This window comes from Bacteroides ovatus (assembly GCF_001314995.1).
GTDB classification, from domain to species: domain Bacteria; phylum Bacteroidota; class Bacteroidia; order Bacteroidales; family Bacteroidaceae; genus Bacteroides; species Bacteroides ovatus.
The window spans coordinates 403,700-461,370 of the sequence record NZ_CP012938.1 but is presented as its reverse complement, the minus strand read 5'-3'; the positions used below and the strand labels follow the sequence as shown (position 1 = coordinate 461,370).

Sequence of the window (57,671 nt, the reverse complement as noted above, 5' to 3'; positions counted from 1 at the left end):
GCGAACGCCGTGGTGAGACGTTCGTTACACGTAAAATTTCGCTTGCTGCCGCACGTATCGCACAGGGCGAACAGGACAAACTGTACCTGGGTAATCTGGATTCTCTTCGCGACTGGGGATATGCCAAGGATTACATCGAATGTATGTGGCTAATCCTGCAACATGATGTTCCCGAAGATTTCGTTATTGCTACTGGAGAAATGCACACGGTGCGCGAATTCGCAACGTTAGCATTCAAGGAAGCAGGTATCGAACTTCGTTGGGAAGGCGAAGGCGTAAATGAAAAAGGTATTGACGTAGCTACCGGAAAATCTCTGGTAGAAGTTGATCCGAAGTATTTCCGTCCATCGGAAGTAGAACAATTGTTGGGCGACCCGACTAAAGCTAAAACACTGTTGGGCTGGGATCCACGTAAAACATCATTCGAAGAACTGGTAAGTATCATGGTTCGCCACGATATGGAGAAAGTGAGACGAATGATTGCTACCAAACATTAAAACTTGCTTTACTAATAGAATGGAAAAGAATGCAAAGATATATGTAGCAGGACACCGCGGACTTGTGGGATCTGCTATCTGGAAGAATTTGCAGGATAAAGGATACACCAATCTGGTAGGCCGCACTCACAAAGAGCTTGATCTGCTGGATGGCATGGCTGTCCGTAATTTTTTCGATGAAGAACAACCGGAATATGTATTCCTTGCTGCTGCCTTTGTGGGTGGTATCATGGCGAACAGCATCTACCGTGCCGACTTTATCTATAAGAATCTGCAAATTCAACAGAATATCATCGGAGAGAGCTTCCGTCACCATGTAAAGAAGTTGCTCTTCCTTGGTAGTACGTGTATTTATCCACGCGATGCCGAACAGCCGATGAAAGAAGATGTATTGCTTACTTCACCGTTAGAATATACCAACGAGCCGTATGCAATCGCCAAAATTGCCGGACTGAAAATGTGCGAGAGCTTCAACCTGCAATATGGAACGAACTACATCGCTGTGATGCCGACAAACCTTTACGGACCGAATGATAATTTCGACTTGGAACGCAGTCATGTACTGCCTGCCATGATCCGAAAGATTCATCTGGCACACTGTCTGAAAGAAGGAAACTGGGAAGCTGTACGCAAAGATATGAATCTGCGTCCGGTGGAAGGTGTAAATGGCGACAGTCCGAAAGAAGAAATCCTGGCTATTCTGCAAAAATACGGAATCAGCGAAACAGAAGTCACTCTTTGGGGGACAGGTACTCCACTCCGCGAGTTCCTTTGGAGCGAAGAAATGGCAGATGCCAGCGTCTTCGTAATGGAGCACGTAGACTTCAAAGATACCTATAAAGAAGGCAGCAAAGATATCCGCAACTGCCATATCAACATCGGCACCGGTAAGGAAATCACCATCCGTCAGCTGGCCGAACGTATTGTAGAAACTGTAGGGTATCAAGGAAAACTGACCTTCGACAGCAGCAAACCGGACGGCACTATGCGCAAGCTGACCGATCCTTCGAAACTGCACTCTTTGGGGTGGCACCATAAAATTGAAATCGAGGAAGGCGTACAAAGAATGTACGAATGGTACTTGAAATAAGAATTTAAAGAATCAATCAATATGCTATGAGCAGAATGATTTTTGCTTATAGCATATTTTTTTTTGATTATAGCATAATGATTTTTGGTTATAGCATAATGAAATTAGCTATAACCATAATCTTTCCTCCTACCAGCCTGTCGCAATCTCACTACATCGCCCTTCCCCCATTTCCAAAAATTCTTCCCTCTTAATTCTTCATTCTTAATATAATTGCTATATTTGCACAAATTAATACCAAATGTGCAAAACAATGGAACAAAGTTTTATAGCCTACATTGAGAATAGTATCAAAAATAATTGGGACCTGGATGCCCTGACCGATTATAAAGGTGCAACTTTACAGTATAAAGACGTAGCTCGCAAGATCGAAAAACTCCATATCATTTTTGAAGAAAGTGGAATCCGCAAAGGAGATAAAATCGCTGTTTGCGGAAGAAACAGCTCTCATTGGGGAGTCACTTTTCTTGCTACACTGACGTATGGGGCAGTTGTTGTACCCATTCTCCATGAATTTAAAGCGGACAATATACATAACATCGTCAACCATTCCGAAGCAAAATTACTGCTTGTAGGAGATATGGTATGGGAAAACCTGAATGAGTCGGCAATGCCGCTACTGGAGGGTATCCTGATGATGAACGACTTCACCCTGCTAGTGTCACGCAGCGAACGACTGACTTATGCACGCGAACACCTGAACGAAATGTTCGGCAAAAAATATCCGAAGAATTTCCGCACAGAGCATATCGCTTATCATAAGGATGAACCGGAAGAACTGGCTGTTATCAATTATACTTCAGGAACAACAAGTTACTCGAAAGGAGTAATGCTCCCCTATCGCAGTCTGTGGTCGAATACCAAATTTGCTTTTGAAGTATTAGACCTGCAAGCCGGAGATAAGATCGTATCCATGCTCCCTATGGCACACATGTACGGACTGGCTTTCGAATTCCTTTATGAGTTCTCCGTGGGTTGCCACATCTATTTCCTTACTCGCATGCCGAGTCCGAAAATCATTTTCCAGGCTTTCGAAGAGGTGAAACCTAATCTGATTGTTGCCGTACCGCTTATCATCGAAAAAATCATCAAGAAGAGCGTGCTTCCGAAATTGGAAACTCCTGCAATGAAGATCTTACTAAAAGTGCCTATCATCAACGACAAGATAAAAGCAACGGTACGCGAAGAAATGATTAAAGCATTTGGCGGAAACTTCAAAGCTGTTATTGTAGGAGGTGCTGCTTTCAATCAGGAAGTAGAACAGTTCTTGAAAATGATTGATTTCCCTTATACAGTAGGATATGGAATGACGGAATGTGGTCCGATTATCTGTTACGAGGATTGGAGAAGATTCAAGCCGGGTTCATGCGGAAAAGCTGTACCACGTATGGATGTGAAAGTGTTGTCATCTGATCCCGAGAACATTGTTGGCGAAATCGTATGTAAGGGTCCAAATGTGATGTTGGGATATTACAAAAACGAAGAAGCTACCCAAGAAGTTATCGACAAAGACGGATGGCTGCATACAGGTGACCTGGCTTTGATGGACGCCGAAGGAAATGTTACGATCAAAGGACGCAGCAAGAACCTGTTATTGAGTGCCAGCGGACAGAATATCTACCCGGAAGAAATTGAAGATAAATTGAACAACCTGCCATACGTGGCTGAAAGTATTATCGTTCAGCAAAACGAAAAACTTGTCGGACTTGTTTATCCTGATTTTGACGACGCTTTCGCTCATGGCCTGAAGAATGAAGACATCGAGCAAATAATGGAAGAAAACCGTGTGGCACTGAATGATACGCTACCGGCTTACAGCCAAATATCCAAGATGAAAATCTATCCGGAAGAATTCGAAAAGACACCGAAGAAGAGCATCAAACGTTATTTATACCAGGAAGCAAAAGGCTAATATAAAGTTAGCTGCATAGAGATATTACTTAAACCGAAAAGAGAAAGGAATGAAGATAAAGAAAACAATATTCACGGCAGCTATACTAATGGCTGCCGTTTGTTTACCAGCACAGAACAAGAGTGCAGGTATTAATATATCTATCTGGAAAGATATTTGTACGCAACCGCATGACAGTACACAGACGACTTATGTGAACATCGGTCTCCTGTCTACAATGAATCGCTTGAACGGTGTGGGTATCAATGCATTGGGAAGTGTGGTACATGGTGACATGAACGGAGTACAGATCACCGGATTAGCCAATCTGGCAGGTGGAACAATGAGGGGTGTCCAGCTAGCCGGTATCAGTAATATCAGCGGCAACAACACCGTAGGGCTTTCTGCTGCCGGACTAGTAAATATCACTGGCGACAGAACACAAGGAGTAATCATATCCGGTTTAACCAGTATCGGAGGAGATAATACCTCGGGGTTAATGATTAGCGGTTTCATGAATGTGACGGGCAATATGGCTTCGGGGCTACACTTTTCCGGAGCGGCAAATATTACAGGGCAGAGTTTCGGCGGCTTGATGGCTTCCGGACTTTTGAATGTAGTAGGCGAACACATGAACGGCTTGCAGATTGCAGGAATTGCCAACATAACTGCATCGAAACTGAATGGGGTGCAAATAGCATTATGTAATTATGCAACGCAGGCCCGCGGACTTCAAATTGGCCTTGTCAATTATTACAAAGAAGATATGAAGGGATTCCAACTCGGATTGGTTAATGCGAATCCTGATACAAGAGTGCAAATGATGGTGTATGGTGGAAATGCTACGCCTGCCAATATAGGTGTACGCTTCAAGAACCAATTGTTTTATACCATTCTGGGAATCGGCTCCATGTATCAGGGATTGAATGATAAGTTTTCGGCAAGTGCATCCTATCGTGCCGGCTTGTCCTTCACTCTTTACAAAGGCTTATCCATCAGCGGAGACCTTGGCTACCAGCATATCGAGGCTTTCGATAACAAAGACGAGGTGATTCCGAAACGTTTATATGCATTGCAGGCACGTGCCAATCTGGAATATCAATTTACCAGAAAGTTCGGTATCTTTGCAACAGGCGGTTATGGGCTAACCAGATTCTATAATAAATCAAGCAATTACGATAAAGGAGCGATTATAGAAGCAGGCATTGTTCTTTTCTAAATAAAATTACAATGAACGTTGAGATGAACATAACTACAATTAGAGAATACCAGCCAACAGATAAGAATGCTGTAATAGATTTAATCAGACAGAACACGCCTGCATATTTTGCACCGAAAGAAGAAGCTGATTTTAGTAACTATCTGGATAGCGAACGTGAACTTTATTTTGTTCTATTACTCAACAAGAAGGTTGTAGGCTGTGGCGGAATAAATTTTACAAAGGATAAAGCCAGCGGAAAAATAAGTTGGGATATCATACATCCCCAGTACCAAGGCAAATCGTTAGGAGCAAAATTATTAAAATATAGAATTGAAATATTAAAGTCCATTGATGGTATTCAAAAAATAACCGTTAGAACTTCACAATTAGCCTATAAATTCTACGAAAAGCAAGGATTCACACTGAAAGAAATCCAAAGAGACTATTGGGCCAAAGGCTTTGATATGTATAGTATGGAATATAACGGGCATTAATAATAAAAGTGCAATTCAATATTAATAATGAATTGCACTTTTTCCTTATGTATCAAGTAAATAAAGACACTATATTTTAAGCATTACTAAAACTATCAAATGATAAATGATGGTTTTAAGCCCTTATCATTTCAATCTATCACACCTTTTCTTTTATCAGACCAGTACGATAAGCAACAAGCAGTTTCTTCAAATCCTGTATTTGAGTCACTAGTTCTTTTCCCTTATCGGTATCTTTCACCATCATTCGTTGCGAATTAAATTCGAGAACGAAGTTGGTCGATTTGATATCAAGCCCCTCTTCAATGGCTTTCTGACGAGACTGGAATGGTTCGTGCTGTACGAGTTGCATACCATGAGAATGATAAACAAGCGTATACCCCGCAATTCCCGTTTCCGGCTGATAAGCTTTTGAAAAGCCACCATCAATAACGAAAAGCTTGCCATTGGCTTTCATAGGTTGTTCTCCCTGAATCGTTTTCACAGGCACATGACCGTTGATAATATGCGAATGAGGCCCTGAAGCTCCAAACTCTGTCAAAATCTGGTCACAAATATCTTCCCGATTACGCAATGTGTAATAATAGCCTTTCTTTTCTTTATGTAACTCTTTATCTTCTACAAAATAGCGCTCAAAAGTCGCCATCTTATCTTTATCGAACAAAGGAGCTTCCGGACCACACCACATATACCAGATATAATCCATAGCAAATTCCTTATCCTCCTCTCCTTCTTCATCGAAATAAGCGGTACGGATCAATTGATCGGCTTTATCCAGCAATTTATGTCCCCAGTATTCCTTACCACGTATTTTGACATGTTTAAAGCTGCCATCCTCATTCAGAGGAACAGAAGCATGATAAAGAAGATTCGAGTTTGAAACCAGATACATGCCGCCATAGGTAAACAGACAACGCATGTGCTTCTTCAATTTCTCACTATTCATAAATGAATAATGAATCTTTTCTACCAATTCACGTTCTTCTTCAGTCAGTCGGTAAGGATCTGCCGGATCTACAGTCGGGAAATTGGTATCACGCAAAGCATATTCTTTTCCTTCATATACAAAGACGCCGCGTTCAAAATCAATCTTCTCCAGAAGTTTACGATTAGCCATTCCGAATTCCGGACGGCGGTCGATGATTTCAGCTTCCAGCTTAAACTGGATAATGGTAATGGCTTTATGCATTTGAGTAATCAGACGCAAAGTCTTCTCATTATAATGAGCATCGGCAAAGTTCATTTTCGGCATGAAAATCGTGCAAGGATCATCGGCATACGTATCCATTGCAAAAGTAGCCAATGGAAGCAAATTGATTCCGTATCCGTCTTCAAGTGTCCCCAGATTACCATAGCGCATAGACATACGTATCACGTTAGCGATACAACTATCATTACCGGAAGCTGCTCCCATCCAGAGAATATCATGATTTCCCCATTGAATATCGAAATTGTGGTAATTACACAATGTATCCATAATGATATGCGCACCGGGACCACGGTCGTAAATATCACCTACGATATGAAGAGAATCAATAGTCAAGCGCTGAATCAGATTACACATAGCGATAATGAAATCGTCGGCACGCTTCGTAGTGATAATTGTGCTGATAATTACATTAATATAAGCATGCTTATTCGGTTCGATAGACGATTCGTGCAATAACTCCTGAATGATATAAGAGAATTCGGCAGGCAGTGATTTACGAACCTTCGAACGAGTATATTTGGAAGACACGTTCTGACAGACTTTCACCAGTTGGTTCAGCGTAATCAGATACCAATCATCCAGATCCTTTTCACGGGCCTTCACCAATTGCAGTTTCTCTTCGGGATAATAAATCAAAGTACAGATTTCTTTCTTTTCAGCTTCACGAAGAGTGTTGCCGAATATTTCATTTACTTTACGTTTTACCGCACCGGAAGCATTTTTCAGTACATGCTGAAAAGCTTCATATTCTCCATGAATATCAGTCAGGAAATGTTCCGTCCCTTTAGGTAGATTTAAGATAGCCTCTAAGTTGATTATTTCCGTACTGGCATCAGCAATGGTAGGAAAACTTCGGGAAAGCAGTTGCAGGTAACGGAGATCACTCACAATGCTTTCAGGAGTTATGTTACTTTGAGCAGTCATTCTATTTACTATTTTACTATTTACAATTTATTAATTGGCAACTTATTATTAGTTGACAACTTACCATTTAGTAACTCAAAAAAGGAATTTATTAATTCCTCTCCTTTTTCTTGTTACAAATTTATCTATTTTATACGATTCCTGATTAAGAAATGACTACTTTTTATTTACAAATCCATCATTTCTCAATTTTCAATTCTCAATTTAACAAGAACATTAACAGCACTTGAGCGATAATCACCCGCAGGAACATACACAGCGGATAAACAGTCGCGTAGGCTACGGATGGGTTGTCGCCGGGAATTGTATCGTTTACATAGTTCAGTGCCATCGGATTTGCCATACTTCCGCACAACATACCGGATACAGTACCGAAATCAATCTTCATCATCTTGAAAGCCACAAACCCCACCAGTACGGTTGGAACAATAGTCAATCCGGCTCCTAAAGCGATCCATAACAAACCTTCCGGACGGAATACGGTGTCAAAAAAATGAGCTCCGGCATCCAGTCCCAGACAAGCAAGGTACATGGAAAGTCCCAAGGCACGCAGCATCAGATTCGCACTACGGGTGGTATAAGTAATCATGTGTATCCGTGGTCCAAAAGTTCCCAGAAGGATACCAACGATAATCGGTCCACCCGCTAATCCCAGCTTCACAGGAGTACTGACACCCGGAAAAGAGAAAGGAATCGCCCCCAATGCCAAACCGAGTACGATGCCGATAAACACAACAACCAGATTGGGTTCTTTCAAACTTTTTACAGCATTTCCAAGTACTTTCTCCACATTCTGAATAGCAGCAGCCTCTCCCACTACCGTCAGGCGGTCTCCTAATTGAAGTACCAATCCCGGAGTAGCAAGCAACTGCACACCCGACCGGTAAACGCGACTGATGTTAATCCCATAATGATTTCTCAACCGGAGTGAACCGAGTTTCTTACCATTCAGTTCAGGGCGGGTAACGACAATACGTTGCGAAATCAATTCACTATCAATCGCATTCCAGTCAATGTCCTCTTTATTCCAATCCGTATTTTCCTGTTCACCAAAAAGCACGGTCAAGGCCAAAGCATCTTTCTCCGCAGTTACCACCAGCAAACGGTCACCTTCCTTCAATATCTTGTCAGAAGTCGGAATACTTACATGTCCGTCACGCCATAAGCGGGAGATGACAAACTTCGGGTAACTCATGCGAGCTATATCCTTGATGCTTTTATTGAAAATAGCAGGATTGTGTACTTGAAACGCTGCAATGTAGGTTTTGTTCGCATCGTCTTTCTCTTTTATCTCCAAGTCTTCTTTGCGAACCAACACTTTGCGAATTAATAAAACGGCAAGGATTACACCAACTACCCCCATCGGATAGGCTACCGCACATCCTAAAGCAGGAGTACTGCTGTCCATTCCCATCTGTTTCAATGTTTGTTGTGCAGCTCCCAACGCCGGAGTATTCGTCGTTGCTCCACAAAGGATACCAACCATATCAGGAAGAGAGACACCTGTCGCATAACTGGCCACCACCGTCAACAATGTTCCCAACAGAACAACTCCCAATGCCAGCATATTCAATGTCACCCCTCCTTTGCGGAAAGAGCTAAAGAAACCGGGACCGACTTGCAAACCGAGAGAATAAACGAAAATGACCAGTCCGAAACTTTCTGCGTAGTTCAACATCTGCGGATCGACCGAAAGCCCGAGATGGCCGGCGAGGATGCCTGCAAAAAAAACAAAAGTGACTCCCAGGGAAACTCCCCAGAAATGCACTCTTCCCAAGCCCAGACCAATGGCAGAAATCAATGAAAGTACCACAACAGCCTGTAAGGCAGAATGTTCGAGAAATAGACTATATAACCACTCCATGTATATAAAAACTAATAGGGCGCAAAGATAAAAACTATTTAGTCCGGTTCAAAACTTTTAAGCTTTCATTTCGCGCCCTATTTATACCCTGAATCATATATCCTGAAATCTTATTGATTACCCTTTTACTCCGTTACCTATTATTTTGTTCCTAATAACTATCCTATTTCTATCTTAACTATCTTATCCTTCTCTTTTCACCTGCATCTTGTTATCCCTCAAACGATCTTTTTCCCTCTGTTTCTTTCCGTTTTATCTTTCATCATTTCCCCTGAAACTCCACAAAGTTATTTCGTCCGTCCAGATAACCGCTTAACCTGTTTCCACCGATGTACACATCATCCAGGTATGAAACATCATTCGGTCCGTATGACATACGAATGGAAGTCTGCGCATAATTCTCCCAGCTCCAACGGAAATTATATTCATACTGCTCTACTGCTCCGTTAGGATATTCCACCCGTATATAGTCAATTCCCGTACGATCTAAAAAGAAATCCAGTTCCTGACGACAATAGTTACCGTCCATGTCCCGGTAGAAACTAACCCAGGTACGGCTACACAAATCAGCCGAACGATTATAGTATCCTGTACCATTATTATCATCATCATAGAAACTGTCTATTTCCACTTCGCAAGAGGTAAAACTGACCATCAATATAGCCATCAAAGCCAAACCGAAGTATTTAAATGTGTTCGTTTTCATATTCCTTTATTTTTAACGGTTCTCTAATTATTATCTATCATTTATCTTTCGATAGAACAAAAGTAGAGAATGAATTTTCCTTATGAAACTGAAAACTCCTACTTATCGGGAGGAAATTGCCTAAATCTAGGGGGTAAATCCCCCCAATGAAGTCTATTTCAAAGAATTCTTGTATCTTTGCCTCCTGCTAACAACACATGAAATCATCTGTCGCATGAAGTCAATCAAATCCCATATCACCCAACTGCTGAAATCCCTCAATGAGGGAGTATTCGAAAAAGAACATACCATCGCACTCTCCCTATTATCTGCCATGGCAGGTGAAAGTATCTTTCTATTGGGCCCTCCGGGAGTAGCCAAGAGCTTAGTGGCGCGCAGGCTCAAACTGGCTTTTAAAGATGCGGATGCTTTTGAATATCTGATGTCTCGTTTCAGTACACCGGATGAAATATTCGGCCCCGTCTCCATCTCAAAATTGAAAGATGAAGATACATACGAACGTATTACAAAAGGATACTTGCCGACAGCATCGATTGTCTTCCTGGATGAAATATGGAAAGCCGGTCCTGCTATCCAAAATTCTCTTTTGACAGTAATCAATGAAAAGATATATCGCAACGGACAATTTACGGTGCGTGTTCCTCTGAAAGCGCTGATTGCCGCGTCCAACGAACTACCCGCAAAAGGTGAAGGACTGGAAGCCCTATACGACCGTTTCCTGATCCGCCAGTTTGTCGGATGCATTGAACAGGAATATGCTTTCGACCAGATGATTTCTTCTACACGGGAAGTAGAACCTGAAATCCCGGCAAAACTCCAGGTAGACGATGAATTATACAATCAAATACAAGCTGAAAGTGAGAAAGTAGGTATCCACTATACCATCTTCGAGCTGATTCACAATATCAAACGAGAAATCGAACAATATAATACAGGGCGGGATGAAAACACCCCTCCGATCTATATATCCGACCGCCGTTGGAAAAAAATAGTAGGTCTGCTCCGCACCTCGGCCTATCTGAACGAATCTCCGGGAATTCACTTCTCCGACTGCTTGCTGATGAGTGCCTGTCTGTGGGATGAAGTTTCGCAGCTCCCCATCATCGAAAACATAGTGGAACAGTCGATTGCACGGGGAATCAATACATATTTATTGGGAGAAAAACGACTGGAACAGAAACTGGATACATTGAAAGAAAACATGAAGTCCGAACACAGCCTACGGGAACTTAGCGATCCGGGAATCCAGGTCGTAGATACCTTCTATCATCGCATAGAAGGTTACCACATTGCCGGAAATTTACTCATCTTTGCTTCGGATTACCAGTCTTTGAGGAAAGACAGCAACCGGTTGTTTTATATCCAACAGGATAAATTCCGTCCGGTCAACAAAATCCTGAAAGCCTACGATTTCGTAAAGAACAGGAATATCGCACAAAAGAATATTTATTCCCTCCGAAAAGGGAAACGATCTGTTTTCGTCAACAATCAGGAGTATCCACTACTATGTTATGATAATTGCGAACCTTTGCCAACACAGCAGGACGGCAGTACTCCGTTCGAATTTACATTGCAGGAAGTGATAGATTTACTTCATCAAATGGAGGTAGAATATAAAACAATCTCCGAGCGGGAAACAGCATATACAAAGGAACATCTTTTCTTAAGTTCATCGCAAAAAAGCAAAATTAAGCGAATCTTAGGGGAAACTGCACATATCATAGAGAACTACCGGAACGAACTTCGCATCATCGCTCATGCCCATGAACAAGAGAACAGAGAGTATTAGGCTCAAGCACCTGCAAGACATTTATTACGAAAAATTGCAGGGAATAGCCTATGATGTGTACGACGAACAACTACACAATCTGATTATCCGTCCCGAAGAACTGGATGCGGACATTCACCTGTATTTTCGTCACACACAACCCTCCCTGCAAGATTTCTACTCCCGTTATGCATCGCAATGGGAATACTTTCATGAAATGAATGAAGCATCGGACGCAAAGTTTCTTCAATTCCTGAAAAACAGCGCATACCCCTTCTCCATGAAATATCACCTGGTAGACCTCAACGTAAAATACTACCTCCAACGTTTTAATGTAATCAGCCCGCGTTCCAAAGAATGGAAAGCGTTGTGGACTCTTTTTTTCGACAAGTGGCATACGCTACTCTCGAACAATGAGTTCAACTATCAGATGGAACATATCGAGCAACTCTGTGAGGATTTCTACCGTATTCAACTGGCATTAGCCAAAAATCTTCCGGTACGCGGTGGCTCACGCCTCGTCTGGCTACTTCGCAATCATAAACAGATAGCGGAACAGATTTTAGAATACGAAGAAACGATCAAACGAAATCCCGTTATCCGCGAACTGGTAGAAATCTTAGGCAAAAAACACCAAAGTAGCCGGAAACGTTTCAAAATGACCGCAGGTATTCACCGGGAACAAATTATATCTCATGCCACCCGAAGTGATATTGCAGGCATTTGTGAAGGAAACGATTTGAATAGTCTTCTCCCTCTGGAATATTGTTATCTGGCGGAAAAGAACCTGCAACCCATATTTTTCGAGCGTTTCATAGAGAAGAGACTACAAGTCATCGATTATCAATCGCACGAGAAACAAACCATCAATGATAAGAAAACAGTAGGAAATGAAGTTTCCGAAGAAGCTGAAGGCCCTTTCATCGTTTGCCTGGACACTTCCGGTTCTATGGCAGGCGAACGGGAAAGAATCGCAAAATCTACTCTACTTGCCATTGCCGAATTGACAGAAGTACAACATCGGAAATGTTACGTCATCCTCTTCTCCGATGATATCGAGTGTATTGAAATAACCGATTTAGGGAGTAGTTTCGATCGCCTTGTCGATTTTCTAAGCCAATCTTTTCATGGTGGCACAGATATGGAACCAGTCATCACACATGCTTTGCGAAAGATCAGCGAAGAAGGATATATGGAAGCAGACATCATCACCGTATCGGATTTTGAGATGCGTCCCGTCGATCAACTACTATCCCGGACCATAGAACATGCAAAAGCAAAACAGACAAAGATGTATGCCATTTCTTTAGGAGGCAAAAGTGCCGAGACCAGTTATCTGAAATTATGTGATAAATATTGGGAATATAGTGTTCAAAACGCTGAAAGTCTTAATAAAAATAGAATTGAAGAATCAAATATTTAATCAATGTTATAAAACATCTCTTTTTTCTTGTTTTATTTGCAAATTCGACAGAAGTCCGTATATTTGTACTGTGTTTTTCATAGTATTAGATTTAAGGTTAACAAAAGATTGGCTGTCTGGGATAGATAGCCTTTTTTTATGTCCTTTTCTCACGTCAAATATACCGTCACTATCCCATCCGGATGTTTACCCTATCCCATGAAGATACCGTCACTATAATAAGCGGATAGCGTCAATATGTTTCAAGTTCCCATTCCATCGATAAAAATTAAAAGCTTTCGAAAAAAAATTCTTCCGTTTAACATTTGAAACATAGCAGGTTATCTCATTTCACAAAAAACAGGTAAAAAAAATCTTGCTAAAAGATTTGCGTAGTCCAAAAGTTCCCCCTATATTTGCACCGCATTTGAGAGAGAATGCGGGTTCAAGGAAGTTTGGGTGAGTGGCTGAAACCACCAGTTTGCTAAACTGACGTACTCGTAAGGGTACCGGGGGTTCGAATCCCCCAGCTTCCGCAAAATCTCAAAATAAAAAGAGCTAAGTTTTATAGACTTGGCTCTTTTTAAATCTATCAAACTCCGGTGGGTTCGTCTAACGGTTAGGACACATGCCTCTCACGCATGTAATACGAGTTCGATTCTCGTACCCACTACCAAAGAAAAAGAGGAAATGCAGTTTAACTACATTTCCTCTTTTTCTTTATAGATCTCGAAATAAGATTCCTTATCAATCCTCAACCGGACTCTATCCTCCCTTTTCTGCCCTGCCAGATTCACAAACAGATTGAAATACAGTTGGCTGAAAGAAAGGTTGGAACGATCATAAGTAATATCAAATGTCCAGGTTCTACGAAAAGAATCGAATGTTGCATACGATTGCTCACCCCCTTTACACATAAACACTTCCGGGAAAGACGTAGGAGGATAAGGCTGGAATAAACCCGCTAATTGAACATAAATATAGTCAATCATCCATTCGTCTCCTGTTAAAGTCAATTCTCCCTTTAAACGGAGTTTGATGGCATAACTGGCAGTCACGTCGGACGAAGTATAAACAGGAACCTGGCTTTCTGCCGGATAGTTGCCGTCTTTATATCCAAGACTCATCGTTAGTTTGGATAGACCGACACCATTAAAGCCACTCACCTCCTGATCTGCCAACCGGTTTTTCAGACTGACCATAAATGTCAGTTTACCGAGCGTCGGATCACCCGGATATTGTGCAAGCGTGTCCAATACATAATCTTCGGTATTGTAACTACGGGCTATTAAATCACCCTTCCCAGCCTCCAAAGCCGGACCACCTCTTTCCACATCCACGTTGCCAACCGGATAATAAATAGCATCATTATCCCTTACGCAACCACTCAAACAGAACAGCAACACTGCCAAGCCTATTATCTTATTCATTATCATCTTACCTCTTGATTTTGCAGACAAAGATACATCTTTTTTATACCACACTTGATTTATGTCAACCGTTTTTAGTATTTTTGCACACATCAAGACAGAAAAGATATGGATACATTATTAAGAGAGACTGTAAATGCTGTTGTAAATTCCCGCTTTCCGGAAATGAGTATAGAAGGAAGACGACAGATAGAAAGTATACTGATTCGTGAAGAATTTCCCAAAGGAGCAATAGCGCTGAATGAAGGAGAAGTAGCTCATGAAATCGTATTTGTCGGCAAAGGGATGCTTAGGCAGTACTATTACAAGAATGGGAAAGACGTGACCGAACATTTCTCATACGAAGGATGTATCGTGATGTGCATTGAGAGTTTTCTGAAACAAGTACCCACCCGGCTAATCGTGGAAACCCTCGAACCTTCCATTATCTACCTGTTCCCTCGCGACATGATACAAAAATTGGCAAAAGAGAACTGGGAAATCAATATGTTCTACCAAAAGATACTGGAATACTCCTTGATTGTGTCACAGATTAAAGCAGACTCCTGGCGCTTTGAATCCGCCCGCGAACGCTATAACCTCCTGCTCGAAACACATCCGGAAATTATCAAACGTGCACCTCTGGCATACATCGCCTCTTATCTTTTGATGACACCGGAGACACTAAGCCGTGTGCGCTCCGGTGTTCTATGATTTTAGCGGCTTTTCCGGTATCCTTTAGGAGACATACCGGTGTAATGCTTGAAATACTTTCCAAAGAACGACTGGTTAGCAAAATTCAGCCGATCGGCAATTTCCTGAATATTCATGCTTGAAGAATTCAGAAGTGCTTTTGCTTCCAGAATCACCAGTTCGTCGATCCACTCTCCCACCGTTTTTCCGCTGACCTCTTTCACTACTCCCGAAAGATGCTTCGGCGTCAGACACAACTGGTCAGCATAGAATTTCACGCTCCGTTCAGACTGGTAAGACTCCACTAAAGACTCATAAAAACGTTCGAAAATATATTCTTTCCGGCTTTTATTTTTCATGGTAGTAGCATTGGCTGGCGCATGATTGGTAAAGATATTACAAAGTTCAAAAAAGAACCCTTGCATCAAGCCCATTACCACTTCTTTACGATATAAAGCCTCCTTATTCTTCAATCGTTTTCTGATAAATGCATGATATTCCTTCACAGTCTCCTGCTCCTGCGGTGTAAGATTGAAACACGGGTAATCTTTCAGATAAAAGAATAAGGAAAGCACATTACTGATCTTAGGCAATGTCTCTAACAAGTTCTTCGACACAGCAAAGAATATCGCTTTAAAGTCGGAACTGAAACACCGCTGTTCGACAATCTGATTAGGCAGCGCGATCACCATTAATCCGGGGAACAGTTGAAACTCACGTAAACTAATATTAAAAGTACCAGTACCTTCCAGGCAAAGACCTACCGTCAACACCTCCAGTTTAGTCGGTCCATTATACAACGATATAACGCTCTCCGTATCGAAGAGCGCTATATCGTTATCAACAACATCAATGTTGTCAGAATCTATATGTTTAGAATGAACTACCGAAGAAATACCTACTTTGGGAACATTTTGAATATACATACTCTCTCTTTTTTGCGACAAATATACCAGCATTTAATCAGATATACAAGCCGTTCAAGAGTATTATCAGACATAATGAACACTTTTAGTTACTTATTGAACAGACCGGAATAAATATACAGAATCACGTTGGGCAGCCGGCACTGTCCATTTCTCCGGAACAAACTTCCACTGATTCAGGGCTTTGGGGTTCATCGTACCTTTCTTTTCGATATAATTCATCAAATAGAAACGAAGATCTTTATCTGTAGAGAAAATTATGCGGTCCTTCAAATCCTCCTGCGGAATACCCGATCCTTTCGTCAACAGTTCTCCACCACCATTACCACGATAAGAATTTAAGGCCACTTTATATATCTTATCCATACGGAAAGGAGAACCGTCCGCCATGCTCGTAATCGTAATCTTTTCTCCCTTCGGTTTTGTCACGTCCACCGTATAAATAATGCCGGAAGCCGAGTCGAAATTAAAACTGAAGTTCTGGAAAGAAGCCCTGTCTTCCGCACCTTCCCGAGGTTTCTTCTTGAACCAGAGCAGATGATCTTCCGGTGACTTCATCTGGTTCGTCCACATATAATAAGACATCTCCAGAAAATCCTTAATCTCCTTTCCGGACAACGTCATCACATACAGCATATTCTCATACTTATACAAGTTGAACATATCACTGACAAACACATCCCCTTTCTTTATCTCCGCATCAAACGAAAGCGGAGCGGCAAAAGAGATGTCAGCTCCGGTTATATCGAGCTGTAAAGTATGTATCAAATCAATAAAAGCAGAAGGACCGAAGAAAGCAGGATGAGTAGAGATACTCTCGGTAAAAGTGCCGATCTTCTTGGATACAAACTTCTGCACCGTCTCATATTGCGGAGCAAAACGCTTCATGAAATCCTCGCTGATTCCGTAAGCTTCCGTTTCTGTCAACTCCCCTTTGACGTCCTTGCTCTGCACCTTTCCATCTTTCAGTTTCAAGGTCACATCGACATTAGACAATACAATTCCATTGCTGGCCGGATCGATAATCAACACCGAATCTCCGGCTACATTCATCACCTTCTTACATTCGCGGGCATGATCGTGTCCCATCAATACAATATCGAATCCAGGTACATTCTTCGCTACGTTAAGAGAAGCATTCTCATTGTATTTGCCCGACATTTTGAAAGCCTCCTGTCCGGCATGAAACAATCCGATCACCAAATCCGGATTCTCTTTTTCACGGATAATCTTCATCCATTTGCGTGCCGTCTCTTCCATATCATCGAAACGCAAGCCTTTCCACAGATTTTCAGAAAGCCATGCAGGGATGGCAGGAGTAATCATACCCAATACCACAATCTTCACGCCATCACGTTCCAACACCTTATAAGGAGCCAGATGGGGTTTTCCCGTAGACGTATCAATGATGTTGGCACCCAACACAGGGAAGTCACAAGTGGCTATCCAACGGTCGAACACAGCACGTCCCGTTTCCACATCATGGTTCCCCATATTACCGGCATCATATTTCATGAAATTCATCATTTCCGAACAAAGATGAGGAGACACCGTATCTATATAATTATAGTAATAGGCAGTAGGCTGTCCCTGTAAAATATCACCATTATCCAGCAATATCAGATTCTCTTTATACTGTTCACGCTCTTTCTGCACGAAAGAATAAATACGTGCCAGACTACCCTTCCACTCGTGGCGGGTTATAAAATTGTAAGGATAATAATTACCATGTACGTCACTCGTTTCCACAATCTTCAGCTTCACCACCTTTTCCTGCGCCGCAACAGACAGTACGAGACAGAAAAGCAAGCCATAAATAAATCCTATTCGTTTCATTCTTTTTCTATATTTAGCGGATGCGAAAATACGAACCGTGCCCCACCGGTATAGTCAGGATCGATCCATATACTTCCTTTCCATTTATGCACAATCAATTTACAGATAGACAATCCCAATCCGGTTCCCTGGGCGTACTCATTCAGCTTTTCAAAACGCTCGAACACAAGTCCCTGTTTTTCTTTCGGGATACCGCATCCGGTATCCGTTACCGAGAAAATAGCCATTTGCTTTTCCTCATTCACAGAAAAGTCCAAGGTAATCTTCCCGCGTTTCGTAAATTTGTCGGCGTTGGACAGCAGATTAATGATTACCTGTTGCATACGCTGCACATCCGTCACCATCCGGAAAGTTTCAAAAGAAGTGGAAAACAAGAACTGATTGTCCGACGACTGCCGTGAAAAACTAACAGAGGCAACCACCTGACTACACAACTGCACCACATCACATTCCTCCCACGTCAAAGTCACCCGGTTCGCCTCCAGACGTGAAAGATCGAGAATATCATTAATCAGACGAAGCAACAAATCCGAATTGGTTTTGATAATCTTATAATAAGACTGCTGTTCATCCTCCGTGCTACCGCCCATTGCCAGTACATCCGAAAAGCCGACAATCGAGTTCAACGGCGTCCGTATCTCATGACTCATATTGGCAAGGAAAGCACTCTTCAGACGATTAGACTCTTCCGCCCTGTCTTTCGCTACACGCAAATCCTTCTCCGATTTCAGAAGCTCGTCTTTCAAACGTTTCGTACGGAAATAATAGAAAAGAGAGATACATAAGCCAAGTACCAGAATCACGAACAAAGCACAAGCAGACCATATCTGATAAGTATATTGCTGATAGAACGAAACCGGTTGGTTGACAAGCTGCACTTTAAAAGGCAACACGCTTGGGTGCAGCCCCCACTCTTTCACCTTCCGGCTATCCAATACCGCTTTAGAGCCAATGATCGAAAGATGCTTCCCCGTATCCTCCGGGTGCTGATCCATCCGTATGGACTCCATAGCCATTTCTCCTCCCACTTTCCGATAATCGGGCAGCACTCCTCCTATCGCCCAATATCCAAGGCTCACCGATGAAGGAGTAAAAGCCGGGATGGTAGGAGTAGCCTCCATCATGGCATACGTCGCATTCCGCATGAAATACCCCTCGTTCATATCCACACGCCACGTTCCCACCAGAATAACCGTATTTTCGGGCAGCTGTCTCAATTCCTCAACGATGGTATAAATAGAATGTCTCCGGCCGTCCATCAAAATCAAATCCAGATCGGGGAACTTCTTCATTTCTTTTCGTACCAACGCTTGCATAGTCACTCCGCCATAAGTATTGTCCGAGATAAAGGCAATGTGTTTCGTTTTCGGATAGAAAGCTTGAATCATGGAGATATTACCTTCTATATTATATTGATTGATAAATCCCGATTCCAGTTCGGGAATATCCAGATGATCTTCAAAGATATCGACAGATTCGGGCATCCAGCAATCAAGGTTTTCCACCGTATCTTTTGGCAATATCACCACATTACTACTGGCCAGACTGCACATCACCGGCACTTTCACCTGCATTTCATCCCTCTGCGACAAATAGGCAGCCCACGCTTCCTGTCCTAATAAAATAATTTGTGCCGGATGCTTTTCTCCCTGATATTTAGCCAGAATCTGCGTCATCATCGCGCTCCATAACGGAGCCTCCGAGAAACTTTTACAGTTCATGTTTTCGATGACAATGTCGCGCTGTCCTCCCAACTTACTATATTCATCCATATAATCGGAAATAGTGACCGAGGTTTGGTGTGCTGCCGGATTATAAGAGCAAATAATCAGAATAGGTTTCTTATCTTTAGAGACAGCCAATACTTCCGTTGACTGCAGAAGCCAAAGGAAACAGATAAAAAGATATCCAAGACGTCCCAGCATAATTATGCAGTTTTGATGTGTTAATTCATTAATTGAGTTGCAAATATAGTAAAACTTGTCGGGTTTAGCAGATTTATATGTATTTTTGTCGCTCATTTACTCTCAAAAAATACAAATTATGGAATTATTTCACAAGATGATTTCCGGTTTTCTGGGTATACCGGAAAGACAAATAAGTAGTACGCTCCATCTTTTGGGTGAAGGTGCTACGATTCCCTTCATCAGTCGTTACCGTAAAGAAGCTACCGGCGGACTGGATGAAGTGCAGATAGAGCAAATAAAAGAGCAACACGATAAGTTGTGCGACATAGCCAAACGGAAAGAAACGATTCTCGGCACCATCAACGAGCAGGGAAAACTGACTGCCGAACTGGAGAAACGTATCAACGACACCTGGAATCCGACGGAACTGGAAGACATTTATCTTCCTTATAAACCCAAGCGGAAGACACGTGCTGAAGTAGCCCGCCAGAAAGGGTTGGAACCGCTTGCCACCATCCTGATGTTGCAAAGGGAAAACAATCTTAGTACCAAGGCTGCCTCCTTCGTGAAAGGAGACGTGAAAGATGTGGAAGATGCCCTGAAAGGCGCCCGTGACATCATTGCAGAGCAAGTGAACGAGGACGAACGTGCCCGCAACACGGTACGTAATCAGTTCAGCCGCCAGGCAGAGATTAGTGCCAAAGTAGTGAAAGGAAAAGAGGAAGAAGCAGCGAAATACCGCGATTATTTCGATTTCTCCGAGCCACTGAAACGTTGCACGTCCCACCGTCTACTCGCCATCCGCCGGGCAGAGTCGGAAGGGGTGCTGAAAGTGTCTATCAATCCCGACGACGAGGCCTGCATCGAACGCCTGGAACGTCAGTTCGTACGTGGCAACAACGAGTGTAGCCAGCAGGTGGACGAAGCCACAGTCGATGCCTACAAGCGTCTGCTCAAGCCCTCCATCGAAACAGAATTTGCCGCTCAATCCAAAGAAAAAGCCGACGAGGAAGCCATCCGGGTATTCACCGAGAACCTCCGTCAACTTCTTCTCGCCCCTCCATTGGGACAAAAACGGGTGCTCGCCATCGACCCCGGATTCCGTACGGGATGTAAAGTTGTCTGCCTCGATGCACAAGGCAATCTGTTGCATAATGAGAATATCTATCCGCATCCTCCCGTGAACAAAACAGGAGAAGCTGCTTCCAAACTCCGCAAGATGATTGAGGCCTATCAGATAGAAGCCATTTCCATCGGCAACGGAACGGCAAGCCGTGAGACAGAAGATTTCATCAACAGCCAAAGCTTCGACCGTCAGATACCCGTGTTTGTAGTCAGTGAGCAGGGAGCTTCCATTTATTCGGCTTCGAAGATTGCCCGCGACGAGTTTCCCGATTATGACGTAACGGTGCGGGGAGCAGTCTCCATCGGCCGCCGCCTGATGGACCCGTTGGCAGAATTGGTGAAGATAGATCCTAAATCCATCGGTGTAGGTCAATACCAGCACGATGTAGACCAGACAAAACTGAAAAAAGCGCTCGATCAGACAGTAGAGAATTGCGTGAACCTGGTCGGTGTAAACCTGAATACGGCAAGCAGCCATCTATTGACTTATATCTCCGGACTGGGACCGCAACTGGCTCAAAACATCGTCAACTACCGGGCGGAAAACGGAGCTTTCGGTTCACGGAAAGAGTTGATGAAAGTTCCTCGCATGGGTGCCAAGGCTTTCGAACAGTGTGCCGGATTCCTCCGCATCCCCGGAGCCAAGAATCCGCTGGACAACACCGCCGTGCATCCGGAAAGCTACCACATCGTAGAGCAAATGGCCAAAGACCTGAAATGTACCATCGACGAACTGATAGCCGACAAGGAACTCCGCCGGAAGATTAACATCTCCGCCTACATCACCCCTACCGTCGGTCTGCCCACCTTACAGGACATTCTGCAGGAACTCGACAAGCCGGGACGTGACCCGCGTAAGGCTATCAAAGTCTTCGAATTCGACAAGAACGTGCGCACCATAGCCGATTTGCGCGAAGGAATGATTCTTCCGGGCATCGTAGGCAACATCACCAATTTCGGGGCGTTTGTCGATATAGGTATTAAGGAGAACGGACTGGTGCACCTCTCGCAATTAGCGGAACGGTTCATTTCCGATCCGACGGAAGTGGTATCCATCCATCAACACGTCATGGTCAGAGTGATGAATGTAGATTATGACCGGAAACGGATTCAGCTTAGTATGATCGGGGTACAGCAAGACTGATTGCTTCCCTTTTTTCTCCCCACCACACGATCAGAATCGTAAAAACAATCATAAGTACTGTGCAAATGAGCGAGCCTTCAAAACCGAAGGCTCCGCCATTCAGTACGTTTTCTTCGGGCATACGCAAAGTCAGCATGCTCGTCGTGAAATTATTTCCGCTCACCTGATAACCTAGAATCGGACCTTGAATCCAATTCCAGAAAAGATGAAGAGAGATAGGGAAACACAGATTCCGGGTATAAAGATAGGAAGCACCCAGCAACATACCGGCAAGTAAGAGATTAAGCATCGGTAGGAAAGCTATTTCTGGATTAAAGATATGCATAAACGCGAATAATGCCGACGAGATGAAGAGCGCCAGGAATTTATTCATATTAGTATGAAGCAGACGTCCGAGGATATAGCCGCGCATCAGAATCTCTTCAAACAACGCCACTAACAGGAAAAACACCCACGACCCCAATAAATCCAACGGCTTAAACTGAAAACCGGTGACTTCTATTTCTCCCAAAACAACAGAGATTCCGAAACCCAGCAAATAGAGCAAGATTGCCATCAGAAGTCCATACCACAGTCCACTGGCATGTCCTTTTAAAGAAAGTCCCAAATCAGAAAACGGACGACGTTCGAGACGAAGCAAGATTACGGCAGCAGTAAGAACAGCCAAAAGCATACTGGCCTCCACGAAAATATACCCTACTACTCCCGGATGACGAGCCTCCACTCCAAGAACCAACGACAAGCCTCCGCTAACCAGTGTCCCATACAATCCAATAAATATGAAAAGTACCACAATAAACAGCGAGATACATGCCCACACAGGAAGTCTTTTGGGTTCTTTCTTCCCATCTATGTTGTCTGCCTCCATTTTTACAATTTGTTAATCCGGCTACAAAATTAGATATAAAACATAAAAAAACATCATGTATTCTCTATTTTTCCTATATTTGTCAGAACAAATCTACAAAATTATGAAAATTAAACTACTATTGATAAGTTTCTTACTGGCCGCTAATGCATTAGGAGCCGCCGCCCAAGTGAGTAAGACGTATTATGTGAGTAAGCCCGGTACGCTGATTTCCATGATGACTGAAGAGGAAGCCAACAGTGTCACCCACCTCACACTGACCGGAAAACTGAATGCAGAGGACTTCCGGCATCTCCGTGACGAATTTGCCAATCTGAAAGTATTGGATATTTCGAACGCAGAAATCAAGATGTACAGCGGAAAAGCCGGTACTTATCCCAATGGAAAATTCTACATTTATATGCCGAACTTCATCCCTGCCTATGCTTTCTCGAATGTAGTAGGCGGAGTGACCAAAGGTAAAGCCACTCTGGAGAAAGTGATTCTTTCGGAGAAAACGAAGAATATAGAGGATGCCGCCTTCAAAGGTTGCGAGAACCTGAAAATTTGCCAGATCCGCAAGAAGACAGCTCCCAACCTGTTGCCGGAAGCGTTGGCAGACAGCGTTACCGCTATCTTCGTCCCCCTGGGCAGCAGCGACTCTTACCGCTACAAAGACAGATGGCAAAACTTTGCGTTTATCGAGGGGGAACCGGTAGAGACTACCCTGCAAGTGGGCGCCATGGGTAAACTGGAAGAAGAGATTCTGAAAGCGGGACTGCAACCCAGAGACATCAACTTCCTGACCGTTGAAGGTAAGCTGGACAACGCCGACTTCAAACTGATCCGCGATTATATGCCGAATCTCGTCTCTGTCGATATTTCCAGAACGAACGCAACAGCTATCCCCGACTTCACTTTCGCACAGAAGAAGTATCTGTTGAATATGAAATTACCTCATAATCTGAAATCTATCGGACAACGGGTATTTAGCAACTGCGGTCGCCTTTGCGGCACGCTGGAGCTGCCGGCCAGTGTGACGGCTATTGAATTCGGTGCTTTTATGGGATGCGATAATCTTCGCTATGTGTTGGCTACCGGAAATAAGATTACGACGCTGGGTGATAATTTGTTCGGGGAGGGAGTTCCGAGTAAGTTGGTTTATAAGAAATAAAAAAAAAGAAATTACCCTGATATAAATTGGTGATTAGTCAACTTATATCAGGGTAAATTATTTGAATATTAGGACACTAAGAATCTTTAGAATTCTGCTTTTTCCCCAATTCCTCATGATTTATCTTTTTCATATAACTAGTTGCAGATAATGCAATAGCACTTCCTCCCCATAATCCAAATAACAGAAAGAATAAGTAACCCAAATACGCATTCATTTCCATGCCAAGAAGATGCAAAATAATTAATATAAAAAAATATCCCCAAAAACTATAGAAAAAGCACAGGTGAGAATAATAACATAAATAATATCTGAATTTAGAATCTTTCATTTTATATTCTTTTTTATAATAGGTATTACAATCAGTGCTAATAATAATGGTAAAGTAAAAGCCATGTCCTTCATAAAAGAAGGCTCATACTCATAGAAAAACAACGAGAATAGTATTTTTATAAAACATAGAATATACAGCAAGTTTTGTATATATATAAGATATTTACCAATTTTTCCAAAAGACGTCATCTAATTTATTTTTAATAGGTTCAAATATATCATAAGCATTATGTTCTTCGCTAATTTTTGATTGAGTGTCTGTTGCAGCATAACTCTAAACACACTATTTGTTTTTAATTTCTTGTCCTCTTAGCGAATATGAGATTCTTTCTTGCTGGCTTGCTTCATTTTACGTTCTTGTTTCTTCTTATTAATCTCTTCTAAAGTATATTTCTCCGCTTTCATGGTTATTTTATATCCAAGAAATAATCCTATTAAAAGCAATAACAGATAATTGTATAATGTAGACTTATATTCAATAGAAAAAGCTATATATACCACAAGAAAACAACAATATAATCGCGTTATTATTTTATCAGATTTCAAATATAATGCCCGAATAAGACCTTTTCCCTTTAATGGCTGTTTGAGTATCTCTATATAAGGGAATAGATAACTCATCATTCCCCCTATCGCTATAATAGATAACGCAATTGCAAGTATTACCCTAATAATAAATATTAAAGCAGGATACTCAAATAAAAAAGAGGAAAAAATACAATAGGGAATCATCATAAAGCTAAACCATAGTAGTGACTTTTTATATATTGCTATAAATAGATATCTCATATAATAATAAGTTCGTCGTTAAAGTTTATTTATTTACCATATTTCATCTTGTAGTTTATATACCCTGATGTGAGTTCACTAAACTTTAGCTATTCACATCAGAGTAATAATGTTGAGGTTTTAAGGAGTAATATTTTTATTTGCTTGATCTACTATATATTGATTAGCTCTTATTGCTATTTTGTTTCCAAGATATAGTCCAAACAGAAGTAATATTAAATAAACTATTGCTTTTTCGTGACTATAGAAGACCAAATATATTGCAAAAAAAATTGCATATATCACATCTATATCCCGGCTAAATTTCAAACAAAAAGATTTAACAATATTATTTGTTTCAGTTTTCTTTTCTTTCAGACCTTTATTCCTTGACAAAAAGTTTAACATCTTGCCTGTCAGCCATGCAATCCATGAAATTAGTAATAATATTATAACAATAAACATATATTCAAATTCTCCTAAATCAGGATGGAATAAGCAATGAATTATCATTAAAATACTATTAAAAATAGTAATTCTCTTAAATATTAATATAAAAATATCTCCCATATATTGCTTTTATTCAAATAGTTTTTTTATCCAATTATAAATATCCCCTACATAATCTGTTGAATATTCTTCTCTACCTTCAACTTGATTTGTATGAGTTTCATAAGCATCTTGAGTGGGATCAGGATTTGTTAATTCCATATATGTTCTATCTATAGCTAACCCTATTATTACTTTTTTCCCAACTTTTATTATTCTCTTTTTATCTTTAGGATCTCTTTTCGGAGCCGGATCACCATTAGGCATCATCCCTGACACGTTAGTATCAATACTTTCCGCCACATTCGCCTGATTCCTGTCCAATCCTTCTTTATTCCTCCTGTCTCTTTTTCTTTGGTGCTCATATTCAGGACTAATCGCATTCTTTGCCTGATAAAATAAAAGAGTTCCAAAGGCATAAGACATTTTAGGAGTATGATTTATAATCTGCCCTAATTCCGCAAATTTCCCCGATGTATGTCTCATTATCTGTTGATCTGAAGGCAATCTATAAGATTGCGTGTTCGTCAAAGGATAATAGAATGGTAGAGGAAGAGGGGATGGAACGGGGATGACTTGCTTGCCATCAGGATCAATATGCTTCACCGGATTATTTAAACAATACCCGTAAGGAGTAATTGAATAATTCTTTTCACTCATCGGATCTGCCACATGCCATCTTCCCAATACCGGATCATACATCCGCGCCCCGTAATCATACCAATCCAGACCACCTTTTCTGTCCAGTTCTTTTCCGTTGTACTTGTAAAGCTGAACCGAAGGGGTGGATGAAGCCAAGATTCCTCCGAACGGATAGTAATGATTCACCTCTTCCGCTTCACGATCTTCATTGTATACGACACGAACATTACCCAAGTAATCTTTCAAGAAGAAATGATAACTATAGGAAACATCGTCCGCGAAAGAAACAAAACCTTCACCATCGAGAAGAATCTTGTCGAGACTTCCGTTTTCATAGATCGCTTTACCACAATAATCAGTGGTGGTGATAGAATCTCCCATCGCATGGATGACCTCCAGTTTCGTTCCGTCGGCACTATAAAGATAGCTGATTGTACGTCCGTCGGTAAACTCTATCGCACTCGGCAAATTTAAGCAATTATACCGGATTCTCGAAATTCCTTTGTTTAAATCTTGAATCAAATTGCCATTTAAATCATAAGCATATTCTGCTGATGATCGGATGCCGTCTTTAAAATCAGTGGTACTTCCATACATATTATTCTTTGCGTGGTCTGTCACATTAAGCAAATGATTGCCCTGATATGACAGATTCAAGCTATCAATGGCTCCGAAACTTGCCGGACCGACAGCTCCATTACGACACAAACCGAGAATATTGCCATTCTTATCAAATGAAGTGACCTGTTCGTCATAACAGTTCAGGTTGCCGGTCAGATTTTCTCCTTCACCATAGCAGGCATCAGTCATCCTGTTCATGCTGTCATAGGCAAAACGATAACCTTTACTGATGCCGTCCGTATCATCTTCCTCACTCCGCCATGCTAGGCTACTTATATTGCCATTATAACAGGGGATGCCAGGACTTGCATTATAAGAAATTTCTTCAGAAAGAAAAAAGCGGCACATCGTTTTTATTACCTGGTCACGGACGTCATACGTATACATTGTATAGGCACCCAATCCTCCCACATCTTTCAAAAACACCCGGCGGGCATTGTCATACGTGTAGTAAAGCAAATGATTGGCTCTATACGCATTATCAACGCGGTGATATACATCCCTAAGTTCTCCATCTGCCAGATATTCATAGGTATATTCTTCCATGTGCCGCTTTCCGTTCCCAATCTGATAGGTATGTAATCTGGCAAATAACTTTCCAGTATATGTATATGAATAAAAGTCTGTGTCATACCCGCCCAAATGATTTTGGGAACGTCCCTGTATTATTCTGCCTTTATAGTCATAATATAAGGCACTTGTCAAATATCGCTCATCATCCAGCACTTTTATTTTAGTCCCGGTCAGTCTCCCTTGTGCGGAGATAAGGGAGGCTTCGTGATTGATATATAAAGAATCATACTGCACTTTACCTTTCTTCTCCAGCCCGAAAGCGAGTTGGGTGTCCGTTGTGAAGTTGTAATCATCATAGTAATTCACTTGTAAAAGAGAAGATAGCGTATAAGGAAAATGCTCTACTTCATACCCGGAATGAAGCACTCCGTCTTTCTCCGAAGTCGTTCGATAAGCCCTTACTATGGAATTATCCAATGAAGGAGGATCATTGAATGAACAAAGTCCTGTTAATGCAAGCCTTCCCTGATTATCATAGAATGTGAACGTCCATTCTTTTTTCTGTGACTGATTTCCATTCTGTGACAATATAACCCTGTCGGCTTTGTCATAAACATAACCTATTGCAGCACAGCCCGGTAGTTTCTTCGAAATACAGCGTCCGAAACTATCATACAAGTATTGATATGCGTACAAATCGAGATTTCCTGCCGATATTTCATCATTAATCATGGGTGGGAGAACATAGCGTATTCTTCCGAAGCGGTCGAATACAAAATAGGTGTCCGCTTGTTGATTCCCTCTACCTAGCCGGGTCAGTAGCGTACGCCCCTGTTTGTCAACAAAGGTGTAAGTCGGTTTCCCGTCTTCATCCGTGGCCTTTGTCACCTGCAATTCTCCCGACCGATAATCTCCTCTGCGAATCAGTGAATCGTTATCATCTATAAAATAGAACGAACAACGCAATGAATCAGCCGGAATATTCGTCAGATATTCCATACGGGCAGGATGATCTCCCCAAGCATCCCCCACTCCATATTGTTCTGTAATACGATTTAGAGGGGACGATTCATAGTTAGTTTGCAAATAACTTCTTTTACCTGCATCATGATAATCCCACAAGACACCACCCTTCAAATCTTCAGGAGACATGTAAGAAAAGCTAGTATTCGTAGAGAGCCATTGTTTCTCTTTCCGTCCTAAACTATCATATTCTATCAGGTGATGGTGAGCCATAATAGCACCGGCACGGTCTGCTCCATAACTTTGTGCAAAATCGAGCTCACGTCCAAGTCCGTCATAGAATGTTATTTCATCATAGTTTTTTTCTTCATCCTCTCCAAGTGGTGTTCGTACATAAATGTAATTATGTTCTCCCGGTATGGAAGCCAGGGTGTCTTTTACGGCTGTCATGGAAAGATCATTTGCAGAAACAGGTCCTGAAAGCAGGGCTATGGCAAATATAAATAATGATATATGATTTTTCATATTTCTTGTTCTTTTAATAGGAATTTACAGAATACCGATAATCATAAGCCTTTATGGTTCGCCCATAATTATCTTTTTGTCTATTGAGCCGCTGTAAGAGGTCATATTCATAATAACTGACCACTCCGCACGGATCCGTTACAGAGGTAACTCCGGTCATCGGCTGATACGTATAGGATGTTATTTGCGCCTGTGGCAAAGAAGCTCTTAGACGCACCAGTTTCGCACGATCCGGTGTGCCGGCTTGCATGAACGGCACGAGGTCTCCTCCCATAGCTGTTCGGACTTCACTAATGGTAGCTCCCTTTATTTCCGCTGCCAGATGCAAATAGTTGTAGCTCCAAAGGTAAACCGTCTTACCCTCGTTTCTGACAACATATAAAGGATGTCCCAAAGCATCATAATCAATACAATTGTACACTTCTCTCAAAGCGCCCTCACCTACCCTTTCCCAGGCAGAATAGCAAGGAAAAAAATGATCGGATACTCCTTTTATAGGAACATATTCATATTTCACCTGTTTCAGTTGCCGGCTGGTTCCATCATCGGAAATAGAATATTCCTTTTCTTCGACAATCGGAGAAAGTATATGCTTTTGTACCATTTGAGTATATATATCCGAGCTGGACTCACGGATCCTTTTATAGGTTTGTTTTCTTATTCCTCCATTGGCACTTTCTGAAATTACTTTTATCAAGCCGTCCGGATCATATTCATAATCAGTCTGCGTACTTATCGGAAAAGAGGGATTGTCGTATAAAGTATCACTCTCGCTTTTCAGCCTGTAATCATACAAATAGACCTTGTATGAGCAACCGTCGGCATAAGTTATAAATGAGGTCGGGCAAATATAATCAAGAGATGTCCTCATTGATTTTACGTAAAGGTCGGAAGAGCGTTCATAGGTCAGATACTTGCTCGATTTTAAAATACCGCCTGCCGAATACAGTTCTTCACAAAGAAGTTTTCCCCGTTCTACCGATCTGGAAGCACAAGGTTCATAAGGCGTTCGGTTCGGAAGTATGATTGCTTCCGGGGCTTCGTCCATGTGTCCATTATCGAAGTTGGTATATTTAGAACGGATAAAAGAACCGTCCGGTCTTTTTTCAATCACCTCACTGTAGCCGATATGATTTCCGGAAGAATTGATACATGCCGGTAGCACAGACTGGCTGCTGAATCTTCTTATTATACGTTTTACATCTTTATCCGCCCCGGTACCTTCTACCTGATAATCATCAAAATAGTACTTCACCTGTCCTCCCAGACAACCGCTTGAGATTCTTGCTTTTTCTTTATTAACTAAATAATCATCCACATAAAAGTACTCTTTTTCTACTTTTTCACCACTTTCCAATCCTGTATCACTATTTATTATCTTCTTTATTCTTAGTCCTCCCGCTATTTTCGGCTGGAATGTATCCTCGTACCCTTCCCATCGATTCATTTTCACTTGCTTACAATACTCGTGAGGTTCGAAAACGAAACGTGTATATCCTCCCGTGGGATAGTGCAGCCTTTTCAAAACGCCAAATGTCAAAACATCCGCATTAGGTTCGCGAGAATCGTAATGAGTGGCATAATTATCGGTCATCAAACGATTGTTGTAAAATCCCCAGTGATCTACTTTTCCGGACAGATAAGGGGGCAACTGCTCCGGAAAGTCATACTCCATATTAAAATTTCGTCCGTTTGCTCCCCATACAAATTCAGAAACAGATTGTAATATCAGGCGCTGTGAGGCGTTGTCATTGTACGAGAAACGGTAATCCCGAATCCACTTTCCTTTCTTATCTTTTATTTCCAGGTTACTCAACTTATACCATTTCAACTTGTCCAAACAATTCGGATAATTATCATCCAAAGGATTATCTGCAAGAAAATTCAGAAAACGATATTTTGGATTTTTGCGCCATAACATATATTGAGAAGCATAAATATCCTGTGAATATCTCAATTCCGTAGTCACTTCACGCGCAAAAGTTATTTCACATTCGGGAAAAGAAATACGGTTGAGATAAACCGGAGATATAAGACTTCCCTGATAACTGTCTTCAATGGCCGTATGGCTCGAAGATGAGCACTCCGGAGTCAAGATTCCGCCACCAAATGTAAAAGACCCCAAATCATCATACAGTGAAATAAACATTTGATTGATAAAATCACCACGCTCGTATGTGTAAGTTATTTCCTGACCGTTAGTCAGGATGATTTTTGTCAGATACCAGGCTGTAGCTGTCCAAAAATCCGTAGCTTGCTGAAAAAATCCGATAGAATATTCAATGGCATTCCGTTCTTTACCAAAGATATATTGAGTGCCATCTTCAGTAGTCAAAGTAAAACCATCAAAAGAAGGCGAATATCCGGAATATTGAAATGCCGTATTCGCTTTTTCAAACGGAACATCCATCCAATTACCACTAAAATCCACTTTTACAGGCCTGTCACATTGCACGATCCATGTTTTGTCACTATTCAACATAAATTTTCCATGGTAATCCAAAAAATTGAAATCGAACTCGTCCGGCTCAAAATCTGCTCCACCATGACTTTGAGCTGTTTCTTTGAGATAGTCTTGCGTATTCCATTGAGGCGTATTTAATGTTTCGGAATGAAAATAATATCCCATATTCATCAAATAGGTATGATTTTTCACATTACAATCATCAGGCTTGCCCTTCACCGTTCTGGATACAACTCCTCCGGTATTTAAATTCCACCCCATTCCTACCCATCCCGGATGTTGGTCAGGACGTATCCCGGCGGCATGATAATGGAGAGAAAACGGCAATTTAAAATCTCCGACAGGAACTTCATATATAGGAACGGATATATCCGGCATACCTGTAAATTTTGAAACCGGAATCTCACCATAAAGTCCCAAGGCCGCTACATTAGGACTAGGTAACGATTGTGAGGAAGCAGGAATCTGCGCATACATAATATTGTTGCCTAGTAACCCCACTAAAAAAATAAAGATATATAATCTTTTCATATACAACTCATTATTAATTATTTCATTCTAAATAAAAAAACACAGGCCACACATCAACTATTATCAAATTAACAACCTGCAAAAGGAGCTAACCAAACAACTATTTCGTGCGACCTGTGATCACTTTTACAGATTCATCGCATTACCGCCCACAACGCCCAGCACTGCCGAAGCCACCGCAATGACGACTTTCAGAATCATATCCCAAAGGGATCTCTTGACTGCCATAACTTTACACACCTCCTTTCCATACGCTCTTTGAAGAATTAATTACTTTTAATCACTAATTACATTTAATGATTAGTTACTTTCAATGATCTATCACTTCCTGAAAACTCTCTTACCTTATTTTCCTGTTATCCTACTGAAAATTAGTCCTCTACGTGACTGGAAGCTCCAAACTCCGCTTTCACCTCAAAGCACGGACACGCTTTGATCCATTCTTCCGGCTCAATCTCCCCGTTTCCGTTGCGGTCGGGACTTAAATCGCGATGACCGCACACCCGGCTACCAGGATAAGTCTCAAGTAATTGATGAACCAGCAGCTTGAGTGCCGCCCGTTGTTCCGGTGTCCGCGTGTCTGCCGGAGAGCCGTGGCCATCCAAACCGCCTTCGTAGCAGATACCTACACTGTTCAAGTTGAATCCTTTCACGTGCGCACCGATACGTTCAATCGGTCGGGTGAGGTGCACTGTTCCGTCTTTGCGAATGTAGTAGTGATAACCTGTTCCGTTAAACCCACGCCGCCGATGTTGAGTTTCCAGATCATCCGGGGTGAGCGAACGGTCGGCACGAGTGGCGGAACAGTGGATCACGATCAAATCAATCTTTCTCATCATAGTGCCACTGTTTTTCTTATCAGTTGTAAGCATTATCTACACTCTATGAATTAAGCTGCCGGGTCCGGAGCTTCACCGCTACCGCCTCCACTGCCTCCACCGACATCTTCTCCACCACCTTCATCACCGGGATCTTCACCATCGGTTTTCTTCTTCTTGGGTGCGTCGAGATCCAGAAACTCGATTTTCTCACCGGCACGGGTAGACGTCAGATTAGGACGAACACTGCTCGAAGGACGGAAATTGATATTGACCGTTTTGATGTTCTTCATCGTACACTCATCTTTCGTGTCCACTCCCCGCGTGGTAGCGGAAAGGCTGAATACACCAAAATCATGGATATTGACGGATTTACCGTCGAACAGCGCCGTACGCATCGCTTCTACGAGATTAGTCAGCACACTCTGAATGTCACCCAGCGACAGGGAACTTTTCTCTTTCATCGTGTAAGCAAGTTTATCCAGGTCTACACTCTGTCCCTGCGTCACAAGTTGCGGATGATACTTCACCACCCCATCAACCTTTCTCGGGTCTTTACGACCCATTCTTTTAAATGGTATTGCCATGATAAATTAAAAATTGAGAATTAATAATTGAAAAATAAATATTACAAACCGCAGTTACCGCAATCAATATCGGAAGAGAGGAACGAGCTCTGTTTCTTTTTCTTTCGATACCTCAAAGATAGCGTATTATAAGGGGATGAAATGACGTACTTTGTCTTACTTTGACCTAGTTTGTCTTACTTTCATTCAGAATGTATTTACTTTTATTCAGAGTGATTTTATTTGACTTATATACTTGGACAAGCGGGAGATTTTCCGTATATTTGGAATACGATAAAATTAATTTTCCGAAGATATGAAAGCAGAAAAAGAAGAGATAGCGGAGGAGCCGTTTGTCATACGTCCGTATTTGAAATCGGAGCTGGCACATTTATACAATCCTTATGTACCGTTGGTGTATGCCATGCGGAAAATGAGGGAGTGGATCAGAAATAACAAGGAATTATATGACGCAATGTATAGCGGCGGCGAAGGAAAGAACGACCACGCTTACAGCGCAAGACAGGTACGACTCATCGTGAGGTATCTCGATGAGCCATGAATCTCTTTAGGGCAAGTGCTGATTAGCTATAACGAAAATAAAATTAGCTATAATGAAATCGAGATTAGCTATAATGAAATCAGAATTAGCTATAATGAAGCTTATATAATAATGTACACGTGCGCGGGCGCGAGAGAATATTCTTTTTATATAGAAAAAAGCGTGTAATTGAGGTGGAGGGGTTCCACCTCAATTACACGCTTTTTCCATCAAATAAAATCTATAAAGAGAATAAACAGCATAAGTAAATGACAGGAACAAAATAAAACGTACCTTTGCGTCTTTTTAAACCAACATTTTTTAACAGTAATCAAATAACACTTAAAATCATGAGAAAAAAGACATTTTTTCCGAAGGCTTCGTTTATCAGAACAAGCAGGCTGTAACACTCGAAAAGGAAGAGTTTCCCCAAGTATCCCAGTTTATCACGCAAATGCTTGGCACTGTCAACAATTTGTATGTCAACAGAATAGAGGTAAGTCCGCGCGACCGCAAGAAGTTTCTCCTTCCCTTTGTCCATCTCTGTTATGACCATGACTCCCCTTTTAAGATTAAAGGTCCCAAATACTTTGCAGAATTGTTGTATCTGGCTGTTGATTTCAAGAAATCAAACGATTCGGACGAATCATTAAGCGTGGAAGAGATTGATTGTGAGATACAAAGACTGAAAAGAACGCTTTTTGACGATTAGCATTAAAGAACCGACTGTTAAAAAACTGCTTTTTGAGTACAAAAAGCAGTTTTTTTTATCTACAAGAAAAGCCGTCCTTTGCAGCGTGTTAATATTGACACAACTTAAAATCATATCAACAATTAAAATGGAAAATATCTCAATAACGACATACAGGGGATTATCACTCGTATCAGGAAGTATCAGTATCCGGCAAATGTTCGAATTTATCCGGGGAGATGTCTATCGCGACAGAATCCGGAGACTCCGGGAAGCAATGGATGCAGGAGACACGGTGAAAGCAGACCACATGAAGAAGCAACTGCCCTACTGCACCATCACGGCTACTTACGCCAAGGAAAGGCTGGCTTACAGTCTGGACAAGTATCAGGACATCATCACGCTCGACTGTGACGATATGCCGGCAGAAAAGATCCCGGAATTCCGCCAACTGGTGAACGATTGCCCCGACACGTTAGGCAGTTTCGTCAGCCCACGGATGCACGGGCTGAAGATCTTTGTCTACCTCACCGGCAATGAGGCGGAAGCCTTACGCACCGAACTGAACGCATTGGGAACCGTAGACTTCACCCCCCTCGAACGCTATCACCACCGCATGTACGCCCTGGCAAGCAGCCAATATGAAAAGCTGCTCAATACCAAAGTAGACACCAGCGGGAGCGATCCGGGACGCGGATTCTTCGTGTCGCACGATCCGGATGCTTTCCTCTCTCCCGAACGACTGGAAAACGTGAAGCCGCTGACCGTAAAAGTGACATTGCCCACTGAAGAAGAATGTAAAAACAAGAAGCGCAAAAATCCGGGAAAACGATCCCCGCTCCTCCCCGTGCAGGAGAATGCGTCGCCCATCGACCTGCAAGTGCAACTCGACTTCCGCAAGGCGCTGGAGTACACCAAACGCAAAGAACGTCTCGAGATAGGCAACCGGGACAATTTCTTCTATTGTCTCGGCAATCAGTGCTACCACCGCCATATCACGGAAGAGGAGTCCGTCAGTCTGGCACACAGCCATTTCGGCGACCTACCCGATTTCGACCTCGAACTGCCCTTGCACAATGCTTACCAATATACCTCAAAGACCGATCAGGCGGAAGAAAAAGAGAAAGAACCGAAAATCTGCCAGATTATCAAGTTTATGGACGAACACTACGAAACCAGAAGAAACGTAGTGAAAGAACAAATCGAATTCCGGAAGATAATGCCCGCCCTGCCCGAAACAGAGTTGCCGCCTTTCAACGCAGTTCGTACAAAGGATATTAATACATTCTATATCAACGCACATATAAATAAGATTTGCTGTACGCAAGCTGATTTGAAAGCTGTTGTAGACTCGGACTACGCAAAGCCGTTCAACCCGTTTGTCCATTATTTCACCTCCCGCAAGGCATGGAACGGGAAAACGGACTTCATCGGACAAATGACGAAAACTGTACAAGCGGCAGACCAAGCTTTTTTCGAAGACAGTTTCCGACGCTGGCTGGTGGGAATGGTAGCGTGCGCCATCGACGACAACGTGCAAAACCACCAATTGATGCTATTACACGGCGCACAGGGAAAAGGAAAGAGTACCTTTATCCGACATCTCCTCCCGCCGGAACTGAAGGATTATTATCGTAATGGCATGATTATTCCCGAGAACAATAACCATTTGCTGCAACTGTCGTCTTGCCTGCTCATCAACTTGGATGAATTTGACACGCTCTCCCCCGAGCGTATGCAGAACCTGAAAAGTCTTATCACCCAAGACGTGGTAAACGAGCGTAAGGTCTATGACATCCAGAACTATACGTATATCCGCCGCGCATCGTTCATTGCCAGTACCAACAATCCGCACTGTATGCCGGATGTCAAGGAAAACAGGCGTATCCTGTTCAGCACTCTTCTGAACATAGACTATCACACGCCTGTCAATCATGAGGGGATATACGCACAGGCATACGCACTCTACCGGCAGGGATTTCAGTACTGGTATGAGAACGAGGAGATTACGTTTCTCAACAACCGCAATGAGGCGTTCCGCCAAAAAGATCCGATAGAGGAGAATCTTTTCTTCTATTTCCGGGCAGCCAGACAGAATGATATTCAGGCGCAATGGTATCCTGCCTCCTACCTGCTGTCGGTATTGAGCATGAACGGGCGCACACAGGCCAATACACAGACGAAAAAAATGCTGGTCACGGTACTGGAAAGCAATCATTTCCAATCACGAAAGACCTCCAACAACATAACGGAATATTGGGTGGTGGAGTATTCGGCCGAAGAGCGCAAAGAAAATTCAATACGCCCGCAGCTTCCGGTGCAGACGGGGTTGGAGTTGTAGTTTTTCCGCGGATAGCAGTTTTCCCACGAAATGGCAGTTTTCCTCCGGATAGTCGTTTTTGCACAAAATAGCGGATAAACGGATAAATTAGTGGCATTAAACGTGTCACATTCATCCGTTTTTCCGTATATTTGCTTCGATATGAATGATGAATAAAGAAAGGAATCACAATATGATAAAGCAAATACCATACGGATTGACGGATTTCGGTCGCATCCAAAAAGAAAACTATTATTATGTGGATAAGACGATGTTTATCGAAAAGATAGAGATGCAACCGTCTTATCTGTTCCTGATCCGTCCCCGGCGCTTCGGGAAAAGTCTGACGCTGGCGATGCTGGAGGCTTATTATGACGTTCGGTATGCCGACCAGTTCGACGAATTGTTCGGCCATCTGTATATCGGGCAGCATCCTACGCCGATACATAACCAGTTTCTCATCATGAGATTCAATTTCTCGGAGGTGAGCTCGAATGTCAATGAGGTGGAGGAATCTTTCCGTTTGCATTGTTGCGGGAAGCTTTCTGATTTTGTTTATAGATACGAGCATCTGTTGGGAAAAGACATTTGGAATGTTCTGGATGAAAAAACGCAAGCGGATCCCGGCGCCTTTTTGTCCTCAATCAATACCTATGCTACCCGTAAGGGAGACCTCAAAATCTATCTCCTGATTGATGAATACGATAATTTCACGAATACCATTCTTTCTACTTACGGCACGGACTTATATCGGAAAGCGACACATGGAGAAGGATATATCCGCAGGTTTTTCAATGTAATCAAAGCCGCCACGACGGGAATGGGCTCTGCCGTCAACCGCCTATTCATCACGGGAGTAAGCCCGGTGACAATGGATGACGTGACAAGCGGATTCAACATCGGAACGAATATCACCACCGACCCATGGTTTAACGACCTTGTAGGTTTCAGCGAGAAGGAATTGCGCGAGATGCTGACGTATTACAAGGAACAAGGCGCTCTCCCGATGTCGGTAGACGATGCGGTGACAATGATGAAGTCTAACTATGACAATTATTGCTTCAGTGAAAATAAATTAGCAGATTGTATGTTCAACTCGGACATGGTGCTCTACTGTATGAAGTCATTGATATTGCACGGAGTGAAACCTAAAGAGATTGTAGATCCCAATATCCGCACGGACTTTAACAAGCTTGCCTACCTTGTCCGTCTCGACCATGGACTGGGAGAAAATTTCTCCGTCATCAAGGAGATTGCGGAGCAAGGCGAGATAGTGACTGAGATAGTCACCCATTTCTCCGCACTGGAAATGACAGACGTGGGCAACTTCAAATCTCTGCTGTTCTATTTCGGACTGCTTTCTATCAAAGGGGTGGATATGATGGGGCGTCCCATCCTGCACATTCCCAATCTGGTGGTTCGCGAACAGCTATTCAATTTCCTGATTCAGGGATATGCCCGTCATGACATCTTCAAGCTCGACGTGAACCGCTTGCGCACTCTGTTTGAGAATATGTCCTTCAAAGGAGACTGGAAACCGATGTTCGAATTTCTGGCAGAGGCCATTCGGGAGCAGAGCCGGATAAGGGAGTACATAGAAGGGGAAGCTCATATCAAAGGATTCCTCCTCGCCTATCTAAGTATGTTCCGCTATTATCAACTATATCCGGAATATGAGATGAATAAGGGTTTTGCCGATTTCTTCTTTAAGCCCAGTCCGGCGGCACCCGTATCTCCACCGTACACGTATCTATTGGAGGTGAAGTATGCGAAAGCAGGAGCGTCGGAGAAAGAGATACGCGCGCTTGCCGATGATGCGCGGGAACAGTTGATTCGCTATAGCAAGGATGAATGTGTAGCGGAAGCTCGTGAGAAAGGAGGACTGAAATTGACTACGATCGTGTGGCGCAGTTGGGAACTGGCGCTGATGGAGGAGGTAGAATAGACTACCAGCCACATGAAATGTGCGGATGAATCTTATAAATGAATAAAGAGGACATTCTTAATAGTATTTTTCAATTCCCCCAAATCCTTTTATCATTTTATTTTCCTTCGTTTTATTGATGAAGTTGTTCAATCGCTTTTCAAATTCTTCCGGTCGTTTTCTGGCAGCTTCAATGTATGCAATTCGGATACGTCTATACGCATCGGAAAATTGTTGGTAATTCTCCCATACTGTTTTATCCTCTTTCAGTTTTCCGATGATATCATTCGGGAAGACAAAAGGGGCTGACAATACTTTTCGTATATTATCTTCCCTATCAGGGTGAATCATATTATGTTCCAGCAACCATTTCAGTCTCTCTTTGTTGGCTTGCGAGTAGGAACTTTTAGGGTTTCTGGGTGTGAAATGCTGGATTTTATGTTCTTTGTCGAGCGCCTTTATGGTGCTGTCGATCCATCCGAAGCAAAGGGCTTCCTCGACAGCGTCGTTGTATGTAACACTTTTTTCGCCCGAAGATTTGGAGGGGAATACAAACCAAACGTCATTGGCGTTTTCAAAGTTGTCTGCCAGCCATTTTCGCCAATCTTCTCTGTTTTCAAAATATTTTATTTCCATAGTGCTAAAAAGAACAGCAACCCATTGTTGAGAATAGGTTGCTGTTAAATTGGTTATTCATCAGACTTCATGTATGGGAGTCAGGGGCTTTTATTCGTCCGGTCACTTATTTGTCTCCGTACATCTTCGCCCGCAATTCCTTAATATGGTCGGAAGTGATATATTCGTCATATTCCATCATCTTGTCGATGATACCGTTCGGTGTCAGTTCGATGATGCGGTTGGCAACGGTCTGAATAAATTCGTGGTCATGAGACGAGAAGAGGATATTTCCTTTGTACGTCTTCAGGTTGTTGTTGAATGCCTGGATAGATTCCAAGTCCAGATGGTTGGTCGGAGTGTCCAGAATGAGGCAGTTGGCATTGCGCAGCTGCATACGGGCAATCATACAACGCATCTTCTCACCTCCGGAGAGTACGCTTACTTTCTTCAATACCTCTTCGCCGGAGAAAAGCATACGGCCGAGGAAGCCTTTCATATATACCTCGTTGCCTTCTCCAAACTGGCTCAACCAGTCTACCAGGTTCAGGTCGGAATTGAAGAAATCAGTGTTATCCAGCGGCAGGTAAGCAGTGGTGATGGTTACCCCCCAGTTGAAAGTACCTGCATCGGGTTTCATGTTTCCGTTGATAATTTCGAAGAAAGCAGTCATCGCGCGCGGATTGCGTGACAGGAATACCACCTTGTCACCTTTCTCTACGTTGAAGTTCACGTCGTTGAAGAGCACCACGCCTTCTTCCGTCTTCTTGCTCAATCCGGAAACTTCCAGAATCTGGTTGCCCGGCTCGCGTTCGGGAGTGAAGATGATGCCCGGATACTTACGTGAAGAAGGTTTGATTTCTTCTACGTTCAGTTTCTCCAACATCTTCTTACGGCTCGTTGTCTGCTTGCTCTTCGCTACGTTCGCGCTGAAACGGCGGATAAACTCTTCGAGTTCTTTCTTCTTCTCTTCAGCCTTCGCCTTCTGGTTCTGTTGCTGACGGAGAGCCAATTGGCTGGATTCGTACCAGAAACTATAGTTACCGGCAAACATATTGATTTTTCCGTAGTCGATGTCTACGGTGTGTGTACATACAGAGTCGAGGAAGTGACGGTCGTGGCTTACCACCAATACGGTATGCTCGAAGTTGGCAAGATATTCTTCCAACCAGGTCACTGTTTCCATATCCAAGTCATTGGTAGGCTCATCGAGCAAGAGGTTGTCCGGATTTCCGTACAATGCCTGCGCCAGCATGACACGCACTTTTTCCTTACCACTCAATTCACCCATCAATACGTAATGCTTATCTTCTTTCACGCCCAGTCCGCTCAACAGCATGGCTGCGTCGCTTTCCGCATTCCATCCGTCCAACTCGGCAAATTTTTCTTCCAATTCGGATACTTTCAGTCCGTCTTCGTCTGTGAAATCTTCTTTTGCATACAATTCTTCGCGCTGCTTCATGATGTCCCACAACACGGTATGTCCCATCATGACGGTATCCATGACAGTATATGAGTCCCACTTGAAGTGGTCCTGACTCAACACCGAGAGACGTTCGCCCGGTCCGAGCGCAATCGTACCTGTTGTCGGGTCCAAATCTCCGTAAATCGTACGAAGAAACGTAGATTTTCCCGCACCGTTCGCACCGATAATACCATAACAATTACCACTCGTAAACTTCAGGTTTACGTCATTAAATAACACTCTTTTACCAAACTGAACCGATACGTTCGAAACTGTAATCATCTTATTATTTACTATTTTACTAGTTACTATTTACTATTTGAGCGTGCAAAGGTAGACATTTAAAATGAATTATGAGCTATCTGATATGTGCCAATCTGACATAAAAGTGTTACCTTTGCTGCGTTTTTTGGCAAAACGGCCAACTTGGCAAAGTTTTTGCAGACGAAATCTGTGACATCCGGTCAGTCCGGTATGTTTATAAGCGGTATCTTGCATAGATAACGTGTGTTTCTAAATAGTAAATAATAAAATAGTAAATACCAAGATGGATCCGAAAGAAAAAAAAGTGAAGGAAGAGGAACTGAATGTGGAGGAAACTCACAATCCTGCGGAAGACCAACCGCAAAACGAACAAGCAGAGGGAACCGCTCCGCTGACTCATGAAGAGGAGTTGGAAAAGGAACTGGAAAAGGCTCAAGAAGCGCTTGAAGAGCAAAAGGATAAATATCTGCGCCTGTCTGCCGAGTTCGACAATTATCGTAAACGCACTTTAAAGGAGAAGGCCGAACTGATCCTGAATGGTGGCGAAAAGAGTCTTGGCAGTATTCTTCCGGTAGTGGACGATTTCGAACGTGCCATCAAGACGATGGAAACGGCAACGGATGTCAATGCCGTAAAAGAAGGGGTGGAACTGATTTACAATAAATTTATGGCTGTTCTGGCTCAAAATGGTGTGAAAGTCATCGAGACGAAAGACCAACCGCTGGATACTGATTTCCATGAAGCCATCGCGGTAATCCCCGCACCGTCGGAAGCACAGAAAGGTAAGATTCTGGATTGTGTGCAGACGGGGTATACACTGAACGACAAAGTGTTGCGCCACGCCAAAGTGGTAGTAGGGGAATAAGGATTCGCAACCCATAAAACTCATAATTTTTAAAGAAGCATGGCAGAAAAAAGAGACTATTACGAAATATTGGAGGTGACGAAGACAGCCACAGTAGAGGAGATTAAGAAAGCGTACCGTAAGAAAGCAATCCAGTATCACCCTGACAAGAATCCGGGGGATAAGGAGGCGGAAGAGAAATTTAAGGAGGCGGCCGAGGCTTATGACGTGTTGAGTAACCCGGAAAAGCGTTCGCGTTACGATCAGTTCGGTCATGCGGGAGTGAGCGGTGCGGCAGGCAATGGCGGTCCGTTCGGTGGTTTCGGTGGCGAGGGGATGTCGATGGATGACATTTTCTCTATGTTTGGCGACATCTTCGGTGGCCGCGGCGGCGGTTTCAGGGGAGGCTTCGGAGGGTTTAGCGGATTTGGCGGTGGCGGTTCACAGCAACGCCGGTATCGCGGCAGTGACCTTCGTGTGAAAGTGAAGCTGACGTTGAAGGAGATCTCTACCGGAGTAGAAAAGAAATTTAAACTCAAAAAATATGTGCCGTGTGACCAGTGTCATGGCACGGGTGCCGAAGGTGACGGCGGTTCGGAGACTTGTCCTACTTGTAAGGGTAGCGGCTCCGTGATCCGTAACCAGCAGACTATTCTGGGCACTATGCAGACTCGCGTCACTTGTTCTACTTGTGGCGGTGAGGGTAAGATTATCAAGAACAAATGTAAGAAGTGTGGTGGCGACGGAATCATTTACGGTGAAGAAGTGGTGTCGGTGAAAATCCCTGCCGGAGTGGCAGAGGGTATGCAGCTTTCTATGGGTGGCAAAGGAAATGCCGGCAAACACAACGGTGTGGCAGGCGACTTGCTGATTCTCGTAGAGGAAGAACCGCATCAGGACTTGATTCGCGACGAGAATGATTTGATTTATAATCTGTTGCTTAGTTTCCCGACTGCTGCTCTGGGCGGAGCTGTGGAAATTCCGACTATCGACGGCAAAGTGAAAGTGAAGATTGATTCGGGTACTCAACCAGGTAAGGTGCTTCGTTTGCGCGGCAAGGGATTGCCGAATGTGAACGGGTACGGAACGGGGGATTTACTCGTCAACATCAGTATCTATGTGCCGGAAGCGCTCAATAAAGAGGAAAAGAGCACGCTCGAAAAGATGGAGGCTTCGGACAACTTCAAACCTAACACGTCGGTGAAGGAGAAGATTTTCAAAAAGTTCAAGAGTTTCTTCGACTAATTTTTTGCTATAATATATAAGGTATAAGTGAGCTGCAATCTTTTTTGTGGCTCACTTCTGTTTTTAGGGCTTGTCCTTTTAAAAAAAAGACATATATTTGTGTAGCAAATAAATAGATACTAAATATAGACTTCAAGTATGGCAGAACCTTTTAAGAATATGTACAACAAGCAATTTTTCGATCTGTTTACGAAAGATTTGAGACTTGTTATCGATGATTTTGATGCTCACGGTTTTGTTTCTCAAATAATGGATGATGAATGGGAAGGCAGGGAACTAAAACAGCGCTGGATACATATCACTAGCATTCTGAAAAAGTTTTTGCCGGCAGATTACAAAGAGGCGATCGCTAAGATTCTTGAGTTGTTGGATCATGTAAAAAGTACGCGGCCTGATTTTTCGGTGATAGACGATACGAAGTTTGGATTGATGCTGGAGTATGGGGTGATTCTGAATAATTATGTCGAGCAATATGGGTTGGATGATTATGAAACGTCTGTCAAGGCGATAGAGAAAATCACACAGTTCACAAGTTGCGAATTTGTGACTCATCCTTTTATAATAAAATATCCGGATGAAATGATGAAGCAGATGTTGGTTTGGTCGAAACATGAGCATTGGGGAGTCAGGCGGCTTTCGTCAGAAGGTTGCCGTCCGCGTTTGCCTTGGGCGATGGCTTTGCCGAATCTGAAGAAAGATCCGACACCTATTATTCCTATTTTGGAGAATCTTAAAAATGATCCGGCAAGATTTGTACGGTTGAGCGTTGCCAATAATTTGAATGATATTGCGAAAGATAATCCGGAAATTGTCATTGATTTGGCAAAGAAATGGAAGGGGGAATCGAAAGAGGTAGACTGGATTATTAAACACGGTTGCCGGACGCTCTTAAAGCAAGGGATTCCAGAGGTGATGGAGTTGTTTGGCTTTGATTCTATCAGAAATAATATTAGTGTGGAGGATTTTCAGATTTCAAGTCCTAAGGTTAAAGTCGGGGATTCGTTGGAGTTTGGTTTTAACTTGTTGAATCATAGCAATAAGACAATCAAAATACGGCTTGAATATGGTATTTATTACCAAAAAGCAAATGGAACGCTGACGAAGAAAGTTCATAAAATCAGCGAAAAAGAATATGCCGGGAATTCTACCACACGAATAACGCGAAAGCACTCTTTCCGTGTGGTTACAACGAGAAAATTCCATCTCGGGCTTCATCAAATTGCTATAATAATCAATGGGAGTGAATTTGAAAAATATGATTTCGATTTGATTGGGTAATTCGATTTAATTGAGTTATTCGACTGGATCGGGTAATAACCACACTACATATAATATGGATTTCTGCATTAGCTATTATCTATACAAGTGCTGCAACAGAAAACATAAATCCTCGATTCTCCGGATGAAAATCGAGGATTTTTTATTTGGGTTCGTCTTTATCTCACACTAGCTGGAAGTTGAATATATAGCACTCTATGTATTACAATAAATTGATTGCCGATAACTCCTTTGATAAAGCCTGAATACCTTTTTGTATTTTTTCAAGTTGTTGCCTGCGAGGCTTATGCACTCCGGCAGCATAATGCCATAATTGCCGTTCATTAATACCCGTAATCCGACTCAATGCAGCTTTAGTGAAGATGTTGCTATAATAGTTTATAAATGTAGCAGCATCAATCTTGAATTTTAATTCAAACTCTCCGGACAATACTTCACAGGGATTGGAATTATCTTCCAAATACAATTCAATCGCCTCTCGCATGTTGTCCTCAATCTCTCTCATGTCATTGCCAACAGTGATAACCGGAGCATCTTCAATATAAGCACTCAAGTTCTTTCCTGCGTGTTCCACAATTACTTCTACTGTTTTCATATCTCCTCCTATATCGGACTTAATTACTGCACAAATATAGTAATTATATGAACACTACCAAAAGAAGTATTCATATTTTCACTATGATTTCTTCCTAATACCCCGGATTCTGTTTCAACCTCTCATTCATCACCCGTATTTTCTCCGGTATAGGGAATACAGTTGTATATCCACTTGCCTCATCCGGTAGTTGCGGACGGCTGCTGTAAGCTCTTGTAAACTTCCCGAAGCGGACTAAGTCCTGTCGTCTCCATCCTTCCCAAGCCAGTTCCAGCTGACGTTCGGCAAGGATATTCTCTAAAGTGGCAGTGCGGGGAGAAGCGTTGACACGGCTACGAACTTCATTGAGTTCTTCATCTCCGTTTGCTCCGTTCCGGACTTTCGCTTCACTCTTCATCAACAAAGCGTCTGCATAGCGGAACAATACAATGTCATTCTCCATCAACTTACCGTCTTTTGTGGCAGTCGGATCAACTTCATACTTTTTCATGCGGGCTCCTGCGGTTTGTTCGTATGGGGTATCTGTTATATCCAGAGATACTTTCCAGGGCAGATATTCCAGTACCGTTCCATTATCCAGTTTGATTATGTTTCCTTTCAGGTCGTGGACAATTCCTGCAAAATAGCAAATATCAAAACGGGGATCTTGTTCCGCGGTTTCATAACCGAAAGTTTCGAGGGCTTCAATGGTGGCGCTGGGACCGTTCTCACCGCTTAGTCCGTAAGCCTTGGCGTGATTATAGTGGCGGGAACGGAAGAGATATTGCATCTGGTTGGTGTACAGAGTTTTATTCATCGGGATAGTGAAGACATTCTCTACGGACGGTTCGTTGAATATAGAGAAATTCGTTTCGTATTCCGGTTCCAGTTTGTAGCCCATAGTCTTGAGTTGGTCACAATAGTAGATGACTGTTTCCCAGGCATTTAGTTCGCTGCCGTTCACTGTGAACTTTATATTTTTTCCATCCGGGCGTTGTCCGTCCGTCCAATCATTGTCTGTATAAACTTCGGAGTTCAAAGCCAGTTTGGCCAGTAGGAAAGTTACTACGGGGCGAGTGATACGGCCATAGTAAGGGCCGGACTGGTTGCTATGTGCATCGCTCAACAAAGGAGCCGCCTCTTGCAATTCCTTGACAACAAAGTCAAAGACCGTTTTTCGTTCACTTTGCACTACATCTTTCATTGCTACGGAAGAGGATTGAACTAGCGGGATGCGTCCGAACAAATCCATCAGGTAATAATAATACATAGCCCGCATGGCACGTACTTCGGCACGGTATGCCGGCAGTTCCGTAGCGGAATGAGTTTCGGCGAATTTGTCTATCCGTTCCAGTGATTTGTTACTTAACATGACGACTTTATAGAGATATTCCCATGTAGCCTGAATGGCATCATTCTCTATTCCCCAATCGTGCAGGTAAAGTCCTTGCCAAAAACCACCGTCATACCAGTCACCTCCACGGGTGGGGATAATGGCTTCGTCGGAGGTAAAGGTGTTCAGGTCGTAGACTCCCCTACCCGTTCCCTGCAATCCCTGACTATCACTATAACCGCCTACGTATGTATAAAGCGAAGCTACTGCATTGAGATATACTTCCGAGATTGTATTGTAAACGTCATCTTCGGGTAACTTATCTTTCGGATTTTCCTCCAAAAACTTACTACATGAGAATAAACCCAGGCACGTTATAAGAAGGAATACCAGCACTCCCGAAGGACGTAAGATCTTCTTTGAAAACAGTTCCGCTATCCTTGAAAGCAGTTCTTCTTTCTGCAAAAAAAGACTTTTATTTTTCATATATTGTTTCATCATCTCCTCCTCCATTAAAAGTTAATACTCAATCCCAGTGTGTACGTCCGCGCCAACGGATATCCCCGTTTATCATCCACGCCTAAAGTGGAGTTCACCGTTGAACTGTTAATCATGGGTGAAAGTCCCGAATAACCGGAAATGGTTGCCAGGTTGTTGACTGTAAATGCCAGACGCAGGGAGCGGACATATTTCTTCAGTTTCTGTACTTTCTCAATCGGCACGTTCCAACCCAGCGTCACATAGTCGAAGTTGACATAATCTCCCTTTTCCAACCAATAGTCGGTGGCGGTTTGATCCTTGATGTTCTGTTTCGGGGCTTTCTTCATTACGTTATAGTCGGGAAATATATTCATGTTCATATAGGTCAGGGAGGTTCCGTTGTAGATTTTATGTCCGAAAGCTCCGTTAATCTGCAAAGACAGATCGAAACGCTTGTAGCGGAAACTGATGTTGGAGCCAAGAATCGTTTTAGGTACGGCTTGTCCTGCCACGTAGCGGTCTTCACCATCTTCAAGGCTGACACCTCCGCCATTCAGATCGGCGATGCCATAGGTGTATCCGCCGTTTCCGTCGGATTCCAGTCCCGTACTGTGGGGAAGATAGAACACGCCCAACGGTTGACCCACCATCTGATATACGATGTGGTTGTATCCTCCATGAAAGCCGGCTCCGTCGAGGCCAGAAAGACTTTTATATTCGGGAGCAGAAAGCATTTCGCCGTTGTACATACCGCTTAATGAGAGCAGTTTGTTGCGCTGGAAAGTGATATTGGCATTGATATTCAGTTCCATATCCTTGGTCTTCAAGGGGGTGATGCCGATGGCGATTTCCGTACCCCAGTTGCGCATGGAACCGATGTTGGCAAGCAAGGTGTTATAGGTGAAAGGCGGTACGCTTACGTTGTAAAGGTAAAGCATGTCTGTGGTTCGGGAGTTGTAATAGTTGGCGGAAAGCAGCAGGCGGTTGCCGAAAAGAGCTACGTCGATACCGGTATTAAAGGTATGTTTCACTTCCCATTTCAGGTCGGGATTCGTGTTCCGCAAGTCTCCTAAAGATACGACGGCGGAGTTTCCGACGGGGACTACACCGTTCGGCTTTACAAGGTTCAATGTAGTGTATGAGTCAATCCCACTCTGATTACCTGCCAGACCGTAGCCAATACGGAATTTCAGATTATCCACCATCGGCAACTGCTTCATAAATTCTTCTTCACTAATCACCCATGCGGCAGATGCGGAGGGGAAGAATCCCCATTTATGGTTCGCTCCGAATTTGGAGGAAGCATCTGTACGGGCGTTCAGCGTCAGTACGTAGCGGTCGGCGTATGTATAGTTGAAACGTCCCATGAAAGATGCCAGACGGGGTTGGTCGTAGTAAGAATTAGTGCCTTCCCACAAGCGGAGTGCGCCTGCCTGAAGATTATTATACCCGAATTTGTCGGTGCTGAAATTGCTTACTGTTGTATAATATCCCGTGTAGGTTTCTTTTTGAAGTTCGGCAAGTGCCAGCACGTCAAAGAAATGTTTTTTCCAGTTTTTCTTATAGGTCAGCATCATGTTGCCCAGCAAGGATTCTCGCTTTTTGGTTCCTTTGTAAGCCTGGCCGTTCGCCCAGACGGAAGTGGGAAGGTATTGCGAATTTTCCACGATATTATAGGTATAGGCACCGAAGAGGTTAAGTTTCAGCCCTTCCAGCAGATTGAAAGTCAGACGGGCGTGCGTGCTGATGTGCGAAGTGGCATCATCATCCTGCACTTCCATCCATGCCAATGGATTGGTTATTTGGCTGGCGGTTGTTATTCCGTCCCAGGAATTGGTGACGGGGTCTTTATGGTTGGGATAGGTGGGATTGAATGTGGCTGCCGAATAGAACGTTTTCTGATAATCCACCAGATTATGATTCTTCTGAATGGAACCGAACATTCCCAGCTCGCAGTTCAGGAAGCCATCGAACATTTTCTGATTCATGTTCATATTCGAAGTGAAGTTTTTCATGTCTTCATTCAAAATCACTCCCTGACGATCCATGAAACCAAGAGAAACGCGATAGCTGGACTCACTGGAACCACCATAAAAGGCGATGTGATGGTTTTGTTGTAGTCCTGTCTGTTCAATCTCTTTCTGAAAATCGGTATTATATCCTTTGTCCAGAATGGAAATCCCGCGTTCCGAAGCGATACGGCGGTACTCATCGCCGGACAGCATTTTCAGATTCTTGTAGACGGTGGAAATTCCGAAGCTACCGTTGTAGGCTACTTGTGTTCTGCCGCTCATTCCTTTTTTAGTGGTGACTTCGATCACACCGGAAGCTCCTCGTGAACCGTATTGTGCGGTTTCGGAAGCGTCTTTCAAAATGGTGAAGCTCTCAATATCCGTAGGGTAAATGGAGGTGAGCATGCTCAAGTCGCCAAATACTCCGTCGACGATTATCAAAGGGTCATTGCCACTGGTCAGTGAGGTAGTTCCCCGCAGGCGTACCGCATCCAAGGCTGCCGGACCGTTTGATCCGCGTTGGATGGTCAAGCCCGGCACACGTCCGCGGATTGCTTCCAAAGGGTTCGTTATCTGGTCTTTATTCATCTGTGTCTCCGTAATCTTCTCTACGGAACCGGAGAGGGTTTTCAAACTTCCGGTGGCATATCCAACAGTTATCAATGAGTCTATGGGCGTGACGGGAATCTTCTGCGCCAAGGTGCTCTCGCACGGGATTACCAGAAGAAGAAGGCTGTAGAAAATGAGTCTAGCGTGTTGTACCATATTCTTAGTTTTTAAGGTAATAATACAAATATAACAAAAAAAGAGGGAATCTGGTTGAGTAGATTCCCTCTTTTATTCATAAATGATATTGACAATGTCTATTTCACGATTATCTCATCCGTAAATATCCAACCTCCGAATTCGCTTCCGGCCTGTGCCTGGTAACGTACGTATCTTCCTTTGGCTTCTCCCTGCCATGAAATATCCGTAAACCGAATAGGGGTTTCTTTGCTCACTTCAAAGTGTTGTTTTTGCAACTCCGTGAAGTTAATTCCATCATCGGAAATGGAAATAATCACTGTCTCCGGCAGGAATACTTCCGCGCCGACCACTTGCATAAAAGCGGCGGTGATGGAATGGATAGGGGTTTCTTTTTCCATATCAATCGTCACATCGAGACGGTTGTCCGAGATAAATCCTTGCCATGAACCATCACCGTAAGTCCAGTCACCACGTATGCCGTCTGTCAGGGCTGTGTTGCCTTGTGCGGGATAATGGGGGCTATAGGAGGAGTTATAGGTCACTTTTTTACCGAGCGCCAAATGGCTGACTGGTTGAAGAGATTCGGGACGGCTGCCGATTTCTTTGCTCAAATCGAAAGGATGGTATCCTTTTTTCTGTAAATCGGCCACTGCTGACAGTGCGCGGGTATGGAAATCGGGCCACGACTTACGTTCCGGAGCCGACCAGGCTACTTCCGCCAATGCCAGCATACGGGGATAAATCATATATTCCACGTGTTCGGGAGTGGGGATATATTCCACCCATAGGTTACCCTGCACACCATAGACTAACTTTGCCTGCTCCGCAGTTAAGGAAGCGGGGACAGGATCGTAGGCATATACTTTCTTCAATGGCAGGTAGCCACCGATAGCTTCCGGCTGGGAGTACGGGGCGTCCTGATAGCTGTCCAGATAACAGTATGCACCCGGTGTCATGATGGCATGATGGCCGGAGGTGACGGCAGCAATACCACCCTCTTCTCCACGCCACGACATAACGGTTGCATTGGGCGCGATACCTCCTTGCAGAATCTCGTCCCATCCCAAGAGACGGCGTCCGTGATTGTTGAGGAACTTTTCGATACGGTGTATCAGATAGCTTTGCAGCTCGTCTACATTGGCCAGATGCTCGTCTTTCATTCTCTTCTGACATTTCGGACAGGTCTTCCAAGCCGATTTGCCGGCCTCATCACCTCCTACATGAATGTATTCGGAAGGGAAAAGTTCCATGACTTCCGTCAGTACATTCTCCAGAAAGGTGAAAGTTTCTTCATTACCGACACAGAAATCGGAGTTCTTGTAAGGTTCTCCCGAACAGGATAGCTGCGGGTAGGCAGCCAGCACTTCTTCCGAATGGGAAGGCATTTCAATCTCCGGAATCACCGTGATGTAATGCTGACGGGCATATTCCAGTATTTCACGAATATCGTCCTGGGTGTAATAGCCGCCGGAAGCTCCGGGTTCATCATAACGGAGGTATTTACGTCCGCCGTTCCACCATTTCTTCCAGGTGGGGTCTGTACGCCAGGCTGCAAAATCGGTCAGTAAAGGGTATTTCTTGATTTCAAGCCGCCAGCCTGCCGCATCGGTCAGGTGCAGGTGCAAACGGTTGATTTTGTAATATGCCAATGCGTCTATCTGCTTCTTTATAAACTCTTTGGTAGAGAAATGACGGGATACGTCCAGCATCAGTCCGCGATAAGCAAAACGAGGGGTGTCTTCTATCTCGACAGAGGGTACGGAATAGCTGCCTGTGCTTGCCGGTTGCATCAGCTGTAACAGGGTTTGCATTCCATAGAATAATCCGGCTCCCGAAGTTGCCCGGATCTCAATTCGTTGAGAGGTGACGGAGAGTGTATAGCTTTCCGGTGATGGCAATTGGGGGGTCTTGGGGGTTATCAATAAGAAAAGCATCTGTTTCCTGTCTTTCATTCTCGCTTCTTTCAGCTGAACAGGTAATGCTTTCAGGTAATTCTCCCAGAGTTCCGCTTCTCCACCTTGCAGGTTTGTATAAAGTTTAGTCTTTTCTGACAGTAAAAAAGAGCCCGTCCCCTGCTCCATTTTTAATGGGACAGGTATGACGGACTGTGCCAAAATGGGATGTGCATGGAAGCACATCCCCAATATCCATAAGAAAAGACAAACTTTAGGGTATTCTTTTCTTATATTCATTAATCAATTTTGATTTCGTCTACAAATAAAAATGCGTTTTTACCTTTTCCTCCATGCCATGCCGGAAGTGATTTCTCCGGTGAAGCAATGACTCTCACGTATTGGGTGGTCACAGGAGCAAAGGTTAGTTTGTGCTCAACGATTCCGTCTTTGTCTGTCTCTTTCATCTCCGGATATTCTTCGGAAGCAATCTTTTTGAAGGTCTTGCCATCATCTGAAGTTTCTACGGACAGGTTTCTGGCATCAAATACCCAGTCCCCTTTTGCTACATTGGTAGAGATTGCCACGCTTGAGATTTCAGTAGGTTGCTGGAGGTCGATAGTCATATCCATGTCGTTTCCGTTGAAAGCGATCCAACGGCCTGACTTATAGCTGCTATTTCCTTTCAGACCATCTATCAAAGTGGAAGCTCCTTTGAACAGGTATTGTTCATTGATAGGCTGATTGGCTACAATCGGCTTCATGCTGGATTTGCTGAAATCAATCTTCTCTGTCACTGTCTTGCTTTCGCCGTTGGGACGAATGGCTTTGGCGGACAGGGTTACATTTTCCTTGATTTTCAATACTCCTTCGTAAACGGGGGAAGCGGCAGTAGGTTCTGTGCCGTCTAATGTATAGTAAACAGGGGCACCGTCGATGGTAGACAGGGTAACGTCCATTGTTCCTTCTGCCGGATTCGGGTCAAACTCGGCTTGTACGTCAAATACGTGTTTAGCGTAATTGTATCCTTCTGCATCGTACCACTTAATCAGTTGTGGAAGACGGGACAGGAAGTTGGCATAGTTTTTCTTTTCGGGGCTGGACCACTGAATTTCACACAAAGCAGCCCAACGAGGCAATACCATGTATTGTGCATGCGGGAAGGTAGCGATGTATTCTGTCCAGAGGTTGGCTTGCACTCCCTTGATGTATTTCTGTTCTTCCGGAGTAAGAGAAGCCGACATCGGCTCGTAGCTATACACTCTTTCCATCGGCAGATAACCACCGATACCGAACGGTTCGTTTTCGATGTCTTTAGCTTGGTAGTAGTCGAAATACAGATAGGTGTTCGGTGTCATGATGACATCGTGTTTCTGCTTCGCAGCTTCGATACCACCTTTCTCACCACGCCATGACATCACGGTAGCATTCGGAGCAAGTCCGCCTTCGAGGATTTCATCCCAACCGATGATTTGACGTCCGTGGTCGTTCAGGAATTTCTCAATATGGTTGATGACAAAGCTCTGCAAACGTTCTTCTTTGCTGTGGCTCTGATCTGACTTCAATCCCAATGCTTTGATACGTGCCTGGCACTTCGGACATTTTTCCCATCTTACTTTCGGGCATTCGTCGCCCCCTACATGAATATATTGTGATGGGAAGATTTCAATCAATTCACCATAAACATCTTCCAAGAATTTCAATACTTGGTCGTTTCCGGCGCAAAGCACATCCTCGGATACACCCCATTGTCTCCATACTTCGTATGGACCACCGGTACAACCCAGTTCAGGGTAAGCGGCAAGGGCAGCTTGCATGTGTCCCGGAAGGTCGATTTCGGGAACAACGGTGATGTAGCGTTCGGCTGCATAATCTACAATTTCTTTGGCTTGTTCCTGGGTGTAGAATCCACCGTAAGGTTTGCCGTCGTATTCGCCGGAGTTACGTCCGATGACTGTTTCTGTTCTGTTAGCACCGATTTCAGTCAGTTTCGGGTATTTTTTGATTTCCAGACGCCAACCTTGATCGTCGGTGATATGCCAGTGGAGGCGGTTCATGTTATGTAAAGCCTGCATGTCGATGTAGGTCTTTATTTCATCCACGGTAAAGAAATGACGGCTGGTATCGAAATGCGCGCCACGATAGCCAAAGCGGGGAGCGTCATTGATTTCTACGGCTGGCATGGCAATATCCGCACCGACAGCCACAGGCAATGATTTGCGCAGGGACTGGATGCCATAGAATACGCCGGCTTCCGTAGGACCAGTAATCGTGATTCCGTCACCGGTAACTTTCATCTGGTAGGATTCCGGATTTTCGTTCTCCGTGCCTAATGCCAGTACGATTGCGTTTTTACCTTCTGTTCCGGCTTCAATGGCGAAATCTTTTCCGGTAGCCGTTTTCAGATAGTCTGCCAGGAATTTTGCGTTGCGTTGCATCTTCTCGTTTCCTTCCGGATAGAGAATTTTCACACTGCTCTTGAGGATGAAGGGACTTCCTTGAGCGGTTACAATTTCTTGTGGCATGGGGATGATCTGGTAGTTGGCTTCCTGTTGCACCGATTGGCAAGAGGCAAAAAGTCCTGCTAGTGCCAGACATCCGGTTAATTTAAAGAGTTGCTTCATAAACTAAAAAATTAAGTGTTAAGTTATTAATAGATTAATTATAAGTTTCACGAATATGTTTGATTGTCAAAGGCAGCTCCTCTCCTTTCTTTATTTGGGGAGAAGTGATGACGACCGTTTTACGTTCTCCGGGAAGAAGGTCGAAAAAGTTGTCGCTGAAACGGGCTCCCTGCAAAGGAATTTCAATAAAGACATCTTTTGCAAGAGCGGGAGAAAACAATGTCAGTTCACACATGCCGTCTTTCTGTTTCATCTTGCAGGAAACGGTTGTTTCAGGCAGAAGCAGGTCTTTTGTTTTTCTAAAGAAGTATACGGTTTCGGCAAGGGTGTTTCCTGCCTTGTCTTTTAGCGTCAGTTGCATGAAACAGCGTTGCTGTTCTTCCGGTGATAGCCAGGTGTCGGGTTTTATACGGTACACGCATTGGGAAGTGTTAGCCGGAACTGTCAATGTGTTGAGTTGTATAGGCTTGCCTTGTTTCTTTCCGTCAAAGTCTGTTACTTTCATTTCCAACATCAGGTGGTCTTTGGTGTCCGGACAGTCGGAAATCAGGTAGATATTGAGGCTGTCGTTCTGCCGGATAGGATTGATGAGGATTGGAGCAAAGACTCGTTTGGCTTGGTAATGCAGGGCTTTCCAGTTACCGTAATAGTCGATGCTCGACCAGGATACTACCGGCCAGCTGTCATTCAGTTGCCAATACAGGGTACCCATACAGTAAGGACGGTTCCGGCGGTGTGCTTCCAGTCCGTGACGCATTCCTTGTCCTTGCAGTACTAGTCCGACATAGACAAAGTCTTCAAATTTTTCGGGGATGATATAGTCGCGCTCCATGTAGGTACGAATCAGGGCGTTGCCGATGCTGCTTTTCTGATGAGCATTCATCACTTCCGATTCTATCTGATAATCTTCCGGAGCGGCGAAAGTGGAGATGGTCTTCATTTCCGGGAAGGACTGAAAACCGAATTCGCTCATGAAACGGGGCAGGTCTGTATCGAGTGACTCGAATGTTTTCTGACCATACCAGACTCCCCAGTTATGGCTGTCTCCTATCCCCCAGGATTCAGGACGCCCCCAGTTGGCAAAATACGGGGAGCTGTGTATGTAGAAACGGTCGGCATCCAGTTCCTTAACCTTGGCTGGAAGGAGCTGATGGAACAGTTTGTCGTAGCCTCGAAACATTTCCTGATAGATTTCGGGCGGGAAGTTCTTGTCGAATCCCCAATATTTTAAGGCTTCCAGTATTTCGTTATTGCCGCACCACATCGCCAGGGAAGCATGATTGCGAAGGCGACGGATGTTATAGCAGGCTTCCGCCTCTACCCTTTTCAGAAAGGTGGGGTCGAACGGATAGGGAGTGCAGGCAAACATGAAGTCTTGCCACACCAGTATTCCGTTTTCATCTGCCAGGTCATAGAAACGGTCATCTTCGTACGTTCCACCTCCCCATACACGAATGACATTCATGTTCGCTTCGCGGATGTCGCGGAATAAGGTTTGGTAGCGTTCGGTAGTGACGTTAGTCAAGAGTGCATCCTGGGGGATGTAATTGGCTCCTTTGGCAAACATAGGTACACCATTTACTTCAAAATAGAAGGATTCTCCGTCTTTATCTTTTTCATTAACGAGGCGAACAGTACGCAGTCCTATCCGGTGCGATTGCTCGGCTACGACTTTATCTTCTACTATGATTTGAGCGGAGAAATCATACAGGGCGGGCTTTCCCCATCCATTCGGCATCCAACGTACGGGGGATGCCACTTCGGAAGGTATGGAAACATGATTGATTCCGGGCTGTAAGGTGATTGCCTGGCTGATGCTTTTTTCTGCACTTCCTTCGAATGAGGTATTGATTCTCACCTCTGCCTGAAGTGGCCGGGAGAGTATGTTGTTTATTTCTAATTCATTAGACAGGTTTGCGAGCTGGTCGGTCAGTGCGAGTTGTTTTACGTGGTAGTCACTGATAGAAGCTGCGTCATAAAAACGGATGGTCACCGGACGCCAGATGCCGCTGGTCACCATGCGGATTCCCCAGTCCCAGCCATAGCTGTAAGGGGCTTTACGGGAGAATATGCTTAAATGTTTGTCGTGATGGTCGTTGTCTGCCGGATAGTTGAATCCGTTCGAGTTATATTGAGGCAGTGTCTGCCGGATGGGGGAATGAAAATAGATGTGAAGAAGGTTTTCTCCGATACGGAGTTGGGACTTGACGGGTATGGTATAACCGACAAACATGTTATCGGCTTTCAGCAACAGTGCTCCATTGAGGTATACATCGGCGTATGTGTCAAGGCCTTCAAAAACCAATTGGGCGTCATCCCGTTTCAGTTGTTCGGGGGTAACTGTAAAAGCAGTCCGGTATTCCCAGTCTTCATTTTCCACCCACTGAATCTTTTGTTCATTGATGCCATAAAAAGGATCGGGAAGTTGTTTATGGTTAATAAGATCCTGATGAACGGTGCCCGGAACCTGTGCCGGTCGCCACAGCTCCGTCCCTGCCTGGGAAAACTCCCAGCCTGTATTTAGAACGACAACTTCGGAATTGTCATTGCTCTGTGCATATGCCATACTGCAACAGCATAGTAGTTCACATGCTATTTGAGCCTTTTTTCCGATCAAATTAATCATCATAGTGGGGGCATTAGATATTAACGGATTCAAAGATATTATTTTTTCAGCAAATTTCACTGATAATTTAACAAAATATGTTGTTTTTGCACGCCACGATAAATATACGGTTTTATTCTTTTATCATATCAGATAGTTTAACCGCTATTATATCTATCATTTCATTCCTAACAAATCTGTTAATTTCACCGCCTGAAAAGTCATGTGTGCCACACTGCTCTCATATAGAATACCGATTGTCTCTTTATCAATCATCGTCAGGCAACTATATCCCCATCCTTCTGCTTCGTCGAGCATGATTTGATGTTCGGGCAACCAGGTAAGTCCTTTATCCAGACTTGCTTTTATTGTTATATGATTGCGCCCTTTAGTCGTATCCGGATTTGAAAACAACAGGAGGTCTTTATTCAAAACGTTGTCCTTGGCATCGACATGAATCAGACTGGCCATACATACCGGTTCCTGAAGTGCCTTACGTGAAGATGGGTGTTCTGTCCAGGTTTTTCCCAAATCTTTCGTTATGGCAATAGCCCGGCTTCCTCCTCTATTGTCACGCATATTCAGCATCAATACTCCCGGTTCTATTTCCGCAACTTGTGCTTCCGTTGTATTTGTTCGTGCCAGATGATGCATTTTCCATGTTTTTCCCCGGTCTTTACTATACATGATTCCTGCATTCGGGATACGGGTAGAGTCGATAAACTGTGTTGGAAATACTAATGTACCGTCGCTCATCGTTATTCCTCGTCCTGGTCCTTGAAGGAGAAAATACCAGGACGGATCTTTTACCTGCTC

42 protein-coding genes and 2 tRNA genes (2 of these 44 running past the window's edge) are annotated in these 57,671 nt (G+C 43.5%); 19 read left to right on the top strand and 25 right to left on the bottom strand.

Annotation, left to right across the window (positions count from 1 at the left end):
• The 5 genes from gmd to Bovatus_RS01710 all read left to right on the top strand — a co-directional run.
• Nucleotides 1-497, top strand: the end of a protein-coding gene (gene gmd / locus Bovatus_RS01730) for a GDP-mannose 4,6-dehydratase (RefSeq protein WP_004297836.1). Its footprint begins 574 nt before the window's first position; only the last 497 of its 1,071 coding nucleotides appear in the window; the start codon falls outside the window, past its left edge; the stop codon is at nucleotides 495-497.
• A 19-nt stretch (nucleotides 498-516) separates the two neighbouring features.
• Nucleotides 517-1,587 carry a GDP-L-fucose synthase family protein gene (locus tag Bovatus_RS01725; protein ID WP_004297837.1) on the top strand — a complete coding sequence of 357 codons (1,071 nt, stop codon included), beginning with the start codon at nucleotides 517-519 and terminating at the stop codon, nucleotides 1,585-1,587.
• 253 nt (nucleotides 1,588-1,840) lie between these two features.
• Nucleotides 1,841-3,499, top strand: coding sequence for an AMP-binding protein (locus Bovatus_RS01720; protein WP_004297838.1), 1,659 nt, complete (start codon nucleotides 1,841-1,843; stop codon nucleotides 3,497-3,499).
• Nucleotides 3,500-3,548: 49 nt separating this feature from the next.
• The gene (locus Bovatus_RS01715) at nucleotides 3,549-4,697 is read left to right on the top strand and encodes an LA_2272 family surface repeat-containing protein (RefSeq protein ID WP_004297842.1); all 1,149 of its coding nucleotides are present in this window, start codon (nucleotides 3,549-3,551) and stop codon (nucleotides 4,695-4,697) included.
• A gap of 11 nt (nucleotides 4,698-4,708) precedes the next feature.
• A complete protein-coding gene (locus tag Bovatus_RS01710) occupies nucleotides 4,709-5,173 on the top strand; it encodes a GNAT family N-acetyltransferase (protein WP_004297843.1) in 465 nt (154 codons plus the stop codon).
• Between the two features lie 139 nt (nucleotides 5,174-5,312).
• Here the strand turns inward: Bovatus_RS01710 and Bovatus_RS01705 are convergent, their stop codons facing one another.
• The 3 genes from Bovatus_RS01705 to Bovatus_RS01695 all read right to left on the bottom strand — a co-directional run bounded on the left by Bovatus_RS01705 (nucleotide 5,313) and on the right by Bovatus_RS01695 (nucleotide 9,877).
• The gene (locus Bovatus_RS01705; RefSeq protein WP_004297844.1) at nucleotides 5,313-7,307 is read right to left on the bottom strand and encodes a fructose-bisphosphatase class III; all 1,995 of its coding nucleotides are present in this window, start codon (nucleotides 7,305-7,307) and stop codon (nucleotides 5,313-5,315) included.
• A 199-nt stretch (nucleotides 7,308-7,506) separates the two neighbouring features.
• A complete protein-coding gene (locus Bovatus_RS01700) occupies nucleotides 7,507-9,171 on the bottom strand; it encodes a putative transporter (protein WP_004297845.1) in 1,665 nt (554 codons plus the stop codon).
• A gap of 262 nt (nucleotides 9,172-9,433) precedes the next feature.
• On the bottom strand, nucleotides 9,434-9,877 hold the full coding sequence (locus tag Bovatus_RS01695) for a hypothetical protein (RefSeq protein ID WP_004297847.1): 444 nt from the start codon (nucleotides 9,875-9,877) through the stop codon (nucleotides 9,434-9,436).
• Nucleotides 9,878-10,091: 214 nt separating this feature from the next.
• Between Bovatus_RS01695 and Bovatus_RS01690 the strand changes: the two genes are divergently transcribed.
• The 4 genes from Bovatus_RS01690 (at nucleotide 10,092) to Bovatus_RS01675 (ending at nucleotide 13,723) form a co-directional block, all read left to right on the top strand.
• Entirely contained in the window at nucleotides 10,092-11,666 is a 1,575-nt protein-coding gene (locus Bovatus_RS01690; RefSeq protein ID WP_004297848.1) for an AAA family ATPase, read from the top strand.
• A complete protein-coding gene (locus Bovatus_RS01685) occupies nucleotides 11,641-13,068 on the top strand; it encodes a VWA domain-containing protein (RefSeq protein ID WP_004297849.1) in 1,428 nt (475 codons plus the stop codon). Before Bovatus_RS01690 ends, Bovatus_RS01685 begins: the two co-directional genes overlap by 26 nt.
• A 428-nt stretch (nucleotides 13,069-13,496) precedes the next feature.
• Nucleotides 13,497-13,583: transfer RNA gene (locus Bovatus_RS01680), tRNA-Ser, on the top strand.
• A gap of 65 nt (nucleotides 13,584-13,648) precedes the next feature.
• Nucleotides 13,649-13,723: transfer RNA gene (locus Bovatus_RS01675), tRNA-Glu, on the top strand.
• Between the two features lie 25 nt (nucleotides 13,724-13,748).
• Here the strand turns inward: Bovatus_RS01675 and Bovatus_RS01670 are convergent.
• Nucleotides 13,749-14,570: a DUF3845 domain-containing protein gene (locus tag Bovatus_RS01670; protein WP_004297852.1), complete on the bottom strand. Its 822-nt coding sequence runs from the start codon at nucleotides 14,568-14,570 to the stop codon at nucleotides 13,749-13,751.
• 15 nt (nucleotides 14,571-14,585) lie between these two features.
• Between Bovatus_RS01670 and Bovatus_RS01665 the strand changes: the two genes are divergently transcribed.
• The gene (locus Bovatus_RS01665) at nucleotides 14,586-15,170 is read left to right on the top strand and encodes a Crp/Fnr family transcriptional regulator (RefSeq protein ID WP_004297853.1); all 585 of its coding nucleotides are present in this window, start codon (nucleotides 14,586-14,588) and stop codon (nucleotides 15,168-15,170) included.
• Between the two features lie 2 nt (nucleotides 15,171-15,172).
• Here the strand turns inward: Bovatus_RS01665 and Bovatus_RS01660 are convergent, their stop codons facing one another.
• The 3 genes from Bovatus_RS01660 to Bovatus_RS01650 form a co-directional block, all read right to left on the bottom strand.
• A complete protein-coding gene (locus Bovatus_RS01660) occupies nucleotides 15,173-16,075 on the bottom strand; it encodes a helix-turn-helix domain-containing protein (protein ID WP_044917626.1) in 903 nt (300 codons plus the stop codon).
• Between the two features lie 93 nt (nucleotides 16,076-16,168).
• Complete coding sequence (locus tag Bovatus_RS01655; RefSeq protein ID WP_004297856.1) at nucleotides 16,169-17,911, bottom strand: bifunctional metallophosphatase/5'-nucleotidase; 1,743 nt, start codon at nucleotides 17,909-17,911, stop codon at nucleotides 16,169-16,171.
• A complete protein-coding gene (locus tag Bovatus_RS01650; protein WP_004326853.1) occupies nucleotides 17,908-19,836 on the bottom strand; it encodes a sensor histidine kinase in 1,929 nt (642 codons plus the stop codon). Before Bovatus_RS01650 ends, Bovatus_RS01655 begins: the two co-directional genes overlap by 4 nt.
• Before the next feature lie 118 nt (nucleotides 19,837-19,954).
• Here Bovatus_RS01650 and Bovatus_RS01645 point away from each other — a divergent pair, with 118 nt between their 5' ends.
• Nucleotides 19,955-22,087 (top strand): Tex family protein, encoded by a 2,133-nt coding sequence (locus Bovatus_RS01645; protein WP_004297861.1) that lies wholly within the window; start codon nucleotides 19,955-19,957, stop codon nucleotides 22,085-22,087.
• Here the strand turns inward: Bovatus_RS01645 and Bovatus_RS01640 are convergent.
• On the bottom strand, nucleotides 22,059-22,955 hold the full coding sequence (locus Bovatus_RS01640; protein WP_004297862.1) for a CPBP family intramembrane glutamic endopeptidase: 897 nt from the start codon (nucleotides 22,953-22,955) through the stop codon (nucleotides 22,059-22,061). The two genes, Bovatus_RS01645 and Bovatus_RS01640, sit on opposite strands and share 29 nt — an antisense overlap.
• Nucleotides 22,956-23,058: 103 nt before the next feature.
• Here Bovatus_RS01640 and Bovatus_RS01635 point away from each other — a divergent pair, with 103 nt between their 5' ends.
• Nucleotides 23,059-24,108 carry a leucine-rich repeat domain-containing protein gene (locus tag Bovatus_RS01635; protein ID WP_032849065.1) on the top strand — a complete coding sequence of 350 codons (1,050 nt, stop codon included), beginning with the start codon at nucleotides 23,059-23,061 and terminating at the stop codon, nucleotides 24,106-24,108.
• 76 nt (nucleotides 24,109-24,184) lie between these two features.
• Here the strand turns inward: Bovatus_RS01635 and Bovatus_RS01630 are convergent, their stop codons facing one another.
• The 8 genes from Bovatus_RS01630 to Bovatus_RS01595 form a co-directional block, all read right to left on the bottom strand.
• Nucleotides 24,185-24,439 (bottom strand): hypothetical protein, encoded by a 255-nt coding sequence (locus Bovatus_RS01630; RefSeq protein WP_004297864.1) that lies wholly within the window; start codon nucleotides 24,437-24,439, stop codon nucleotides 24,185-24,187.
• A 311-nt stretch (nucleotides 24,440-24,750) separates the two neighbouring features.
• Nucleotides 24,751-25,230, bottom strand: coding sequence for a hypothetical protein (locus Bovatus_RS01620; RefSeq protein ID WP_004297867.1), 480 nt, complete (start codon nucleotides 25,228-25,230; stop codon nucleotides 24,751-24,753).
• 120 nt (nucleotides 25,231-25,350) lie between these two features.
• Entirely contained in the window at nucleotides 25,351-25,779 is a 429-nt protein-coding gene (locus tag Bovatus_RS01615) for a hypothetical protein (RefSeq protein WP_004297868.1), read from the bottom strand.
• Between the two features lie 9 nt (nucleotides 25,780-25,788).
• Nucleotides 25,789-29,022 (bottom strand): RHS repeat domain-containing protein, encoded by a 3,234-nt coding sequence (locus Bovatus_RS01610; protein ID WP_059365488.1) that lies wholly within the window; start codon nucleotides 29,020-29,022, stop codon nucleotides 25,789-25,791.
• 13 nt (nucleotides 29,023-29,035) lie between these two features.
• Nucleotides 29,036-32,017, bottom strand: a complete 2,982-nt coding sequence (locus Bovatus_RS01605; RefSeq protein WP_004297871.1) for a hypothetical protein — start codon at nucleotides 32,015-32,017, stop codon at nucleotides 29,036-29,038.
• Between the two features lie 126 nt (nucleotides 32,018-32,143).
• Nucleotides 32,144-32,245: a smalltalk protein gene (locus Bovatus_RS25400; RefSeq protein WP_004297873.1), complete on the bottom strand. Its 102-nt coding sequence runs from the start codon at nucleotides 32,243-32,245 to the stop codon at nucleotides 32,144-32,146.
• Nucleotides 32,246-32,388: 143 nt separating this feature from the next.
• On the bottom strand, nucleotides 32,389-32,856 hold the full coding sequence (locus tag Bovatus_RS01600) for an N-acetylmuramoyl-L-alanine amidase (protein ID WP_004318862.1): 468 nt from the start codon (nucleotides 32,854-32,856) through the stop codon (nucleotides 32,389-32,391).
• 50 nt (nucleotides 32,857-32,906) lie between these two features.
• The gene (locus Bovatus_RS01595; protein ID WP_004297876.1) at nucleotides 32,907-33,422 is read right to left on the bottom strand and encodes an HU family DNA-binding protein; all 516 of its coding nucleotides are present in this window, start codon (nucleotides 33,420-33,422) and stop codon (nucleotides 32,907-32,909) included.
• Nucleotides 33,423-33,717: 295 nt separating this feature from the next.
• Here Bovatus_RS01595 and Bovatus_RS01590 point away from each other — a divergent pair, with 295 nt between their 5' ends.
• From Bovatus_RS01590 to Bovatus_RS01575, 4 genes are all read left to right on the top strand, one after another.
• Nucleotides 33,718-33,963, top strand: a complete 246-nt coding sequence (locus tag Bovatus_RS01590; protein ID WP_004297879.1) for a DUF4248 domain-containing protein — start codon at nucleotides 33,718-33,720, stop codon at nucleotides 33,961-33,963.
• A gap of 433 nt (nucleotides 33,964-34,396) precedes the next feature.
• Nucleotides 34,397-34,654, top strand: a complete 258-nt coding sequence (locus tag Bovatus_RS25395) for a hypothetical protein (protein ID WP_162614073.1) — start codon at nucleotides 34,397-34,399, stop codon at nucleotides 34,652-34,654.
• Between the two features lie 127 nt (nucleotides 34,655-34,781).
• On the top strand, nucleotides 34,782-36,974 hold the full coding sequence (locus tag Bovatus_RS01580) for a VapE domain-containing protein (RefSeq protein ID WP_004319018.1): 2,193 nt from the start codon (nucleotides 34,782-34,784) through the stop codon (nucleotides 36,972-36,974).
• Between the two features lie 172 nt (nucleotides 36,975-37,146).
• Nucleotides 37,147-38,898, top strand: coding sequence for an ATP-binding protein (locus Bovatus_RS01575; RefSeq protein ID WP_052587915.1), 1,752 nt, complete (start codon nucleotides 37,147-37,149; stop codon nucleotides 38,896-38,898).
• Nucleotides 38,899-38,955: 57 nt separating this feature from the next.
• Here Bovatus_RS01575 and Bovatus_RS01570 read toward each other — a convergent pair whose 3' ends face one another.
• Nucleotides 38,956-39,513 (bottom strand): YdeI/OmpD-associated family protein, encoded by a 558-nt coding sequence (locus tag Bovatus_RS01570; protein WP_004297886.1) that lies wholly within the window; start codon nucleotides 39,511-39,513, stop codon nucleotides 38,956-38,958.
• Nucleotides 39,514-39,619: 106 nt separating this feature from the next.
• A complete protein-coding gene (locus Bovatus_RS01565; protein WP_004297887.1) occupies nucleotides 39,620-41,239 on the bottom strand; it encodes an ABC-F family ATP-binding cassette domain-containing protein in 1,620 nt (539 codons plus the stop codon).
• Between the two features lie 265 nt (nucleotides 41,240-41,504).
• On the opposite strand from Bovatus_RS01565, the gene Bovatus_RS01560 reads away from it, so the two are divergent.
• The 3 genes from Bovatus_RS01560 (at nucleotide 41,505) to Bovatus_RS01550 (ending at nucleotide 44,588) form a co-directional block, all read left to right on the top strand.
• Entirely contained in the window at nucleotides 41,505-42,086 is a 582-nt protein-coding gene (locus tag Bovatus_RS01560; protein WP_004297892.1) for a nucleotide exchange factor GrpE, read from the top strand.
• Nucleotides 42,087-42,125: 39 nt separating this feature from the next.
• On the top strand, nucleotides 42,126-43,310 hold the full coding sequence (gene dnaJ, locus Bovatus_RS01555; RefSeq protein ID WP_004297894.1) for a molecular chaperone DnaJ: 1,185 nt from the start codon (nucleotides 42,126-42,128) through the stop codon (nucleotides 43,308-43,310).
• A 138-nt stretch (nucleotides 43,311-43,448) separates the two neighbouring features.
• The gene (locus tag Bovatus_RS01550; RefSeq protein ID WP_004297895.1) at nucleotides 43,449-44,588 is read left to right on the top strand and encodes a DNA alkylation repair protein; all 1,140 of its coding nucleotides are present in this window, start codon (nucleotides 43,449-43,451) and stop codon (nucleotides 44,586-44,588) included.
• Between the two features lie 202 nt (nucleotides 44,589-44,790).
• On the opposite strand, the gene Bovatus_RS01545 is transcribed toward Bovatus_RS01550, so the two are convergent.
• From Bovatus_RS01545 to Bovatus_RS01515, 7 genes are all read right to left on the bottom strand, one after another.
• Nucleotides 44,791-45,183 carry a type II toxin-antitoxin system HicB family antitoxin gene (locus Bovatus_RS01545; RefSeq protein WP_004297896.1) on the bottom strand — a complete coding sequence of 131 codons (393 nt, stop codon included), beginning with the start codon at nucleotides 45,181-45,183 and terminating at the stop codon, nucleotides 44,791-44,793.
• Between the two features lie 94 nt (nucleotides 45,184-45,277).
• Nucleotides 45,278-46,996, bottom strand: coding sequence for a RagB/SusD family nutrient uptake outer membrane protein (locus tag Bovatus_RS01540; RefSeq protein ID WP_004326849.1), 1,719 nt, complete (start codon nucleotides 46,994-46,996; stop codon nucleotides 45,278-45,280).
• An 11-nt stretch (nucleotides 46,997-47,007) separates the two neighbouring features.
• Nucleotides 47,008-49,752, bottom strand: coding sequence for a SusC/RagA family TonB-linked outer membrane protein (locus tag Bovatus_RS01535; RefSeq protein WP_004297899.1), 2,745 nt, complete (start codon nucleotides 49,750-49,752; stop codon nucleotides 47,008-47,010).
• A 98-nt stretch (nucleotides 49,753-49,850) separates the two neighbouring features.
• Nucleotides 49,851-51,926: a glycoside hydrolase family 20 protein gene (locus Bovatus_RS01530; RefSeq protein ID WP_004297901.1), complete on the bottom strand. Its 2,076-nt coding sequence runs from the start codon at nucleotides 51,924-51,926 to the stop codon at nucleotides 49,851-49,853.
• Nucleotides 51,926-54,250 (bottom strand): glycoside hydrolase family 20 protein, encoded by a 2,325-nt coding sequence (locus Bovatus_RS01525; protein WP_004297902.1) that lies wholly within the window; start codon nucleotides 54,248-54,250, stop codon nucleotides 51,926-51,928. Before Bovatus_RS01525 ends, Bovatus_RS01530 begins: the two co-directional genes overlap by 1 nt.
• Nucleotides 54,251-54,284: 34 nt before the next feature.
• On the bottom strand, nucleotides 54,285-56,879 hold the full coding sequence (locus Bovatus_RS01520; protein WP_052587916.1) for a beta-mannosidase: 2,595 nt from the start codon (nucleotides 56,877-56,879) through the stop codon (nucleotides 54,285-54,287).
• Nucleotides 56,880-57,032: 153 nt separating this feature from the next.
• Nucleotides 57,033-57,671 carry the end of a sialidase family protein gene (locus Bovatus_RS01515; RefSeq protein WP_004297908.1) on the bottom strand. Its footprint extends 996 nt past the window's final position, so the window shows 639 of its 1,635 coding nt (coding positions 997-1,635); its start codon lies beyond the right edge, outside the window — the gene reads right to left on this strand; the stop codon is at nucleotides 57,033-57,035.

Excerpts from the sequence above, each read along its gene's own strand:
- Bovatus_RS01725 (WP_004297837.1), top strand. The coding sequence starts at position 517 with ATGGAAAAGAATGCAAAGATATATGTAGCAGGACACCGCGGACTTGTG.
- Bovatus_RS01720 (WP_004297838.1), top strand. The coding sequence starts at position 1,841 with ATGGAACAAAGTTTTATAGCCTACATTGAGAATAGTATCAAAAATAAT.
- Bovatus_RS01715 (WP_004297842.1), top strand. The coding sequence starts at position 3,549 with ATGAAGATAAAGAAAACAATATTCACGGCAGCTATACTAATGGCTGCC.
- Bovatus_RS01710 (WP_004297843.1), top strand. The coding sequence starts at position 4,709 with ATGAACGTTGAGATGAACATAACTACAATTAGAGAATACCAGCCAACA.
- Bovatus_RS01705 (WP_004297844.1), bottom strand. The coding sequence starts at position 7,307 with ATGACTGCTCAAAGTAACATAACTCCTGAAAGCATTGTGAGTGATCTC.
- Bovatus_RS01700 (WP_004297845.1), bottom strand. The coding sequence starts at position 9,171 with ATGGAGTGGTTATATAGTCTATTTCTCGAACATTCTGCCTTACAGGCT.
- Bovatus_RS01695 (WP_004297847.1), bottom strand. The coding sequence starts at position 9,877 with ATGAAAACGAACACATTTAAATACTTCGGTTTGGCTTTGATGGCTATA.
- Bovatus_RS01690 (WP_004297848.1), top strand. The coding sequence starts at position 10,092 with ATGAAGTCAATCAAATCCCATATCACCCAACTGCTGAAATCCCTCAAT.
- Bovatus_RS01685 (WP_004297849.1), top strand. The coding sequence starts at position 11,641 with ATGAACAAGAGAACAGAGAGTATTAGGCTCAAGCACCTGCAAGACATT.
- Bovatus_RS01670 (WP_004297852.1), bottom strand. The coding sequence starts at position 14,570 with ATGTGTGCAAAAATACTAAAAACGGTTGACATAAATCAAGTGTGGTAT.
- Bovatus_RS01665 (WP_004297853.1), top strand. The coding sequence starts at position 14,586 with ATGGATACATTATTAAGAGAGACTGTAAATGCTGTTGTAAATTCCCGC.
- Bovatus_RS01660 (WP_044917626.1), bottom strand. The coding sequence starts at position 16,075 with ATGTATATTCAAAATGTTCCCAAAGTAGGTATTTCTTCGGTAGTTCAT.
- Bovatus_RS01655 (WP_004297856.1), bottom strand. The coding sequence starts at position 17,911 with ATGAAACGAATAGGATTTATTTATGGCTTGCTTTTCTGTCTCGTACTG.
- Bovatus_RS01650 (WP_004326853.1), bottom strand. The coding sequence starts at position 19,836 with ATGCTGGGACGTCTTGGATATCTTTTTATCTGTTTCCTTTGGCTTCTG.
- Bovatus_RS01645 (WP_004297861.1), top strand. The coding sequence starts at position 19,955 with ATGGAATTATTTCACAAGATGATTTCCGGTTTTCTGGGTATACCGGAA.
- Bovatus_RS01640 (WP_004297862.1), bottom strand. The coding sequence starts at position 22,955 with ATGGAGGCAGACAACATAGATGGGAAGAAAGAACCCAAAAGACTTCCT.
- Bovatus_RS01635 (WP_032849065.1), top strand. The coding sequence starts at position 23,059 with ATGAAAATTAAACTACTATTGATAAGTTTCTTACTGGCCGCTAATGCA.
- Bovatus_RS01630 (WP_004297864.1), bottom strand. The coding sequence starts at position 24,439 with ATGAAAGATTCTAAATTCAGATATTATTTATGTTATTATTCTCACCTG.
- Bovatus_RS01620 (WP_004297867.1), bottom strand. The coding sequence starts at position 25,230 with ATGAGATATCTATTTATAGCAATATATAAAAAGTCACTACTATGGTTT.
- Bovatus_RS01615 (WP_004297868.1), bottom strand. The coding sequence starts at position 25,779 with ATGGGAGATATTTTTATATTAATATTTAAGAGAATTACTATTTTTAAT.
- Bovatus_RS01610 (WP_059365488.1), bottom strand. The coding sequence starts at position 29,022 with ATGAAAAATCATATATCATTATTTATATTTGCCATAGCCCTGCTTTCA.
- Bovatus_RS01605 (WP_004297871.1), bottom strand. The coding sequence starts at position 32,017 with ATGAAAAGATTATATATCTTTATTTTTTTAGTGGGGTTACTAGGCAAC.
- Bovatus_RS25400 (WP_004297873.1), bottom strand. The coding sequence starts at position 32,245 with ATGGCAGTCAAGAGATCCCTTTGGGATATGATTCTGAAAGTCGTCATT.
- Bovatus_RS01600 (WP_004318862.1), bottom strand. The coding sequence starts at position 32,856 with ATGATGAGAAAGATTGATTTGATCGTGATCCACTGTTCCGCCACTCGT.
- Bovatus_RS01595 (WP_004297876.1), bottom strand. The coding sequence starts at position 33,422 with ATGGCAATACCATTTAAAAGAATGGGTCGTAAAGACCCGAGAAAGGTT.
- Bovatus_RS01590 (WP_004297879.1), top strand. The coding sequence starts at position 33,718 with ATGAAAGCAGAAAAAGAAGAGATAGCGGAGGAGCCGTTTGTCATACGT.
- Bovatus_RS25395 (WP_162614073.1), top strand. The coding sequence starts at position 34,397 with ATGCTTGGCACTGTCAACAATTTGTATGTCAACAGAATAGAGGTAAGT.
- Bovatus_RS01580 (WP_004319018.1), top strand. The coding sequence starts at position 34,782 with ATGGAAAATATCTCAATAACGACATACAGGGGATTATCACTCGTATCA.
- Bovatus_RS01575 (WP_052587915.1), top strand. The coding sequence starts at position 37,147 with ATGATAAAGCAAATACCATACGGATTGACGGATTTCGGTCGCATCCAA.
- Bovatus_RS01570 (WP_004297886.1), bottom strand. The coding sequence starts at position 39,513 with ATGGAAATAAAATATTTTGAAAACAGAGAAGATTGGCGAAAATGGCTG.
- Bovatus_RS01565 (WP_004297887.1), bottom strand. The coding sequence starts at position 41,239 with ATGATTACAGTTTCGAACGTATCGGTTCAGTTTGGTAAAAGAGTGTTA.
- Bovatus_RS01560 (WP_004297892.1), top strand. The coding sequence starts at position 41,505 with ATGGATCCGAAAGAAAAAAAAGTGAAGGAAGAGGAACTGAATGTGGAG.
- dnaJ (WP_004297894.1), top strand. The coding sequence starts at position 42,126 with ATGGCAGAAAAAAGAGACTATTACGAAATATTGGAGGTGACGAAGACA.
- Bovatus_RS01550 (WP_004297895.1), top strand. The coding sequence starts at position 43,449 with ATGGCAGAACCTTTTAAGAATATGTACAACAAGCAATTTTTCGATCTG.
- Bovatus_RS01545 (WP_004297896.1), bottom strand. The coding sequence starts at position 45,183 with ATGAAAACAGTAGAAGTAATTGTGGAACACGCAGGAAAGAACTTGAGT.
- Bovatus_RS01540 (WP_004326849.1), bottom strand. The coding sequence starts at position 46,996 with ATGATGAAACAATATATGAAAAATAAAAGTCTTTTTTTGCAGAAAGAA.
- Bovatus_RS01535 (WP_004297899.1), bottom strand. The coding sequence starts at position 49,752 with ATGGTACAACACGCTAGACTCATTTTCTACAGCCTTCTTCTTCTGGTA.
- Bovatus_RS01530 (WP_004297901.1), bottom strand. The coding sequence starts at position 51,926 with ATGAATATAAGAAAAGAATACCCTAAAGTTTGTCTTTTCTTATGGATA.
- Bovatus_RS01525 (WP_004297902.1), bottom strand. The coding sequence starts at position 54,250 with ATGAAGCAACTCTTTAAATTAACCGGATGTCTGGCACTAGCAGGACTT.
- Bovatus_RS01520 (WP_052587916.1), bottom strand. The coding sequence starts at position 56,879 with ATGATGATTAATTTGATCGGAAAAAAGGCTCAAATAGCATGTGAACTA.